34 protein-coding genes (1 of these 34 running past the window's edge) are annotated in these 52,947 nt (G+C 74.5%); 17 read left to right on the forward strand and 17 right to left on the reverse strand.

What is annotated here, in order from left to right; translation table 11 throughout:
- Positions 1–317: the beginning of a sugar ABC transporter permease gene (locus ACIRS1_RS24570; protein WP_360208454.1), read on the reverse strand. It extends 556 nt beyond the left edge of the window; the window shows 317 of its 873 coding nt (coding positions 1–317); it begins with the start codon at positions 315–317; its stop codon lies off the left edge, out of view.
- A gap of 99 nt (positions 318–416) precedes the next feature.
- Positions 417–1,706, reverse strand: a complete 1,290-nt coding sequence (locus ACIRS1_RS24575; RefSeq protein WP_402843363.1) for an ABC transporter substrate-binding protein — start codon at positions 1,704–1,706, stop codon at positions 417–419.
- Between the two features lie 166 nt (positions 1,707–1,872).
- On the opposite strand from ACIRS1_RS24575, the gene ACIRS1_RS24580 reads away from it, so the two are divergent.
- The 4 genes from ACIRS1_RS24580 (at position 1,873) to ACIRS1_RS24595 (ending at position 10,844) form a co-directional block, all read left to right on the forward strand.
- Positions 1,873–3,015 carry a LacI family DNA-binding transcriptional regulator gene (locus ACIRS1_RS24580; protein WP_402843366.1) on the forward strand — a complete coding sequence of 381 codons (1,143 nt, stop codon included), beginning with the start codon at positions 1,873–1,875 and terminating at the stop codon, positions 3,013–3,015.
- Positions 3,016–3,354: 339 nt separating this feature from the next.
- The gene (locus ACIRS1_RS24585; RefSeq protein ID WP_402843369.1) at positions 3,355–5,805 is read left to right on the forward strand and encodes a discoidin domain-containing protein; all 2,451 of its coding nucleotides are present in this window, start codon (positions 3,355–3,357) and stop codon (positions 5,803–5,805) included.
- Positions 5,806–5,853: 48 nt separating this feature from the next.
- Positions 5,854–10,131: an NEW3 domain-containing protein gene (locus ACIRS1_RS24590; protein ID WP_402843372.1), complete on the forward strand. Its 4,278-nt coding sequence runs from the start codon at positions 5,854–5,856 to the stop codon at positions 10,129–10,131.
- Complete coding sequence (locus ACIRS1_RS24595; protein ID WP_402843374.1) at positions 10,128–10,844, forward strand: hypothetical protein; 717 nt, start codon at positions 10,128–10,130, stop codon at positions 10,842–10,844. The genes ACIRS1_RS24590 and ACIRS1_RS24595 overlap by 4 nt, the downstream gene beginning before the upstream one ends.
- A 59-nt stretch (positions 10,845–10,903) precedes the next feature.
- On the opposite strand, the gene ACIRS1_RS24600 is transcribed toward ACIRS1_RS24595, so the two are convergent.
- Positions 10,904–11,674 carry a hypothetical protein gene (locus ACIRS1_RS24600; RefSeq protein WP_402843377.1) on the reverse strand — a complete coding sequence of 257 codons (771 nt, stop codon included), beginning with the start codon at positions 11,672–11,674 and terminating at the stop codon, positions 10,904–10,906.
- 120 nt (positions 11,675–11,794) lie between these two features.
- Here ACIRS1_RS24600 and ACIRS1_RS24605 point away from each other — a divergent pair, with 120 nt between their 5' ends.
- Complete coding sequence (locus ACIRS1_RS24605; RefSeq protein ID WP_402843380.1) at positions 11,795–13,057, forward strand: FAD-dependent monooxygenase; 1,263 nt, start codon at positions 11,795–11,797, stop codon at positions 13,055–13,057.
- Between the two features lie 91 nt (positions 13,058–13,148).
- Here ACIRS1_RS24605 and ACIRS1_RS24610 read toward each other — a convergent pair whose 3' ends face one another.
- From ACIRS1_RS24610 to ACIRS1_RS24635, 6 genes are all read right to left on the reverse strand, one after another.
- Positions 13,149–13,658, reverse strand: coding sequence for a hypothetical protein (locus ACIRS1_RS24610; RefSeq protein ID WP_360208480.1), 510 nt, complete (start codon positions 13,656–13,658; stop codon positions 13,149–13,151).
- A 167-nt stretch (positions 13,659–13,825) separates the two neighbouring features.
- Positions 13,826–14,332, reverse strand: a complete 507-nt coding sequence (locus ACIRS1_RS24615) for a carboxymuconolactone decarboxylase family protein (RefSeq protein WP_402843384.1) — start codon at positions 14,330–14,332, stop codon at positions 13,826–13,828.
- Between the two features lie 100 nt (positions 14,333–14,432).
- On the reverse strand, positions 14,433–14,792 hold the full coding sequence (locus ACIRS1_RS24620; protein ID WP_402843387.1) for a YybH family protein: 360 nt from the start codon (positions 14,790–14,792) through the stop codon (positions 14,433–14,435).
- Positions 14,789–15,091, reverse strand: a complete 303-nt coding sequence (locus ACIRS1_RS24625) for a muconolactone Delta-isomerase family protein (RefSeq protein WP_402843389.1) — start codon at positions 15,089–15,091, stop codon at positions 14,789–14,791. The genes ACIRS1_RS24620 and ACIRS1_RS24625 overlap by 4 nt, the downstream gene beginning before the upstream one ends.
- A gap of 117 nt (positions 15,092–15,208) precedes the next feature.
- On the reverse strand, positions 15,209–16,456 hold the full coding sequence (locus ACIRS1_RS24630) for a cytochrome P450 (protein WP_402843392.1): 1,248 nt from the start codon (positions 16,454–16,456) through the stop codon (positions 15,209–15,211).
- A 194-nt stretch (positions 16,457–16,650) separates the two neighbouring features.
- On the reverse strand, positions 16,651–19,857 hold the full coding sequence (locus ACIRS1_RS24635; protein ID WP_402843395.1) for a M28 family peptidase: 3,207 nt from the start codon (positions 19,855–19,857) through the stop codon (positions 16,651–16,653).
- A 303-nt stretch (positions 19,858–20,160) separates the two neighbouring features.
- On the opposite strand from ACIRS1_RS24635, the gene ACIRS1_RS24640 reads away from it, so the two are divergent.
- The 6 genes from ACIRS1_RS24640 to ACIRS1_RS24665 all read left to right on the forward strand — a co-directional run bounded on the left by ACIRS1_RS24640 (position 20,161) and on the right by ACIRS1_RS24665 (position 36,420).
- Positions 20,161–21,654 carry a helix-turn-helix domain-containing protein gene (locus ACIRS1_RS24640; protein ID WP_402843398.1) on the forward strand — a complete coding sequence of 498 codons (1,494 nt, stop codon included), beginning with the start codon at positions 20,161–20,163 and terminating at the stop codon, positions 21,652–21,654.
- A 201-nt stretch (positions 21,655–21,855) separates the two neighbouring features.
- On the forward strand, positions 21,856–22,713 hold the full coding sequence (locus ACIRS1_RS24645) for a sterol desaturase family protein (RefSeq protein WP_360208493.1): 858 nt from the start codon (positions 21,856–21,858) through the stop codon (positions 22,711–22,713).
- A 67-nt stretch (positions 22,714–22,780) separates the two neighbouring features.
- Complete coding sequence (locus ACIRS1_RS24650) at positions 22,781–32,020, forward strand: amino acid adenylation domain-containing protein (RefSeq protein WP_402843401.1); 9,240 nt, start codon at positions 22,781–22,783, stop codon at positions 32,018–32,020.
- Positions 32,007–33,686, forward strand: a complete 1,680-nt coding sequence (locus ACIRS1_RS24655; protein WP_402843403.1) for a phytoene desaturase family protein — start codon at positions 32,007–32,009, stop codon at positions 33,684–33,686. The genes ACIRS1_RS24650 and ACIRS1_RS24655 overlap by 14 nt, the downstream gene beginning before the upstream one ends.
- 17 nt (positions 33,687–33,703) lie before the next feature.
- Entirely contained in the window at positions 33,704–35,368 is a 1,665-nt protein-coding gene (locus tag ACIRS1_RS24660) for an NAD(P)/FAD-dependent oxidoreductase (protein WP_360208559.1), read from the forward strand.
- Complete coding sequence (locus tag ACIRS1_RS24665; protein ID WP_402843406.1) at positions 35,365–36,420, forward strand: zinc-binding dehydrogenase; 1,056 nt, start codon at positions 35,365–35,367, stop codon at positions 36,418–36,420. The genes ACIRS1_RS24660 and ACIRS1_RS24665 overlap by 4 nt, the downstream gene beginning before the upstream one ends.
- A 90-nt stretch (positions 36,421–36,510) precedes the next feature.
- Here the strand turns inward: ACIRS1_RS24665 and ACIRS1_RS24670 are convergent, their stop codons facing one another.
- On the reverse strand, positions 36,511–37,653 hold the full coding sequence (locus ACIRS1_RS24670; RefSeq protein WP_360208503.1) for a hypothetical protein: 1,143 nt from the start codon (positions 37,651–37,653) through the stop codon (positions 36,511–36,513).
- Positions 37,654–37,968: 315 nt separating this feature from the next.
- Positions 37,969–39,213: a pyridoxal-phosphate dependent enzyme gene (locus tag ACIRS1_RS24675; RefSeq protein ID WP_360208505.1), complete on the reverse strand. Its 1,245-nt coding sequence runs from the start codon at positions 39,211–39,213 to the stop codon at positions 37,969–37,971.
- A gap of 161 nt (positions 39,214–39,374) precedes the next feature.
- Between ACIRS1_RS24675 and ACIRS1_RS24680 the strand changes: the two genes are divergently transcribed.
- Positions 39,375–39,734, forward strand: coding sequence for a hypothetical protein (locus ACIRS1_RS24680; protein ID WP_402843411.1), 360 nt, complete (start codon positions 39,375–39,377; stop codon positions 39,732–39,734).
- Positions 39,735–39,812: 78 nt separating this feature from the next.
- Here the strand turns inward: ACIRS1_RS24680 and ACIRS1_RS24685 are convergent, their stop codons facing one another.
- The 3 genes from ACIRS1_RS24685 to ACIRS1_RS24695 form a co-directional block, all read right to left on the reverse strand.
- Positions 39,813–42,611 carry a penicillin acylase family protein gene (locus tag ACIRS1_RS24685; RefSeq protein WP_402843413.1) on the reverse strand — a complete coding sequence of 933 codons (2,799 nt, stop codon included), beginning with the start codon at positions 42,609–42,611 and terminating at the stop codon, positions 39,813–39,815.
- Between the two features lie 143 nt (positions 42,612–42,754).
- Positions 42,755–43,759 (reverse strand): N-acetylglucosamine kinase, encoded by a 1,005-nt coding sequence (locus ACIRS1_RS24690; protein ID WP_402843416.1) that lies wholly within the window; start codon positions 43,757–43,759, stop codon positions 42,755–42,757.
- A gap of 199 nt (positions 43,760–43,958) precedes the next feature.
- Positions 43,959–45,584: an ADP-ribosyltransferase domain-containing protein gene (locus ACIRS1_RS24695; protein ID WP_402843419.1), complete on the reverse strand. Its 1,626-nt coding sequence runs from the start codon at positions 45,582–45,584 to the stop codon at positions 43,959–43,961.
- 181 nt (positions 45,585–45,765) lie between these two features.
- Between ACIRS1_RS24695 and ACIRS1_RS24700 the strand changes: the two genes are divergently transcribed.
- A complete protein-coding gene (locus ACIRS1_RS24700; protein ID WP_402843422.1) occupies positions 45,766–46,437 on the forward strand; it encodes a macro domain-containing protein in 672 nt (223 codons plus the stop codon).
- Positions 46,438–46,531: 94 nt separating this feature from the next.
- Here the strand turns inward: ACIRS1_RS24700 and ACIRS1_RS24705 are convergent, their stop codons facing one another.
- Positions 46,532–46,978 carry an Lrp/AsnC family transcriptional regulator gene (locus ACIRS1_RS24705; RefSeq protein ID WP_360208518.1) on the reverse strand — a complete coding sequence of 149 codons (447 nt, stop codon included), beginning with the start codon at positions 46,976–46,978 and terminating at the stop codon, positions 46,532–46,534.
- 93 nt (positions 46,979–47,071) lie between these two features.
- Here ACIRS1_RS24705 and ACIRS1_RS24710 point away from each other — a divergent pair, with 93 nt between their 5' ends.
- Together ACIRS1_RS24710 and ACIRS1_RS24715 are read left to right on the forward strand one after the other, a co-directional pair.
- Positions 47,072–47,968 carry a TIGR03619 family F420-dependent LLM class oxidoreductase gene (locus ACIRS1_RS24710; protein WP_402843425.1) on the forward strand — a complete coding sequence of 299 codons (897 nt, stop codon included), beginning with the start codon at positions 47,072–47,074 and terminating at the stop codon, positions 47,966–47,968.
- Positions 47,965–48,402, forward strand: a complete 438-nt coding sequence (locus ACIRS1_RS24715) for a nucleoside deaminase (protein ID WP_402843428.1) — start codon at positions 47,965–47,967, stop codon at positions 48,400–48,402. Before ACIRS1_RS24710 ends, ACIRS1_RS24715 begins: the two co-directional genes overlap by 4 nt.
- Before the next feature lie 98 nt (positions 48,403–48,500).
- Here the strand turns inward: ACIRS1_RS24715 and ACIRS1_RS24720 are convergent, their stop codons facing one another.
- The gene (locus ACIRS1_RS24720; protein WP_360208527.1) at positions 48,501–49,286 is read right to left on the reverse strand and encodes an SDR family oxidoreductase; all 786 of its coding nucleotides are present in this window, start codon (positions 49,284–49,286) and stop codon (positions 48,501–48,503) included.
- 106 nt (positions 49,287–49,392) lie between these two features.
- Here ACIRS1_RS24720 and ACIRS1_RS24725 point away from each other — a divergent pair, with 106 nt between their 5' ends.
- Positions 49,393–50,034 carry a TetR/AcrR family transcriptional regulator gene (locus ACIRS1_RS24725; RefSeq protein ID WP_402843430.1) on the forward strand — a complete coding sequence of 214 codons (642 nt, stop codon included), beginning with the start codon at positions 49,393–49,395 and terminating at the stop codon, positions 50,032–50,034.
- 137 nt (positions 50,035–50,171) lie between these two features.
- Here ACIRS1_RS24725 and ACIRS1_RS24730 read toward each other — a convergent pair whose 3' ends face one another.
- Complete coding sequence (locus ACIRS1_RS24730) at positions 50,172–50,921, reverse strand: FadR/GntR family transcriptional regulator (protein WP_402843433.1); 750 nt, start codon at positions 50,919–50,921, stop codon at positions 50,172–50,174.
- 450 nt (positions 50,922–51,371) lie between these two features.
- Between ACIRS1_RS24730 and ACIRS1_RS24735 the strand changes: the two genes are divergently transcribed.
- The gene (locus ACIRS1_RS24735; RefSeq protein WP_402843440.1) at positions 51,372–52,865 is read left to right on the forward strand and encodes an amino acid permease; all 1,494 of its coding nucleotides are present in this window, start codon (positions 51,372–51,374) and stop codon (positions 52,863–52,865) included.
- The last annotated feature ends 82 nt before the right edge of the window (positions 52,866–52,947 follow it).

A 52,947-nucleotide genomic window follows, 5' to 3' on the forward strand; every position in this document is an offset into this window, starting at 1 on the left:
TAGAAGGCGGTGCGGAAGAAGGTGATGCCGGGGATCCTCCGCTGGACGAGCAGGGCGAGCAGCAGCGGCAGGACGGTCAGCAGCGGCAGGCAGACCAGCATGAAGACGATGCTGTTGAGCAGGGCGTCGGCGAGCTGCGCGTCGTCCAGCAGGCGGCCGTAGTTCTCCAGGCCGGTGAAGCGGCCGCCGCCCAGGGGCTTGGCGTTGGTGAAGGACAGGATCACCGTGTTGACGGCCGGCCAGAGGTTGAAGACGGCCAGCCAGACGATCGCGGGCCCGGCGAGCAGCCAGGGGGTGAACCAACGCCGGTGGGTCATGCGCCTGCCTTCCTGGGGCCTGGGGTGGTGCGGGTCGTGCCCGGGAGCGGCGGGTGGGGGCCCGCCGCGTCGCCGGTGGTCGGACGGAGCGTGCCGGGGTCAGCCCTTGAGCAGCTTGTCGCACTGCTCCACGGCGGTGTCCAGCGCCTGCTTGGAGCTCGCGTCGCCGCTGATGGCGAGGGCGATCTGCTGGTTGATGACGGTGCTCATCGCGTCGTCGACCTGGACGGGCTGGATCAGCTTGGCCTTGGCCAGCGAGGTGAAGGCGACCACCTTGGCGTCGCCGGCGTTGGTGCCGTCGCCCTTGCTGAAGAACGGGTCGTTCGCGGAGGCCTTGGTGGACGGGAAGATGCTGGTCAGGTGGGCGAAGGCGGCCTGGTTCCCGGCGTTGGTGACCCAGCGGGCGAGGGCGACCGCGGCGGCCGGGTTCCTGGTGTTCTTGGGGATGGACAGGCCCTGGACGTACAGCGGCGGGGTGGCGAACGCGGGTGAGGAGACGACCTTCGGGGCGAGGGTCGGGTTGTCGGTGGCGAGGCTGGTGATGTAGTTGGCGCCCGCGGTCGTCCAGGCCACGGTGCCCGCGTTGAACAGCTTGGTGTTCCCGGCGTAGGTGTTGGTCAGGACGTCCTTGGGCAGCAGGCCCTCCTTGAAGGCGTCCCGGTACTTGTCGAGCAGCGCGGCGGCCTCGGGGGTGTTGAAGGTGAAGGCCGTGCCGTCGTCGGACATGATCTTCACGCCGGCGTTGTAGAGGTCCCCGAGGCCCGGCTTGCGGCTCATCAGGTAGGTCTGGCCGCCGGACTTCTCCTTCATCACCCGGGCCTGGGCGATGAGCTCGTCCAGGCTGGTCGGGGGCTTCTTCGGGTCCAGTCCGTTCTTCGTGAGGAGTTCGGAACTCCAGTAGTTCACATCGGTGTTGAGGTACCAGGGGTAGCCGAAGACGCCCTGCCGGCCGGCGAAGCGGTAGGCGTCCACACCGCCGGCGACGTACTCGTCGGCGAGCTTCGGGTCGGCCTTGGCGACGTCCAGCAGGAGGTCCTTCCTGCTCAGCGGGAGGGCGAAGTCCGGCGGGAGGTTGACCACGTCGGGCAGGGTGCCGGCGGCGGCCTGGCTGAGCACCTTGTCGGAGTAGCCCTCCCCGGGCTGGTCGAGCCACTCGACCTCGACGCCGGGGTACTTCTTCTTGAAGCCGTCGATCACGCCCTGCACGTAGTCGGTGAACTTCGGCTTGAGCGCCCAGGTCTGCAGCGAGACCTTGCCCTTGACCTCGCCGGTGGCGGCCGCACTCGCCACGCTGTCGCCGTTCTTGGTGTCGCCGGAGCCGAGTCCGCAGCCGGTGAGCGCCGCCGCGGTGAGGGCCGTCGTCGTCAGTGCCGCCCAGATTCTTCGCATGAGGGTCTCCCGGTCCTGGGGGGTGGGTGGGGGATCGTGCCGAGCTCGGGGTCGTGCCGGATTCCGGCACCTGACTCACGTACTGTCCAACCAACTAAACCGGTCTAGCTATGGCAGGGACTATGCTCCCGCCTAAACTTGGATGTCAAGAGAGGAGTCGGGTCCCTTGGGCAGACCGACGATCGCCGACATCGCCCGCCAGGCCGGTGTCTCCAAGGGCGCGGTGTCCTTCGCGCTCAACGGCCGCCCGGGCGTCAGCGAGGCGACCAGGGCCCGGATCCTGCGGGTCGCGGAGGAGATGAACTGGCGCCCGCACAGCGCCGCCCGGGCCCTCGGCGGCGCCCGGTCCGACGCCGTCGGCCTGGTGATCGCCCGCCCGGCCCGCACCATCGGCGTCGAGCCGTTCTTCAGCCAGCTGCTCTCCGGACTCCAGGCGGTGCTCTCGGCCAGCTCGGTCGCGCTGCACCTGATGGTGGTCGAGGACACCGCCGCCGAGATCGGGGTCTACCGCCGCTGGGCCTCCGAGCACCGGGTCGACGGCTTCATCGTGGTCGACCTACAGGTCAGGGACCCGCGACTGCCCGTGCTGGACGAACTGGGGCTGCCCGCCGTCGTCCTCGGCGGCCCCGGCAAGGGCGGCAACCAGCTCCGGATCTGGGCCGACGACCGGGAGGCGATGCTCTCGATCGTCGACTACCTGGCCGCCGTCGGGCACCGCCGGATCGCCCACCTGGCCGGGCTGCCGCACTTCCAGCACACCCAGCGCCGGATCCGCGCGCTGCGCGACGCCTCCCGCCGGCTCGGCCTGGAGGAAGCCGTCTCGGTGCCCACCGACTTCAGCGACGCCGAGGGTGCGGCCGCCACCCGCACGCTGCTCTCCCGCGCCCGGCGGCCCACCGCGATCGTCTACGACAGCGACGTGATGGCCGTCGCCGGGCTCGGCGTGGCGGGGGAGATGGGCGTCGCGGTGCCCGGCGAGCTGTCCATCGTGTCCTTCGACGACTCGGTGCTCGCCCGGATCGTCCACCCGCCGCTGACCGCGCTCAGCCGGGACACCTTCGCGCTCGGCGAGCAGGTGGCCCGCAGCCTGCTGGAGGCCCTCGACGGGGCCGGGCCAGGCCGGGACCTGCAGATGCCCACGCCGCGGCTGACCGTCCGGGAGTCCACCTCGCCGCCGGGCGCCCCCGGCGCTCCGGCGACCCCCTCCATGGCCGGACCGGCCGCCGGGGCGGCGGCCCGTTCCGGGGCCGGTTCGCTCCCCGGGGTGGTTCCTGCGCGAGTCGTTGACAGCGGTTCTGAACCGGTTTAGCCTCGCAGCGCCGAGCGGGAGCCGCTCGGCGCGCTCCGCCGCACTCCGTCCGGCTCCCGCTGCGCCCGTACGCCCGGGGAACCACCGCAGCGGCGAGGACCCCCACCCGTGCCGCCACCCCGGTCCCTCCCGCACCACGCGCGCAACGGCGCCCCCTACTCCGGCACCACGCTCGTCGGCGCCACGCACTCCGGTGTCCCGTACTCCGGCGCCACGCGCCCCGGTGCCGCCCGGACCGGCACCGACCAGCTCCCAGCACCGGCACGCCCACATGCAGCCGGGCCCCGCACACCACGGCGGGCCCGCCCCCACCCCCCTCCGCCCGATCGGAGCCACCGCATGTCACGACGCCTCCCCCTGCTGCTCAGCGCCGTCCTCGCGACGGCCGCCCTGACCGCCACCCCCGCGGCCCGGGCCGATCCGGCCCCGGCGGTGGCCCCCGGACCGGCGGCCACCACCGCCGCGGGCAACCAGCCCTACGCCTCGTACTGGTACCCCGACACCATCCTCACCTGGGACCCGGCCACCGACCCGGACGCCCGTTTCAACCGCTCCCGCGTCCCGCTCCAGCCGCGCACCAGCGACCCGGCGCTCAGGGCCAACCCCAACGCCCGGGCCGGCGAGGGCAGGATCGCCTCGCTGGTCTCCTTCGGCCCCACCTCCAACAACCCCTCGCAGGGCTCCGCCGACCCCAACTACTACGCCTTCGGCTACTGGCAGTACGTCGACAAACTGGTGTTCTGGGGCGGCTCGGCCGGCGAGGGCCTGATCCTCGCCCCCAACCCGACCGTCATCGACGCCGCCCACCGCAACGGCGTCAAGGTCTACGGCACGGTGTTCTTCCCGCCCGCCGCCTACGGCGGCCAGACCCAGTGGGTGCGCGACTTCGTCCAGAAGTCCGGCAGCCGCTACCCCGTCGCCGACAAGCTCGCCCAGGCCGCCCAGTACTACGGCTTCGACGGCTGGTTCATCAACCAGGAGACCGGCGGCGGCGACTCCTCCCTCGCCACCGAAGTGCGCAACCTCATGCAGTACACCAAGGCCCGGAGCGGCACCGAGTTCATGTGGTACGACGCCATGACCACCTCCGGCGCGGTCAACTGGCAGAACGCCCTCACCTCCGCCAACTCGCCCTTCCTCCAAGACGGTTCGAAACGCACCTCGGACTCGATGTTCCTGAACTTCGACTGGAGCCGGTCCGGCCTGGACTCCTCGCGCGCGCTGGCCCGGCAACTCGGCCGCAGCGAGTACGACCTCTACTCCGGCATCGACACCGAGGCCAACGGCTACAACACCGGCGTCGACTGGAACACCCTCTTCCCCGCCGGGCAGCCGCACACCACCTCGCTCGGCCTCTACCGGCCCGAGTGGACCTGGAAGTCCGCCACCGACCGCGCCGACTTCTACGCCAAGGACGCCCGCTACTGGGTCGGCCCGAACGGCGACCCGTCCCGCGCCGACCCCGCCGCGGCCTGGCCCGGCCTGGCCGGCTACGTCGCCGAGTCCTCGCCCGTCACGAGCAAGCCCTTCGTCACCAACTTCAACACCGGGCAGGGCGACTTCTACAACGCGGCCGGCACCCGGGTCGCCACCGGCGGCTGGAACAACCTGTCCCTCCAGGACGTCCCGCCCACCTACCGCTGGACGGTCGACTCGGCCGGCAGCCGGCTCACCCCCTCCGTCGACTTCACCGACGCCTACCAGGGCGGCTCCTCGCTGCGCCTCACCGGCACCCTGGACGCCGCCAACACCGTACGGCTGTACGAGACCCGGCTGCCCGTCGCGGCGGACACCCGGCTGGACGTGGTGGTCAGGACCCCGGCCGCCGGGCCGACCAAGCTCAAGGCCGCGGTCTCCTTCACCGACGCGCCGAGCACCTTCACCACCCTCGACCTCGGCGCGAACTCCGGTACGGGATGGGAGAAGCACAGCCTCGACCTCTCCCCGTACGCCGGCCGCACGATCGCCCAGATCGGGCTCCGGGCCGAGGGTGCCGACCCGGCGTACGACGTGCGGATCGGCCAGCTCGCCGTGCACGACGGCGCCGCCGCCACCCCCGCCGCACCCACCGGCCTGACCGTCCTCGGCGCGAGCGACGTGACCGCCGGCAGCAGCCAGTCCCTGCGGCTCTCCTGGACGGCCGCCCCGGGCGGCGACGTCCACCACTACGAGGTGTACCGCCGCAACGCCGACGGCAGCCGGGCCTTCCTCGGCGCGACGCCCAACGACGCCTACTTCGTCGGCAGGCTCGACCGGGCCGGCACCGAGGACACCACCACGCTGGACGTCGAGGCCGTCTCCACCACCTACGGCCGCTCCACGGCCGCCTCCACCACGGTCGGCTGGAACGGCACCCCCTCCACCGGCAGCAACCTCGCGCTGAACCGCCCGGCCACCGCCTCCGGCCAGTGCAACGCCGCGGAGGGCCCGGCCAAGGCCGTCAACGGCACTGTCACCGGCGGCAACGGCGACAAGTGGTGCACACTGACCAGCGGAAAGTGGCTGGAGGTGGACCTCGGCTCGGCGAAGCAGCTGTCCCGGTTCGTGGTCAAGCACGCGTCGGCGGGCGGCGAGAGCGCGTCCTACAACACGCGCGACTTCTCGATCCAGGTCCGCTCGACCAGCACCGACCCCTGGACGACCGTCGCCACCGTCACCGGCAACACCGCCGCCACCACCACCCACCCCGTGGCCACCACCGCCCGCTACGTCCGGCTGGTCGTCACCAAACCCACCCAGACCACCGACCCGGCCGCCCGCATCTACGAGTTCGAGGCCTGGGGCGTCTAGGGAGTCCACCGGACAGCCCCCAGCCCCTCCGTCGGAAAGGACCACCCCGTGCCGGTCACCATCACCGCCGTCGAGAGTACGGACCTGTTCGTCGGGCCGGAGGACGCCCCGCGCCAAGTGCTGCGGGTCACGCTCGAAGGCCCGGAGCCCGCCCGGATCACCGTCGGCGGCCCGGGCGTGCGCGGCGCGGCGACCGGCACGGGGACGGTCGACGTCCCCCTGGAGATCACCGGTGCCCGCCCCGGCGAGCACCGCGCCGTCACCGTGACGGCCGGGCGCCCGGCCGCGGGGGGCGCCGGGGGCGCGTCCGGGCGGGGCGCCGCCGAGGAGGCGTCCGCGCAGGGCGTCGACGCCGCCGAGGAGGCGTCCGCGCAGGGCGTCGTCGAGGTCGCCGAGCCCGGCTGGACGATGTTCCTGGTCTCGCACTTCCACTACGACCCGGTCTGGTGGAACACCCAGGCCGCCTACACCTCCCCCTGGGAGCTGCTCTCCGCCGACGCCACCACCCGGCCGCTCTGGGAGCGCAACGGCTTCGCCCTCGTCGACGCCCACCTCGACCTCGCCCTGCGGGACCCGGTCTACAAGTTCGTCCTCGCCGAAGTCGACTACCTGAAACCGTACTTCGACCAGCACCCGGAGCGCCGCGAGACCCTGCGGCGGCTGCTGGAACGCGGCCAGGTGGAACTCGTCGGCGGCACCTACAACGAGCCCAACACCAACCTGACCGGCGCCGAGACCACCATCCGCAACATCGTCCACGGCATCGGCTACCAGCGCGACGTGCTCGGCGGCGACCCGCGAACCGCCTGGCAGCTCGACGTGTTCGGGCACGACCCGCAGTTCCCCGGCCACCTCGCCGCGGCCGGCCTCACCGGCAGCGCCTGGGCCCGCGGCCCCTTCCACCAGTGGGGACCGATCCAGAAGAACTTCCGCGAGGCCAAGGACGACGCCCGGGTGATGCAGTTCCCGAGCGAGTTCGAGTGGATCGCGCCCTCCGGGGAGGGCGTGCTCACCCACTACATGCCGCACCACTACTCGGCCGGCTGGTGGATGGACTCCGCACCCGACCTCGCCACCGCCGAGCAGGCCGTCTACGAGCTGTACCGCAAGCTCAAGCCCGTCGGGGCGACGAAGAACCTGCTGCTGCCCGTCGGCACCGACTACACCCCGCCCAACAAGTGGGTCACCGCGATCCACCGCTCCTGGGCCGCCAAGTACCTCTGGCCGCGCTTCGTCTGCGCCGTCCCGCGCGACTTCCTCGACGCCGTCCGGGCCGAACTCGCCGCCACCGGCCGCCGGCCCAGCCCGCAGACCCGCGACATGAACCCGGTCTACACCGGCAAGGACGTGTCGTACATCGACACCAAACAGGCCCAGCGGGCCGGTGAGGTCGCGGCGGTCGACGCCGAGAAGCTCGCCACCCTCGCCGCCGTCCACGGACTCGGCCGCTACCCGTCCGCCGCGCTCGACAAGGTCTGGCGCCACCTCGCCTACGGCGCCCACCACGACGCCATCACCGGCTCCGAGTCCGACCAGGTCTACCTCGACCTGCTCGGCGGCTGGCGCGAGGCGCACGACCTCGCCACCACCGTGCGCGACACGGCCCTGGACGCGCTCGCCGCGCGGATCCGCACCACCGGAGCCGGCCGGGCCGTCGTGGTGACCAACACCCTCTCCTTCGACCGCACCGACCTGGTGGCCGTCCCGCTGCCCCCGGACGGGCGGTCGGTCCGGGTGCTCGACGACCGCGGCGAACCCGTGCCCAGCGCCGTCGACCACGGCACCCTGCACTTCCTCGCCACCGACGTCCCCGCCCTCGGCTGGCGCACCTGGCGGCTGGTGGACGGCACGCCGCCCCCGGCCTGGACGGCCGCCCCCGGCGGCACCATCGCCAACGGCCGGTACCGGGTCACCGCCGAACCCGCCCGGGGCGGCGGGCTCAGCTCCGTCCACGACCTCGCCCACGACCGCGAACTGATCCGGGACGGCCGGATCGGCAACGAGCTGCGCGTGTACCAGGAGTACCCGCAGCACCCCGACTTCGGCGAGGGCCCCTGGCACCTGGTGCCCAGCGGCCCGGTGCTCGGCTCCGGCGACGCCGCGGCGACGGTCCGCCGGGAGACCGGCCCGCTCGGCGAACGGCTGCTGATCGCTGGGTCGGTCGACGGGATCCGCTACGAGCAGACCGTGACGCTCTGGCACGGCCTCGACCGGGTCGACTGCCGCACCCGGGTCGTCGACCACTCCGGAGCCGACCGCCTGCTGCGGCTGCGCTTCCCCGTCGACCTGCCCGGCGCGCTCCCGGTCAGCGAGGTCGCCGGTGCGGTCATCGGCCGCGGCTTCGCCCTGCCGGACGTCGACTCGGCGGAGGCGCCCTGGACCCTCGACAACCCGGCGAACACCTGGTTTGGGCTCGGCGCCACCGCACGGGCCGAACTGACCGACCCGGCGGGCACCCCGACCGGCACCCGGGCCCTCGGCGTGGCCGAGGTCGTCGTCCCCGCCCTGGACGACGCCGCCGACGCCCGGCCCCTGGTCGTCGCCCTCGCCCGGGCCGGCGTCACCGCCACCACCTCCGGCGCCGACTGGGCGCGCTACGGCTGGCTCGAGGTCGACTCCAACCTGCCCGACGTCCGGATCGTCCTCGGCGGTCCGGAGCGCAACGCCGCGGCCCGGGAGCTGATCGAACGCGCCGGCGAGGAGTACGCGACGGTGCTCAAGGCCCACGGTGCCGTCTGGATCCCCGCCCTCGCCCCGCTCGCCGACGTCTGGCGGCCCGACGCCGACCTGCGCGACCTGCGGGCGCTGCCCGCCCTCGTGGTCGCCGACCCGGACACCCTCGTCGCCGACCTCGCCGACGCCCGGATCACCGCCGTCTGCCCCGTCCCCGTCGCGGAACGCCTCGTCGACCACACCGTCGCCCTGCTGAGCTTCGGACTGCCCGGATTCGCCGTCGACCCCACCGGAGCCCTTCACCTCTCCCTGATGCGCTCCTGCACCGGCTGGCCCTCCGGCGTCTGGATCGACCCGCCCCGGCGCACCCTGCCCGACGGTGCATCCTTCCAACTCCAGCACTGGACGCACGAGTTCCACTACGCGCTGGTCGGCGGCCCGGGAGACTGGCGGGACCAGGCCCTGCCCGCCCAGGGCCAGGAGTTCAACCACCCCCTGCACGCCCGGCTCGCCCCCGCCCACGACGGCCCGCTCCCCGCCACGCTGTCCTGGCTGCGGGTCGAGCCGCAGCGGGAGGTCCTGCTCGGCACCCTCAAACCCGCCGGGAACCCGATCGCCCACGGCTCGGCCGCACCCACCGGGCCCGAACTCGCCCTCCGGCTGCTCGAATCGACCGGCCTCGGCCGGACCGCACGGCTCACCGGCGCGCTCGGCCTCGGCCCGCTGCACCACGCCGACCTGCTCGAACGGGCCACCGGCGAAGCCGGCGCAGCCACCGGGACCGTGCACCTCACGGGCTCCCGGATCGCCACCCTGCTGGCCACCCCCGGCGTCGCGGCGCCGCCGGACGGCCCGCTGCTCGGCCCGGCCGCCGAAGCCGCCCAGCCCGTGCACGCCCGCTACTGGCTGCACAACCGCGGCCCCGCACCCCTCGGCTACCTGCCCGTCTCCGTCGGCGCCTCGCCCGGCCTGCTGCGGACGGCCGGGGAGCCCGTCACCCTCTCCGTCGCCCTCGCCTCGCAGCTGCGCGACACCGCCGTCGAGGGCACGGCCGTGGTGCTGCCGCCCGAGGGCTGGACCACCGCCCCCGGCAGCCGCCCCTACCGGCTGGAGCCCGGCGGGCACCTGCGCTTCCCGGTCACCCTGACCCCGCCGGCCGACGCCCGGCCCGGACTGCACTTCGCGGCCGTCCGGATCGACCACGACGGGCAGCGGATCGAGGACGTGGTGACGATCGCCGTCGGCGAGCTCCCCACCCTGCTCCCCGCGGCCGGGGACGCCCCCGAGGACTGGACGGCCGCCCAGGGCACCAGGGCCCTCACCGGCCGGGACACCGGCCTGGACGTCGACGCCCCGAACCGGACGGTACGGGTCGCCCCCGGCGGCCGCGCCACCCTCGGCGTCACGCTCACCAACCGGACGTGCGGAGAGATCCGCGGCGAACTCCAGCTCGTCTCGCCGTGGGGCACGTGGGAGGCGATCGCCGAGCCGGTGCGCGGCTTCACCGTCCCGGCCGGCTCCTCCGTTACCGTGGACTACACGATCTCCGCCCCCGAATCGCTCGCCCCCGGCTCCTCCTGGGCCCTGGCCAAGGTGATGTGGTTCGGCCGCTGCCAGTACGCCCCGACCGTCGCCCTGGAGGTGCGGGCATGACCGGCCGAGCGGCCGACCGGGCCCTCGGCCTGCTCGACGGCCGCCCCCTGCCGCGCACCGCGCTCGACCGGCGGCTAGCCGCCCTGCGGGTCGGACCGCGCGCCACCGCCCTGCCGCAGCCGGGGAGCCCGGAGGACCGGCAGCTCACCCGGTGGGTCGCCCAGGTGCTGCTGACCGAGGCGCTCTGCGAGGCCGTCGCCGCCGAGCGCGGGCTGCCGGTCGACGCCTCCGGCCCCGCCCGGCTCGACCAGCGGGCCGCCGTCGAGCTCGGCTCCATCACGGCGGCCGCCTACGAGGGCAGCGCGGCCGTCCGCGCCGTCCACGACGCCGTGACCGCCGAGGTCGAGGCCGCGCCCGCGGACGTCGCCCGCTACCGCGAACTCACCGCCCGCCCACCCGCCCGGACCTGGCGCCTCGCCCTCCCCGACGGCGAGATCGAGGCCGACCCCGACACCCTCCCGCTGGCCCTCGCCGACGCCCTCCGCGCGGCCCCGGCGGGCCGGTGGGTCACCGCGGGCCCGTGGACCGCCGCCCTGCTCGCCACCTCCGCCCCTCCCCGGCCGCCCGACCCCGCCCCCGCCCTGCGGGACGCCGCCCGCCGCGCAGCCTTCGTCCGCTGGCTCGACCACCAGCGCGCCCGCCGCCTCACCCTCGTCGAGGGCCTCGAACACCCCGGCGACCCCGACCAGCCCGACAACCACCACCGCCACTGAGAACGCCCCCGCACCGGCCCGCCGCGTGGGGGCGGCAGACCGGTGCGGGGGCTCGCGGGTCAGGACGTCGGGTGGCTCGCCCGGGCGAGGGCCCGCCCGCGCAGGGTGCGCAGTTGGTCGAGCAGCGGCCGGTCCGTGCCGAGGACGGCCCGCTCGACGTCGGCCTGGGCCCGGGCGACGGCGTCCGCGAGGTCGGCCTGCTGCTGGCAGCGGGCACTCGCCCCGGCGAGGGCGAGTTCGCCGCCGATCAGTTCGCGGGTCTTCGCCGGGTCGGTGCCGTCCCGTTCGACCTGGCGGTCGATCGCGGCCACCGGGTCGCCCAGGTGGGCGGCCGGCCGGTGGGCGGCGCTCATGCAGTCGCGCCAGCGCGCCTCGGCGGCGGTGAACCGGCCGTCGGCCTGGACGCCGGCGACGACCTTGCCGCCGAGCACCTGGAAGGTGTTGAACAGGCGGAAGTAGTCGGGGCCGTAGAGGGAGTCGCGGGCCGAGGCGAGGCAGGAGTCGTCGTTGTAGAAGAACTGCTGCCGGTCGGGCAGGTCGACGGTGACCCGGTGCGCCTCCGTCCCCAGCAGTGCGGCCTGCCAGGGCTCCTCCCCGGCGTGCGCCTGGTTGGGGTCGGCGGCCGGCTTCAGGTCCAGCGCCGTGCTGATCACGCCGAAGCCGTCGGCGGCGGCCTGGGCGCCGGTGAGGAGGCCGTACGGGTTGGCGTCGACCCGGTGATCGCCGGTGGTGAGGCCCGCGGGGGCCGAAGGAGGGACGTCCCCGAGGCGGTGGGGCGCCGATCGAGGGGTCCGGCCGAGCGCTCGACGGTGCTGCGCCAGGCGTGACATGACGTGCCGTCAAGGGACTGTCGGCGGGCTGCCGGTGGTGTCAGCGGTTTGTTCGTGTGCTGTGAGCGGGCAGGGGGAGGGTGGTCGACGGATGCAGCACCGACCCACGGGAGGCCCAGCATGTCGAACACCACCCCGCCCGACGGAACCACCCCGTCCGACGGAACCACCCCGTCGCGCGGCGCCCGGACGACCTCGGTCCTGGTCTCCGGCGCCGGGATCGCCGGCACCGCGCTGGCCTACTGGCTGGAGCGCTACGGCTTCCGCGTCACCGTCGTCGAGCGCGCGCCGTCGTTGCGCGGCGGCGGCCAGGCCGTGGACATCCGCGGCAACGCGCTGGAGGTCGTCGAACGGATGGGCCTGCTGGAGGAGGTCCGGGCACGCCGGACCGGCCTGCGCGGGATGTCCCTGGTCGACGGCGAGGGCCGCGAGCTGGGCCGCACCACGGAGTGGACGGCCAGCGGCGGCCCGGTCGGCGGGCCCGACGTGGAGATCCTGCGCGACGAGCTCGCGGGCCTGATCGCGGGCGCCACCGGCCCGGGCGTCGAGTACCGGTTCGGGGACTCGATCGAGACCCTGGTGCAGCACCGGGACGGCGTGCAGGTCCGGTTCCGCGGCGGCGCCGAGGAGGCCTTCGACCTGGTGGTGGGAGCCGACGGCCTGCACTCGAACACCCGCCGTCTGGTCTTCGGCCCGGAGGGCGACTTCCTGCACCCCCTCGACACCTTCATCGCGGGCTGGAGCGTCCCCAACCACCTCGGTCTCGACCGTTGGGAGGTGCTCCACCAGAACGGCGGCGACACCGGGTGGAACTGCCTGGTGATGACGGCCCGGGAGAACACCGAGCTGCGGGTCTTCGTCGGCTTCCGCAGCGACGAGCCGCTCGACCGGATGCTGCCCCGCGACCGCGGCGACCAGCGGCGGCTGGTCGCCGAGCGCTGCGCCCACCTGGGCTGGGAGGTGCCGCGGTTCCTCCGGGAGATGTGGGAGACGGAGGCCTTCCACTACGACGTCGTCGCCCAGGTCCGGATGGAGCGCTGGTGGAAGGAGCGGGTGGCGCTGGTCGGTGACGCGGGCTTCTGCTGCTCGCCGTTGACCGGTCAGGGCACCAGCGTGGCGCTGACGGCCGCCTACGTCCTGGCCGGGGAGCTGTCCGCGGCCGACGGTGACCACCTGTCCGCGTTCCCGGCCTACGAGCGGCGGCTGCGCGACCACGTGGCGGCCAACCAGGCGATCCTGGAACTGACCGGCGACGTCTTCGGCGGGGATGCCGAGCCCGCGGAGGAGGGCGGGCCGGTGGGCCTCGCGGGGTTCGAGCGGCCCGGTCCGGAGATGGAGGAGGCGTTCCGGGCGGCCACCGTGTTCGACCTGGTGGACTACTGAGGGCCGGGGCCCGCCGAGCGTCGGCCGCGGTGCGGCGGGCTCCTTGTGGTCCGGGCCCGGGTGCGCCACCGGCACCCGGGCCCGGGCCGTACTACGGCAGCAGCCCCAGGGTGACCTGGAAGCCGAGCCCGCCCAGCAGGGTGTGGTCGCCGAAGAGGTCGCACCGGCCGGCGACGAGCACGCCGGCCGGTGAGGTGATGACCTGGGGGGCCTCGACGCAGTAGCCGCGGCGGCGGTCGGCGGCCGGCGCGGCGGGGGAGAGGACGCTGGTGGCGCCGGGGAAGAGGATGGCGGTGCCGCCGGTGCGGTCGCCGTGGGGAGGGGGCAGGGGGATTCCGGTGTCGTCCTGGGGGGTGAAGAACAGCACCCAGAACGATCCGGTGGGCTCCTCGCCGAGGGAGAGGTTGACGGTGGCGTCGCCGGTGACGACGTCGCCGAGCACCTTCACTCCGGAGAAGGACAGCGGGAGCGCCAGCGGGTGGTCGGAGGCGTCGATCCCGGCGAGCAGTCGGTGCAGGGCGGGGGCGGCTTCGGGTGTGGCGTACTCCCTCAGTGAGATGAATGCGGCGTCCTGGGCGGGCACGACCTGCTCGTCGTCCATGGTGTCTCCTCGCTGCCGCCCTCCGGGTGTTCGCAGGGCCGGGCGGGGTCACGGATGCCCGGGTGTGGCGGGCGGCGCACGGCGGGTGCCGAGCTGTCCCCCGAACGGCTGAGGACGGTGACCGGTACGGTCCACCGGGCCCCGCCCCACCCCGGCCCGCCCGGGCGTCAGGCCCAGGGATCGGTGAAGGAGCGGCCGGGGACGGGCTTGGCGATCAGGGCGATGGCGGTGAAGAAGTTGACCTGGCCGATGGCCGCGGTCAGCGTGGTGAGCGCCCGCTCGTCGTAGTGCGCGGCGACCTCGGCGTAGAGCGCGTCGGTGACGCGCTCGCCGTGGGGGTCGGGCTGCAGGACGGCCTCGACGAGGGCGAGGGCGGCGCGCTCGGGGGCGCTGAAGTACGGCGAGTCCTGCCAGGAGGAGACCGAGGTGATGCGTTCCTCGGACTCGCCGGCCTTGCGGAGGAAGCCGGTGTGCAGCACGGTCAGGTAGGTGCTTCCGGCGAGCTGGCCGGCCCGCAGCTGGACGAGGCTGATGGTGGTGCGGGGTACGGTGCGGTTGCCGGTGGCCTTGAACAGCGCGGCCGAGACCTCGGCGAGCTCGGGGACGAGCTCGACCGGGTCCTGGGTCATGCGGGGGCGGAGCGGGATCTCGGTGGTGATCGATCGGGTTTCCACGGTCGGTTCCTCTCGTGGCGGTCGGTGCTTCCGGAGGTCCGACGGATCACGGCGGGGGATTGTGACGGGGGCCGGTCGGGAGTTCTGTGACGGCGGGTGATCAGGGGAGCAGTGAGACCTGGTAGTGGGCGATGGACCAGCCGTCGGCGGTCCGCCGGAGCAGGACGCCGAGGTTGACGGTCAGGGTGGGGCGGTCGGTGAAGGAGAAGTCGACGGCGAGGTAGCCGAGGAGGAGGCCGTCGGCGAGGCGGCGGGCCTCCTGGACGCGGTAGGCGGCGGTCATGCCGAGCGGCTGGGAGGCGTAGTACCCGGCGACGCCCGCCCGTCCGACGGTGTAGGGGTGCAGGCCCTGGAAGATCGCGTCCTCGGTGAAGCAGGCGGCGGCCCGGTCGGGATCGTGGGCGTCGACGGCGCCCTTCCAGCGGTCGAGGACCTCGTGCAGGACGGCTTCGTCGTTCATCGGGCACCTGCGGATCCGGGGTCGTTGGGGTGCGGGGTGAGCGGGGTGACGGTGTCCCGCCGCCACACCCGCAGCGGCATCGAGGCGAGGAGCTGCTCCAGCCGTTCGGCGTCCGGGGCGGAGAACAGCCCCCAGGTGCGCCACTCGCCCGGGGACAGCGGGGGCCGCCAGAGCCTCAACAGGTTTCCCTGGGCGGCGAGTTCGCGGGCCCGATCGGCCTCGCGGGTGCGGATGTCGGCGACCGCCTCCGCGGAGGTGCCCTCGGGCACGGTGGTCACCATGTCGACCAGGAATTCCATCGGTGTCCTCTCGTACGGGTCACCCGGAGTATCGGGGGGCGGCCCGTGGCGAGGGGCGGTGCCACGCCGTCGGGGGCGCGTGTCGGGCGTCGGAGGCGGGGCGCGGGCCGCCGGGCGCTACCGCAGCACCGCGGGGGTCGGGCCGTCGGGGCGGACGGTGATGCTGTAGGAGGCGCCGGTGGGGACGGAGTGGAACGTGGGCAGGCCGAGCGGGAGCAGCAGCTCCAGCAGGGCGGTGGTCTCGCGGAGGGCGAACTGGGTGCCCAGGCAGGCGCGGGCGCCGAGGCCGAACGGGAGGTAGGCGCCGAGCGGGCCGGGGCGGGTGCCGGCCGCGGTGAAGCGGGCCGGGTCGAAGCGCTCCGGGTCGGGCCACAGGGCCGGGTCGCGGTGGGTGAGGAAGGGGCAGACCAGGACGTCGGTGCCGGCGGCGATGCGGTGCCCGGCGAGCACGTCGTCCTCGATCGCGTGGCGCGGCAGCAGCCAGGCGGAGGGGTAGAGCCGCAGGGTCTCGCCGACCAGGGCCTGCGGGTCGTCCAGGTGGGCCCGGTGGGCGGCGGGGTTGCGGTCGAGCAGGAGGTAGAGCCACGTCAGGGTGGTGGCGGTGGTCTCGTGGCCGGCGACGAGCAGGGTGACCAGCTCGTCGCGGATCAGCCGGTCGGTGTACTCGGGGTGCCGGTCGGCGGCGTCGAGCAGGACGCGCAGCACGCCGGGTTCCTCGGTGTCGACGGCCGCGCGGGCGGTGTCGATGGCGGCCTGGGCGACGGCGTCGATCCGGGCGAGCTCCCCGGCGACGGCGTCGCGGGCGTCGGCGGCGTTGTTCGGCAGGGTCGGCATCACGGCCACCACCCGCTCCACCGAGCGGAGTTCGCGGTCGGTGCGGTCGTCCAGCGGCAGCCCGGTGAGGGCCCGCCAGACGGTGTCCAGGGCGAAGCCGCGCATCTCCTCGGCGAGGTCGAAGGTCGCGCCGCTGCGGCGGTACCCCTCCCAGCGGTCGGCCGTGCGGCGGGCGGCGGCGGCGATCCGCCGCTCGTAGCGGCGCATCCCGGTGCCGGTGAACTGGGACTGCAGCAGCCGTCGTTGGCGCTTCCAGGCGTCCCCGGTGGCGGAGAGCACGCCGTCGCCGACCAGCATCCGGGCGCGGTGCGAGCGCTTGACGTAGCGCTCCGGGTGGCGGCCGAGGACGTGCTGCACGGCCGCCGGGTCGGTGACCAGGACCGTCGGTGTCGGTCCGAGTCGGAAGGCGGCGACGCCGCCGACGCGGTGCCGGGCGCGGGCGAGCAGGTCGACGAGTTCGGCCTCCTCGGCGCGCCACTCCTCGACGGCCTCGGGTGCCAGCTCCGGGACGGGGCGCGGGTCCGTGGTCACGGGTGTTCTCCTCCGACGTGCTGACGGGGCGTCCGTGCCGACTCTATGCCCAGGCCGCGGCCGGCCGGGCCGGCCCGCCGGGGGCGCCCGGGCGTGCGCTTCCGCCACCCGGGCATGCGGCTGCGCCGCGGTCCGTCCCCCTCGACGGACCGCGGCGCAGCGTCGGTGGTGGCGTCAGCTGCGGACCGCGCGGGTCACAGCTGCTGCCACAGGGCGGGGACGATCGGCGGCTCCCAGCCGACCTGGGCGGTGTGGCCCTGGATGCAGCGGTAGCTGATCCCGTTGTAGGTCACGACGTCGCCCGCCTGGTAGGTGGTGCCGGCCTTCCAGGTGCCGCCCGGGTTGCCCGGGTCGGTGCCGACGACCAGCGAGAAGGTGCTGGTGTGGGTGGCCGATCCGGTGCCGGTGACGGTGATGGTGTAGGTGCCGGCCGCGGTGGAGGAGGCGGTGGAGACGGTGAGCGTCGCGGAGCCGCCGGACTGCACGGAGGACGGGTTGAAGGAGACCGTGACGCCCGCCGGGGCGCCCGCGGCGGTCAGGTTGACCGTCTGCGCCGAGCCGGAGGTGGTGGCGGTGGAGACGGTCGCGGTGGCGCTGCCGCCGGGGGTGACGGTGGCGCCGGACGGGTTCACCGCGAGGGAGAAGTCGTTGGTCGGCGTGGTGCCGCCGACGGAGGTCTTCCAGATGGTGTAGGCGACGCCGTCGGCGCTGCGGTTGAGGACGGTCGCGTCGACGTTGCCCGTGGTGTCGCAGGACTGGTGGTAGCAGGAGTCGTAGGAACGGCCCGCGGTGCCGCCCCACTTGGCCGCCTGGGCCGAGCTCTTGGTGTCGCTCGCGCCGGCGGCGTACCCCGAGGTGGGGATGCCGGCCTGCTGGAAGGAGTAGTCGTCCGAGCGGCCCTGGCCCTCGACGTTCTCCTCCGGCTGGAGGTTGAGGGAGTCCCAGTAGGCCTTCATCGGGGCGGACGCGGCGGAGCCGATGTTGTTGATGAAGTAGCCGGCGTTGGGCGAGCCGATCATGTCGAAGTTGTAGTAGGCCTTGATCGCGGAGCGCTGGGCGGAGCTCAGCTGGCCGACGTAGGACTGCGAGCCCTGCAGGCCCTGCTCCTCACCCGTCCACCAGGCGAACCGGACGTGCCGGGTCAGGCCGGGGTTCTGCTGGGCGAGGACGAGGGCGTTCTCCAGCAGGGTGGCGGAGCCGGAGCCGTTGTCGTTGATGCCGGGGCCGGCCGAGACGCTGTCCAGGTGGGCGCCGAACATGGTGACCTGGTCGGTCGGGCCTCCGGGCCAGTCGGCGATCAGGTTGTTGGACTGGTAGGTGCAGGAGGTGCAGGTCTGCTCGGTGACGGTGTAACCGGCCGCCTGCAGCTTGCCCTTGATGTAGGCCAGGGACTGGCTGTGCCCGGCGGTGCCGGCCCGGCGGTTGCCGCCGTTCTGGTTGGCGACGGTGTTCAGCTGGGTCAGGTGGGCCTGCACCTTGGCGACGTCGATGTCGGGTGCGGGCCCGCCGGGGGTGCCGCCGCCGACCGTCAGGGTGTACTGGGCGGTGTGGGTGGCCGCGCCGGCGGTGCCGGTGACGGTGATCACGTACGTGCCCGGGGCCGCCGAGGAGGAGGCCGAGAGGGTCAGCGTGGCGGAGGAACCGGCCTGCACCGACGAGGGGTTGACCGTCGCGGTGACTCCGGCGGGGGCGCCCGAGGTGGTCAGGTTGACGGTCTGCGCGGTGCCGGAGGTGACGGCGGTGCTGATCGTCGAGGTGGCCGACGAGCCGGGCTGGACCGAGCCGGAGGCCGGCCCGAGCGCGAGCGAGAAGTCGTTGTTGCCGGACGGCGTGCAGGTCGGGTCACCGCTCTGGGCGGGAACGCTGACGGCGTCCCAGGCGGCCTTGGCCCGGTTGAAGGTCGTGCAGGACGGGTCCAGGTTCTTGGCCGCGGTCAGGGTGGCGGTGCGGTAGCGCTTGTAGGTCATGCCGCTGGTCTTGAGCAGCATGCCGCCGTAGAAGATCCGGCCGGCGTCCTTGATGCCGACGCCGGTGACGGAGGAGTTGTTGCAGGTGGGGCTGGTGGGCTTGCCGCCACCCGGGTTGGAGCCCTCGGCGAGCAGGTAGAACCAGTGGTTGAGCGGGCCGGCCGCCGCGTGCACCTCGGTGCTCGGGATGGAGGAGGAGTAGCAGTTGGGGTTGTTGCTCACCAGCGAGGGGTTGTACATGTTCCGGATCGGCCCGTTGCCGACGAGGTTGATCATCTCGCCGACGGTGTAGTCCGGGTTGTCGTACGGGGAGGGCTCGTTGGCGTACGCCTCGGTGAGCGCGCCGAAGATGTCGCCGGTGCCCTCGCCGAGGCCGTTCTCGTTGTTGGCGCCGCCCGGGGTGTACTGGTCGATGCCGTGGCCGAACTCGTGCCCGACCACGTCGATGGCGGCGATCCACTCGTTGGCCTGGCTGTGGCCGATCGATATGGAGCTGCCGTCCCAGTAGGCGTTGACGTCGTTCAGGCCGACCTTGACCGGCCAGCTGCCGCCGTTGCCGTCGTGCCCGTTGCGACCGAGCCAGTCGCGGAGCATGTCCCATTCCTTCTGGGCCGCGAACATCGCGTCGCCGCAGCCGGTCTCCTTGCTGGTGGGGTTGCCGGTGCCCCAGGAGTCGGAGGACTTGCTGAAGACCTGGCCGGTGCTGTAGTCGGAGCAGGTCAGGCCGGGCCGGTTCGGGTCGCGCAGCGAGTAGGAGCCGCCCGAGCCGGTGGTGCTGATGGTGACCGGGGAGGGGCCGTTCCACTTGCTGTTCACGGTGCCGGCGCGGACGTCGTCGTAGGAGTCGATCACCTCACCGCTCGCGGCGTCGACGAAGACGTGCAGCCGGCTCGGGGCGCTCTCGGTGCGGCCGGTCAGCACGGCCTCCCAGGCGAGCCGACCGCCGGAGCCGTCCTTGACCCGGACGACCAGGCGGCGGGAGTCGACCTTGTCCACAGCGGCCAGCCTGGTGCGGGCGGTCTTCTCCGCCTTCGCCGCGCTGACCTGCGGGGTGACCGAGCCGCCGACCGGGCCGGAGGCCGCAGACTGGAGGCCGCGGACCTTGCCCTGGCCGTCGGCGAGCACCACGGCGTCGCCGCCGACGACGGGCAGACCGCGGTAGCTGCGCTCGTACGCGACGGAGTACAGGCCGCCGAGCCAGGGGGTGACGGAGCGGCGCTCGTAGGTCTCGTCCGGGCCCTTGGCGAGGGCGTCGAGGCCGGCCGCGGCGGCCGCGTCGGCGGCGTTCACGGCGGCGGCCAGGGCGCTCGGGGGTGCGGGGGAGGGGGTGGGCGCGGCGGTGGCCGGCCCGGCCGTGGCGGCGATCATTCCGGCCAGCACGGTCAGGGTGGTCGCCGTGGTCAGCAACCGTCCTGTGGAAACTCTGCGTTGCATCGAGGCTCCTCGCATGTGGGGGTCCTCGACCGCGGACGGCAATGGCTGGTGGCGCACCGCAGGGCCGTTTCTGGGGGGACGGCCGTGCGGGCCGTCCGCGCTCGGGTGCCGGAACCCTCACATGGCGTCATGCTCGGGTCAATGGCTGGTGCAAGCGGTGAATAGGGTTGGCAAATTCCGTCAAGCTGCGGTTTTCCCGCAGTGGTTGAGACCACGTCATGTACGGAACGGGTGCCATCGAGTACCGTCCTCCTCGTCGGAAGGCGAGTGCAGGGCCGGGGGACGCGACCTGGGGAGGCAGCCGTGCATCGGAACCGCGTGGCCGCGGCTCGGGCGTCCGCACCCCCGTCCGCACCCCCGCCGCCGGCCCTCCCGAGCCCGTCGGCCGGCTCCCCGGCCACCGTCCAGGACCCGGGCGCCTGGCGCGAGTTCGGTGCCCGGATGCGCCACTGGCGGCGCCGGACCGGCCTCACTCAGGCCCAGCTCGGCGCCCACATCGGCTACGACCACACCGCCGTCAGCAAGATCGAGCACGGCTCCCGCCGGGTCACCCCCCGGATCGCCGACCGGATCGACGAACTCCTCGGCGCGGGCGGTGAGCTGCGCGCCGCCTGTCTGCGCGCCGAGACCGCCGAACTGGCCGTGCCCGCGCCGCTCGCCCCCGGACTGCTGCGCCCCCCGCTGCCCGCCACCGGCACCGGACCCGCCGGTCCGGCGCGCTGGCCGGCGCCGATCGGCCCGCCGCCGCGGCTGCCGGACTACGGTCTGCTCTGCCCGCTGCACGGGGCGGACGGCTGTGCCGTCCCCGAGCCCGTCGAACTCGCCGCCCTGCACGCGGAGTTCTGTGCCACTCCGTCCACCGTCGCGCCGCCGCTGGACGCCGACACCGCGCACGCCCTGACCGGGCTGCTCGCCGCCCACCTGCGCTCCGGGGAGGCCGGCGGTCTGCCGGGCCTGGCGGCCGCCGTCGAGCGCACCCTGCGCGCGGTGCTCGCCCGGCTCGCCGCGGCGCCCCCCGCGCAGCGTGGCCCACTGGCCCGGCTGGCCGCCGAACACGCCCACGCCGCAGGCGCGTTGCGGATGCAGGACGGCCGCAACGCGACCGCGATGGCCTGCTTCGACCGGGCGCTGGGCTGGGCCGAACTCGCCGGGGACCAGGCCACCCAGGTCGCCGCGCTCAGCGACATGAGCACCCTCGCCCGGCTCGACGGCGATCCGGCCAGCGCCCTCGGCTACGCCCGGGAGATCGGCCGGGCCGCCCCCGGCCGGCACTGGTCGGGGGCGATGGGCCAGATCGGCCAGGCCCGCGCGCACGCCCTCGCGGGCGAGGTCCGGGACACCGTCCGGGCCATCGGCCGTGCGCGGCTGCACCTGGACCACATCGGCGACCGGGACGAGGACGACGCGCCCTGGCTCTCCATCGCCTCGATGCGGCTGCGGGTGGAGGCCGCAGCCTCGGCCGCCCTGCGCGACCTCGCCGCGGTGGTGGACGATCCCCGGCTGGCCCGGCGCGCACTGGCCGCCGCCGAGACCGCGCTCGGCCTGCTCGGGCCGGACCAGCTGCCGTCCAGCCGCCTGCTGTTCACGGTCCGGATGGCGGACTGCCACGCCTGCGCGCACGACCCGCAGACGGCCGTGGCGCTGCTCGGTCCGGCGCTGGAGGCCGCCCCGATCGAGGCCCTCCCGGCCCTGGTCGGCCACGAGCTGCGGGGGCTGCGCGACCGGCTGGCGGCGCACCGCCCCGGCGCCTCCTGGCGGCTGGAGGCGTTCACTCCCCTCGCCTCCGGGCGCCCCTGACCCGCGCCGCGCTCCGGAATCTCCGTCACCTGCCGGGGAATGCGCCCCCTTCACGCCGGAGCGATGTCAACTCTGTGCACGGATCTTCCGCCGATCGGGTCATTCATGGCGTTAGCACGTCGAATGACTGACCCTGCTGGCGGCTCCCGCTAGAGTCTCTGACGATTCCAGTCGTTAGTCCGCGAAGAACCAAGGGGGCGCGTGCTGTCCGCCATCGCACGCCGGCTCGCTCATCCGCTTCTGCTCCTGGGGGTGCTGTGCACGGCCGTCGCCACGCTGCACTTCCACTGGGAACCCGACCGGGTGTCCCCGCTCGTGCTGGTCGGCGTCATCGGGTACCTGGCGGTGCTGGAACGGGTCATCCCGTACCGGGCCGACTGGCACCCGAGCCGGCGTGAACTCGGCTGGTACGCAGCCTACTTCGCGCTGAGCATGGTCGGCGGCGGGCTCGCCCAGGGGCTGGTCACCGCGCTGGTGGAGCTGCTCGGGCCGGCCCGCCCGGCGCTCCCGTTCGCGGCGGAGATCCCGCTGGCGCTGCTGGTCGGCTCGCTCGGCGACTACCTGGTCCACCGGTGGTCCCACCGCAACCGCTGGCTCTGGCGGCTGCACGGCGTGCACCACGTGCCGGACAAGGTGAACGTCGCGAACAACGGGGTGAACCATTTCCTCGACGTGTTCGTCGCGCAGTCCGTGGTCCAACTCTCGCTGGCGCTGATCGGATTCTCCGCGGAATCTGTGTTCGTGGTCGGAATATTCATCATCGCCCAGGGGTATTTCGTCCACGCCAACATCGACGTCCGCCTCGGCCCGCTCGGCCACCTGCTCGCGGGCCCCGAACTCCACCGCCTGCACCACAGCACCGAGCTCGGCGAGGCCGGGCACTTCGCCTCCGACCTCTCGCTGTGGGACCACGTGTTCGGCAGTTTCACCTGGCGCCCGGGCCGGGTGCCCACCGCCGTCGGTCTCGCCGACCCGGCCGCCTTCCCGGCCACCGGCGAGCTGGGCGCCACCCTGCTGCACCCCTGGCGCCGGGTGAACCCCACCGAACCGACCGTCTGACCCGGCCCGCGAGGCCGCCTCCTCCGCCCGTGTCCGCGCCGCCACGCCCTCACCCCCGGATTGGACCATGACCACCTCGCCCCTCGCCGTGCCCCGCGACCGGATCGCGATCACCGGCATCGGCTGCCGCCTGCCCGGACACGCCAACGACCACCGGGCCTACTGGCGCAACCTCGTCGAGGGCCGGGACTGCCTCACCGCGACACCCGCCGACCGCTACGACACCGCCACCCTGGGCAGCCGGGACAGGTCCAAACCCGGGCGGCTGACCGGCGGCCGCGGCGGCTACGTCGACGGCTTCGACACCTTCGACCCGGACTTCTTCGGGATCAGTCCGCGCGAGGCCGCCCACATGGACCCGCAGCAGCGCAAGCTCCTGGAGGTCAGCTGGGAGGCCCTGGAGGACGGCGGCCTGCGCCCCGGCGACCTGGCCGGCCGCGACGTCGGCGTCTACATGGGCGCCTTCACCCTGGACTACAAGATCCTCCAGTTCGCCGACCTGGACTTCGGCACCCTAGCCGCGCACACCGCCACCGGCACCATGATGACGATGGTGTCCAACCGGATCTCGCACTGCCTCGACTTCCGCGGGCCCAGCGTCTCGATCGACACCGCCTGCAGCTCCTCCCTGGTCGCCGTCCACCTCGCCTGCCAGGGCCTGCTCCGTGGCGAGACCGAACTCGCCCTGGCCGGAGGCGTGTTGCTGCACATGGCGCCGCAGTACACGATCGCCGAGACGAAGGGCGGCTTTCTCTCCCGGGACGGCCGCTCGCGCGCCTTCGACGCCTCCGCCGACGGCTACGTCCGCGCCGAGGGCGTCGGCGTGGTCGTCCTCAAACGACTCGCGGACGCGCGGCGCGACGGTGACCCGGTGCACGCCGTCGTCCTCGGCAGCGGCGTCAACCAGGACGGTCGCACCAACGGCATCACCGTCCCCAGCGCGGACGCCCAGGTCGCCCTGATCGAACGGGTCTGCGCGGAGGCGGGCGTGCTCCCCGGCAGCCTGCAGTACGTCGAGGCGCACGGCACCTCGACCCCGGTCGGCGACCCGATCGAGGCGGCCGCCCTGGGCCGGGTGCTCGGCGTCGGCCGCCGCCCCGGCGCCCGCTGCTACGTGGGCTCGGTGAAGACCAACATCGGGCACACCGAGGCCGCGGCCGGGGTCGCCGGACTGATCAAGACCGCCCTCGCCCTCGAACACCGGCGGATCCCGCCGCACCTCAACCTGGAACGCCCCAACCCGGGCATCGACCTGGCCGCGCTCCCCTTCGACGTCCCGACCACCGCCGTCGACTGGCCCGAGCACGACGGACCGGCCCGGGCCGGCGTCAACTCCTTCGGCTTCGGGGGGACCAACGCGCACGTCCTGCTGGAGGAGCCGCCCCGGCCCGCGCCCGCCGCGCCCGTGCCGCACCCCGCCCGCACGGTGCTGCCGCTCAGCGCCAGGGACGCCGCCGCGCTGCCCGAACTCGCCGCCGGCGTACGGCGGGAGCTCGCCGCCGGGGTGTCGCTCGCCGACCTCGGCCACACCCTCGCCCACCGCCGCCAGCACCTGCCCGAACGGCTCGCGGTCGGCTACGCCACCCGGCAGGACCTGGACGCGGCACTGGCCGCCTGCGAACGCGGCGAGGCCCACCCGCAGGTCGCCCGGGGCCGCGCCAGAGCGCGCGAACAGCGCCGGCTCGCCTGGGTGTTCACCGGCATGGGCCCCCAGTGGTGGGGCATGGGCCGCGGCCTGTACGCGAGCGAGCCGGCCTACCGGGAGGCCGTCCGGGCCTGCGACCGGGAGATCCGGGAACAGGCCGGCTGGTCGCTCCTGGCGGAACTGGAACGCGACGAGGCCGACTCCCGGATGGCCGAGACCTGGCTCGCCCAGCCCGCCAACCTCGCCGTCCAGCTGGGTCTCTCCGCGCTCTGGCGCAGCCGCGGGCTGCACCCCGACGCCGTCGTCGGGCACAGCACCGGCGAGGTCGCCGCCTTCCACGAGGCCGGCGTCTACGACCTCGCCGACGCCGTGCGGGTGGTGCTGGCCCGCAGCCGGCTGCAGCAGCGGCTGGCCGGCACCGGCACCATGCTCGCCGTCGGCCTGCCGGAGGACCAGGCGCAGCGACGGATCCGCCCGCACCGCACCCGGGTCTCGCTCGCGGCCGTCAACAGCCCCTCCGCCGTGACCCTCGCCGGCGACACCGACGCGCTGCGCGAACTCGCCGAAGAGCTGCGCGCGGAGGACGTCTTCGCCCGCCTCCTGGACGTCGAGGTCCCGTACCACAGCGTGCGGATGGAGCCGATCCGGGAGGAGCTGACCGCCGCGCTGGCCGCGCTCGCGCCCGGCGAGGCCCGGCTGCCGCTCTACCTCACCGCCCGCGACGGCCTCGCCCGCGGCCCGGAGCTGGACGCCGGGTACTGGTGGCACAACGTCCGCAACCCGGTGCGCTTCCGTGCCGCCGTCGAGCGGATGGCCGGGGACGGGATCGGCCTCTTCCTGGAGGTCGGCCCGCACCCGGTGCTCGGCCACGCGATCCGCGAGTGCGTCGACGGCGCGCACACCCTGGCCTCCCTCCGGCGCCGCGCGGACGAGGACGCGTGCGTCACCCGCACCCTCGCCGAACTGCACACCCTGGGCGTCGAACCGGCCTGGGACGCGCTGCACCCGGCCGGCCGCCCGGTGCCGCTGCCCGCCTACCCCTGGCGGCGCGACCGGTACTGGGTCGAGCCGGACGCCGTCCGGAAGGTCCGCCTCGGCGAGGTCGACCACCCGCTGCTCGGCCGCCGCACCGCGAACGCCCAGCCCACCTGGACCACCGCGCTCGACCCCGAGCACCTGCCCTACCTGGCCGACCACCGGATCGAGGGCCGGGTGGTCTTCCCCGCCGCGGGGTACCTGGAGATGGCGGCGCAGGCCGTCCGCGCCCTGACCGGCGGCACCGAGGTGGTGCTCGCCGAGGTCGAGCTGAACCGGGCCCTGTTCCTCTCCGAGGCCGAGCCCACCCCCGTCCAGTTCGGCTACGCCCCGGAGGACGCCCGCTTCACCGTCACCTCCACCCCCGCCGGCGGCGAGCCCGCGGTGCACGCGAGCGGCCGGGTCCGCACCGGCCAGCGCCTCGCCCACGGCCCGGTGCTGGACGCCGAAGCGGTCCTGGCCCGGACCAGCCGGCTCGACGGCCCGGACTGCTACCGGCTGCTGGCCGCCCGCGGCTACGACTACGGGCCCGCCTTCCGGGCCGTCCAGGAGGTCTGGGTCGGCCCGGGCGAGGCCCTGGCCCGGATCGGCCCGCCCGATGGGCTCGGGCCCGCGGCGGGTGAGCACCACGCGCACCCGGTGCTGCTCGACGCCTGCTTCCAGACCCTGCTCGCCGCCCGGACGGCCGCGCCCGACGGCGGCGGCGTACGCCTGCCCGTCGCCATCGAGGAGGTCCGCCTCGACGCGTTCGGCGACCGCCCGCTCTGGGCGCACGCCACCGTCACCCGCGACGACGGCCGGGACGTCGTCGGCGACCTCGCCCTCTACGCCGAGGACGGCACCCCGCTCGGCCGGATCACCGGCTTCCGGGCCGCCGACGTCGCCCGGGCCCCGGGATCGGTCGGCCTCGCCACCATCGACGGCTGGCTCACCGAACCCGTCTGGCTGGACGCCCCCGCCGCCGACCCCGAACACCCCGGCGACCTGCTGCTGTTCGCCGACGCCGGCGGCCTCGCCGAGCGGCTCGCCGCGCTCGCCGCCGAACGCGGCTCCCGCTGCCACCTCGTCCGGCCCGGCGCCGCCCACCAGCGCGGCGACACCGAGTCGACCGTCCGCCCGGACTCCACCGAGGACCTCACCCGGCTGCTCGAAGGGCTCGACCCCGGCTACCGCACCGTCGTCCACCTGTGGAACCTCGACCAGCCCGCGCTGGACGCCGCGGAGACCGGGCAGCTGGACGGCCTCGCCACCCTCGGCGCGTACTCGCTGATCGCCCTCGCCCGGGCGCTGCCCGCCGCCCGCCCCGACGCCCGGCTGCACGTCGTCACCCGGGGCGCCCAGGCCACCGCCCCCGGCGAACGGGCCGAACCGCTCGCCGCCCCCGCCTGGGGCGTCGGCCGGGTGCTCTGGCAGCAGGAGCTCACCGCCCAGCGCGGCACCCTGATCGACCTCGACCCCGGCGCGGACCAGGCCGACCAGGCCGAGGCGCTGCTCGACGAACTCGGCGCCCGGGACGAGCAGGAGATCGCCCTGCGGGCCGGCCGCCGCCGCACCTGCCGGCTGCGCCCGGCCGAGGGCCTCACCCGCCCGCTGCCCCCGGTGCTCCGGGCGGACGGCTGCCACCTCGTCACCGGCGCCTTCGGGGCGCTCGGCCGGCTGCTCTGCCGCACCCTGGTGCGCCGCGGCGCCCGCCGGCTGGTGCTGCTCGGCCGCACCGCGTTGCCCGACCGGCGGCAGTGGCGGCACACCGACCCGGACAGCCCGGCCGGCCGGCGGATCGCCTTCCTGCGCGAGCTGGAGGCGCTCGGCGCCGAACCCCTGCTCGCCCCCGTCGACGTCACCGACGGGACCGCCCTCGCCGACTGGCTGGCCGACCACCGAGAGCGCGGGCTGCCGCCCGTGCGCGGCGTCTTCCACCTCGCCGGTCAGGTCAGGGACGTGCTCGTCCCGCAGATGGACCGGCCGGCCTTCGACGCCGGCTACCGCCCGAAGGTGGTCGGCGGGCACCTGCTGCACCGGCTGCTGCGCGACGAACCGCTCGACCACTTCGTGCTGTTCTCCTCCGTCGCCGCGCTGCTCACCACCGCCGGGCAGACCAACTACGCCGCCGGCAACGCCTTCCTGGACGCCCTCGCCCACCACCGCCGGGCCGCCGGCCTGCCCGCGCTCAGCCTCGACTGGGGCCCGTGGGCCACCGGCATGATCGAGGAACTCGGCCTCGTCGCCCACTACCGGGACGCCCGCGGCATGAGCTCGCTCCCGCCGGAGGCCGGCGCCGCCGTGCTGGAGCGGGTCCTCGGCCAGGACCGCGCCCAGCTGCTGGTGGCCACCGTCGTCGACTGGCCGACCTTCCTCGCCTGGTACCCGGCGCCGCCGCCGCTGGTCGCCGAGCTCGCGGCGAGCGCCGCCGAGCGGGCCCCGGCCGGAACGGACGGCTTCCTGGACGCCTACCGCTCCGCCGACCCGCCCGCCCGCCGGCAGCTGCTGGCCGAGCGGTTCACGGCCGCCGCCGCCGGCGTGCTGCGGATCGGCGCCGAACGGATCGACCAGGACACCAGGCTCGGCGCGCACGGCCTGGACTCGCTGCTCGCGATGGAGCTGCGCGCCCGGGTGCACGGTGAACTCGGCGTCGCCCTGCCCGTGGTGGCGCTGCTCAGCAACGGCACCGTCGGCGACCTGGTCGAGCTGCTCGGCGAGGGACTGGCCGAGCAGCTCGCCGCCGGGGGCGGCCCGGAGCACGCCGAGGTCGAGCTGCACACCGACGAGTCCCGCTACCCGCTCACCCACAACCAGCAGGCGCTCTGGTTCCTGCGCCAGCTCCACCCGGACGGCTACGCCTACAACATCGGCGGGGCCGTCGAGGTGCACGCCGAGCTCGACCCGGAGCTGGTCTTCGCCGCCTTCCGCACCCTCGTCGACCGGCACCCCGGGCTCCGGGCCGCCGTCACCGCCGAGCAGGGCCGCCCCGTCCAGCGGATCCGCCCCGAGGCCGTCGCCGACACCGGGCTGTTCGACGTCGAGGGCCGACCCTGGGAGGAGGTCCACGCACTGATCGTCGCCGAGTACCGCCGGCCGTACGACCTCGCGGAGGACGCGCTGGTGCGGCTGCGGCTGTTCCGGCGCGGCCCGGAGCGCTGGGTGCTGATGAAGGCCGTCCACCACATCGTCTCCGACGCGATCTCCACCTTCACCTTCATCGAGGAGCTGTTCGAGGTCTACGAGGCGCTGCGCCGCGGACGCACCCCCGAACTGCCCCCGGTCGCCGCCCGCTACCTCGACTTCCTCAACCACCAGAACCGCTTCCTGGCCGGTCCCGAGGCGCAGCGGATGCTCGACTACTGGCGCGGCCACCTGCCGTCCCCGGTGCCGGTGCTCGCCCTGCCCACCGACCGGCCCCGGCCCGCGGTGCAGACCCACAACGGCGCCTCGGAGTTCTTCCGGCTCGACGCCGAGCTCACCGCCCGCGTCCACGACCTGGCCCGGGCCCACCACGCGACCCCGTTCATGGTGCTGCTCAGCGCCTACTACCTGCTGCTGCACCGCTGGTCGGGCCAGTCCGACGTCGTGGTCGGCAGCCCCGTCACCGGGCGCACCCAGGAGGAGTTCGGCTCCGTCTACGGCTACTTCGTCAACCCGCTGCCGCTGCACGTCAGCCTGGCCGGGGAGCCCGGGGTGGCCGAGCTGCTCGCCCGGGTGCGGCGGAGCGTGCTCGGCGGGCTGGACAACCAGGAGTACCCCTTCCCGCTGCTGGTCGAGCAGCTCGGGCTGCAGCACGACCCCAGCCGCTCCGCGGTGTTCCAGGCGATGTTCATCCTGCTCACCCACAAAGTCGCGGTGGAGCGCTTCGGGTACCGCCTGGAGTATATCGAACTCCCCGAGGAGGAAGGGCAGTTCGACCTGACCCTGTCCGCCTACGAGGACCGCGCGGACCACAGCTTCCACTGCGTGTTCAAGTACAACTCCGACCTCTTCGACGCCGCCACCGTCCAGCGGCTCGCCGCGCACTACCGCACCCTGCTGGACGCCATGACCCGGGCCGGCGACGACCGCCCCGTCGGCCGGCTGCGGATGCTCGAGGACACCGAACGCCGGCGCATCCTCGACGGGTTCAGCGGCGCCGGCCGGCGCCTGGAGCACGACACCCCGGTGCCCGAGCTGATCGCCAAGGCCGCCGCCGAGCACCCCGAGGCGCTCGCCGTCGCCGCCCCCGGGCCGTCCGGCACCCGGCGGCTGGGCTACGGCGAACTCGACCGCAGGGCGCACCGGGCGGCCCTGCGGCTACGCGAACTCGGGGTCGTCGAGGGCTCGGTGGTCGCCGTCTGCCTGGACAAGTCGCCCGAGCTGATCACCGTGCTGCTCGCGGTCTGGCGGGCCGGCGCCGCCTACCTGCCGCTCGACCCCGGACACCCGGCCGACCGGCTCGCCCACCAGGTGGCCGACACCGGAGCCGTCCTGGTCGTCGTCGACGAGCGGCGCCCGCCCGGCGCCGACCTGCCCGCCCGGCCGGTCACCCTGGAGGAACTCGACCGGCCCGCGGCGGAGGGCCCGCCGCTGCCCGCTGCCGACCCGGACCGGGCCGCCTACGTCATCCACACCTCCGGCTCCACCGGCCGCCCGAAGGCCGTCCGGGTCGACCACCGCAACCTCGCCGCGGTCACCGCGGGCTGGCGCGCCGAGTACCGGCTGGACACCGAGGCCCGGGTCCACCTCCAGATGGCCGGGACGGCCTTCGACGTGTTCTCCGGCGACCTCGCCCGGGCACTGAGCACCGGCGGCGCCCTCGTCCTGGTCGACCGCGACCTGCTCTTCGACACCGCCCGGCTGCACCGCACGATGCGCGAGGAGGCCGTCGACTGCGCCGAGTTCGTGCCCGCCGTCGCCCGCGCCCTGCTGGCCCACTGCGAGCGCGAGGGCCTGCGGCTGGACTTCCTGCGCCTGCTTGTCGTCGGCTCGGACTCCTGGAAGGCCGCGGAACACCGGCGGCTGCGCGCCCTGTGCGGGCCGGACACCCGGCTCGTCAACTCCTACGGCCTGACCGAGGCCACCATCGACACCAGCTACTACGAGGGCACGGCCGAGGGCCTCGAACCCGGCCGGATGGTGCCGATCGGCCGGCCGTTCCCCAACAGCGAGCTCTACATCCTCGACCGCTACGGCGAACCGGTGCCGCCCGGCGTGGCCGGCGAACTGTGGGTCGGCGGCGCCGGGGTGGCGGCCGGCTACCCCAACGACCCCGGGCAGACCGCCCGGCGGTTCACCGCCCTGGACCTCGACGGCACGTCCACCCGGCTCTACCGCACCGGCGACCTCGGCCACTGGGACGCGCACGGCACCGCGCACCTGCTCGGGCGGATCGACAACCAGGTCAAGGTGCGCGGCCACCGGATCGAGATCGGCGAGATCGAGGCCCACCTCACCGCCCGCCCCGAGCTCGCCCAGGCCTGTGTGACGGTCCGTCAGGACGGCGCGGGGGAAAGCGTGCTGTCCGCCTACCTCGTCCCGGCCGAAGGGGTCGAGCTGGACCGCCGGGAACTCCGCCGCCACCTCGCCGAACACCTCCCCACCGTGATGATCCCCGCCCACCTCACCGAACTGCCCGCCTTGCCGCTCACCCCCAACGGCAAGGTCGACCTCGCCGCCCTGCCCGAACCGGTGGTCGACACCGGCGCCGCCCGGGACGAACCGCCGGTCACCCTGTACGAGATCCGCACCGCCGAACACTGGAAGGCGCTGCTCGGGCTCGACGAAGTCGGCCTCCAGCACGACTTCTTCGAACTCGGCGGCAGCTCCATCCGGCTGATCGAACTGATCCACCACCTGCAGACCGAGTTCAACGTCGGCATCCCGGTCGGCCAGCTCTTCAAGGTCACCACGCTGCACGGCATGGCCCGCACCCTGGAACAGATCATCACCGGCGAACTCGAAGGCGGCCAGCCCCACCTGTGGTTCAACCCGCAGGCACCCGAGGACCGCACGGTCCTCTGCTTCCCGCCCGCAGGCGGCCACGGACTGGTCTACCGTCAGCTCGCCGGCCACCTGCCCGGCCACCGCCTCGCCGCCTTCAACTACCTCACCGGCGACGACAAGACCGCCCGCTACGCCGACCTGGCCGAGGCCCTGCACCCGGCCGGCCCGTACGTCCTGCTCGGCTACTCGCTCGGCGGCAACCTCGCCTTCGAGGTCGCCGCCGAGCTCGAACGCCGCGGCCGGACCGTCCGGTCCGTCCTGATGGTGGACTCCTACCGGATCCCCGAACCCTTCACCCTCGGCGAGGACCACGTGGCCGCCTTCGAACGCGAGCTGCACGAGCACCTGCACCGCCACACCGGCTCCCGGATCGTCGCCCGGGAGACCCTCGAACAGGCCCGCGACTACCTGGAGTTCTGCAGCCGGACCCCCAACCTGGACACCGTCGACGCGCACCTGCACGTGGTCTGCGAACGCGACCGGCTCGCCCTGCACACCGGCGGCGAACCCGGCTCGTGGCAGGGCTCCTCCACCTCCGGCACCACCGTGCACGCCGGGCACGGCAGCCACGCCGAGATGCTGGACGCCGAGTACGCCGCCCGCAACGCCGAACTGGCGGGCGCCATCCTGGCCGGAGGCGCCGCCGATGACCGCCCCTGACCGCGGACCGGACTGGTCCGACCGACGGCGCGCCGACGGCGGCCCGCCCCGGGTCATCGTGATCGGCGCCGGCATCGGCGGCCTCGCCACCGGCTGCTACGCCCAGATGAGCGGCCTGGAGACCCGGATCTTCGAGAAGCACGTGCTGCCCGGCGGCTGCTGCACCGCGTGGTCCCGGCACGGCTACCTGTTCGACTACTGCATCGACTGGCTCATCGGCACCGCCGAGGGCACCGGCGCCCACCAGGTCTGGCGGGAACTCGGAGCCCTCGACGGCAAGACCGTCACCCGCTTCGACGTCTTCAACCGCGTCGTCGACGAACACGGCCGGGCCGTCACCTTCTTCGCCGACCCCGACCGGCTCGAACACCACCTGCTGGCCCTGGCCCCCGGCGACGCCCGGCCGATCCGCTCCTTCTGCCGGGACCTGCGCCGCTTCGCCGCGCTCGACCTGCCCTGGGAGCTCACCCCGCCGCCGCTGCGCGGGCCGGCCGAACGGCTGCGGACCCTGCGCGCCGTGCTGCCGGCCTTCCGGCTGTTCTGGCGCACCGCCACCACCCCGATGCGCGGCTTCGCCGACCGCTTCCAGGACCCACTGCTGCGCCGGGCCCTGCCCAACGTGTTCCTCCAGGAACCGGCCGGCTTCCCGCTGCTGCCCTACCTGTACACCCTGGCCGCCGCGCACAACGGCAACGCCGGGTTCCCGCAGGGCGGTTCGCTCGGCCTGGCCCGCTCCGTCGAGGAGCGCTACACCTCGCTCGGCGGGGTGATCGGCTACCGCTGCCGGGTCGACCGGATCCTCGTCGAGGGCGGCCGAGCCGTCGGCGTCCGGCTCCGGGACGGCACCGAGCACTACGCCGACCACGTCGTCGCCGCCTGCGACGGCCCGACCGTCCTCGACCGGCTGCTGGACGGCCGCTGGTCCAGTCCCACCACCGACCGGCTGTACGGCGAACTGATCGACCGGCCCGGCAACCTCTACCCGGCGGTGGTCTCCGCCTTCGTCGGCGTCCGCGGCGGGCTGCCGGAGGGAGAACCGCACAGCACCACCTACCTGCTGGGCCCCGAGCAGGGCGCCCGGCTGCCCGGCTCGCTCCAGCACAGCCTGGTCGTCCAGCTGCGCTCCGCCTACGCGGAGGGCTTCGCGCCCGCCGGCCGGTCCGTGCTGCACTGCACCTACTTCAGCGACCACCGCAGCTGGAAGGAGCTGCGCGTGCGCGACCGCCGCGCCTACCGGGCCCGAAAGCAGGAAGTCGCCTCCTTCGTCCGGGAGTTCCTCGACCGGACGTACCCCGGGCTGGGCCGCCGGATCGAACTCGTCGACGTCGCCTCGCCCGTCACCACCGAACGCTTCACCGGCAACACCCGCGGCAGCATCCTCGCCTGGCAGGCCTTCTCCGAGGCCGAGGACGCCGCCAACCGGCTGGTCAACCGGGACCGCATGCGGCTGCCCGGACTGCGCGGCTTCTCCATGGCCGGGCAGTGGGCCGGCCTCGGCGGCCTGATCCGCGCCGCGACCAGCGGCCGGTACGCCGCCCAGTACCTCTGCCGCGAACTCGGCCGGCCCTTCCGGGCCTGGCCCAGCGACAACCAGGAACCCTGGCACGCCGGAAAGCTGGGCCGGCTGCCACAACTCGACCGGGTCACCACGGGAGTACCGGAATGAGCACGGGCAGGCGGACCATGGTGATCGTCGGCGGCGGCCTGGGCGGCCTGTCCACAGGCTGCTACGCCCAGATGAACGGCTACCGCAGCCGCATCCTGGAGATGCACGAACTCCCCGGCGGCTGCTGCACCGCCTGGGACCGCGGCGAGTTCACCTTCGACTGCTGCGTCAGCTGGCTGCTCGGCAGCGGCCCCGGTAACGAGATGCACCAGATCTGGCTCGAACTCGGCGCCCTCCAGGGCAAGGTGATGCGCAACTTCGACGTCTTCAACGTGGTGCGCACCCGCGACGGCGGCGCCGTCCGCTTCTACTCCGACCCCGACCGCCTCGAAGCCCACCTGCTCGACCTCGCGCCGGAGGACGCCCGGCAGATCCGGCGGTTCTGCGCCGGACTGCGGTCCTTCCGCCGCGCGCTGGTCCACTACCCCTTCCTCAAGCCGGTCGGGCTCATGGGGCGCCGGGAACGCTGGCGGATGCTCGCCTCCTTCCTGCCCCACCTCAACGTGATCCGGCGCTCGATCACCGAGCTGATGAGCGACTACTCGGCCCGCTTCCGCAGCCCGCTGCTGCGCGAGGCCTTCAACTTCGTGCTCTACGAGAAGCACCCCAACTTCCCCGTGCTGCCCACCTACTTCCAGCTCGCCGCGCACGCCGGGCAGTCGGCCGGGGTGCCGGAGGGCGGGTCGCTGGGCCTGGCCCGCTCCGTCGAGGAGCGCTACCGGCGGCTCGGCGGGGAGATCACCTACAACGCCAGGGCGACCGAGATCCTGGTCGAGCGCGACCGGGCCGTCGGGGTGCGGCTCAGCGACGGCCGGGAGGTCCGCGCCGACATCGTCGTCGCGGCCTGCGACGGCCGCACGACCATGCTCGACCTGCTCAAGGGCCGCTACCTGAACGACACCTACCGCCGGCTGTACACCCGGACCATCACCGAACCCGGCATGGTCTTCCCCGGCTACCTCACCGTCTTCCTGGGCCTGCGCCGGCCCTTCCCGGCCGGGGACCCGTGCACCACCCACCTGCTGGAGGAGGAGTTCGCGGCCCGGCTCACCGGCATCCGGCACCCCAGCATCAACGTCCAGTTCCGCAGCCGCCACTACCCCGAACTGTCCCCCGCCGGGACGACCGTCGTCTACGTCAGCTACTTCTGCGACATCGCCCCCTGGCGGGCCCTGAGCACCGGCCCCGAACAGGCGCCCCGGCTGCGGCGCGGAGAGGAGCTGCACACCCTGCCGGTCGGCCGCGGGCGCGAGTACCAGAGGGAGAAGCGCCGGGTGCGCGACGCCCTCGTCGACTTCCTCGACGGCCACCACCCGGGGCTGAAGGAGGCCGTCGCGGTCAAGGACGTCTCCACCCCCCTCACCCAGGTCCGCTACACCGCCAACTACGACGGCACCGTGCTCGGCTGGCAGCCCTTCGTGGAGAGCGGCGAGACCCTGGAGGAGGAGATCAAGCGCAACGGCCCCGGGCTGCCGGGCCTGCGCGACTTCTACCTCTCCGGCGTCTGGGCGACCACCGGCGGCCTCATCCGGGCCGCCGCCGCCGGGCGCCACGTCGTGCAGTTCATCTGCCGCGACGACCGCAAGCCGTTCACCGCCGCCGTCGACGACACCGCCCCGCCGCCCACCCTGCTGGTCGAGCCGGTCGGCCCCGCGGACCGCCAGTTTGGAGTCACCTCGTGAAGATCGAGAAGTGGGTCGTCCACGAGCACGCCGACGGCGTGCCGGACGTCGAGCGGATGTACCGGAAGGTGGTCGAGGAGGTCGACGTCCGGCTCGCCGAGGACGAGATGCTGCTGCGCACGCGGTACGTCTCCGTCGACCCGTACCTCCAGGGGATCGCCCTCGACACCCCGGTCGGGGACCACATGGGCGCCGACTCGATCATGGAGGTGCTGGAGGCCGGCCCCCGCGCCCGCTTCGCCGTCGGCGACCTCGTCCAGGGCTTCGGCGGCTGGCGCAGCCACGTGATCGGCAACGGCGCCCCGACCCCCTGGCAGACCGGTACCTTCCCGATGGTCTTCCCCGCCTACCGCCGCCTCGACCCCGACCACTACGACGATGCCCTGCCGATCTCCACCGCCCTGGGCGTCCTCGGCGGGCCCGGGATGACCGCCTGGGGCACCGTGGAGAAGTTCCTGGCCGTGCGCCCCGGCGACACCGTGCTGGTCAGCGGCGCCTCCGGGGCCGTCGGCTCCCTGGTCGGCCAGCTCGCGCGGCACCGCGGCGCCCGGGTCGTCGGCACCACGGCGACGGCGGAGAAGGCCGACCGGCTGAGGGACCTGGGCTTCGACGCCGTCCTGCACTACCGCGACGGCGACGACCCCGAGCGGCTCGCCGAGCGGCTCGCCAAGGCGGCCCCGGACGGCGTCGACCGCTACTTCGACAGCCTCGGCGGCACGCTGACCGACGTCGTCTTCACCATGCTCAACGTCGACAGCCGGGTCGCGGTCTGCTGGCAGTGGGGGAGCCAGGTCGGCGGCCGCTGGACGGGCCCCCGGCTGCTGCCGATGATCATGTTCCCGCGCACCACCGTCCGCGGCATCTTCTCGCTGGAGTGGTTCACCGAGGAGAACTGGACGGCCCTGCGGCGGGACCTCGGCGGCCTCGTCCGCAGCGGCGACCTGCAGTACCACCAGACCGTCCACCGCGGCTTCGACACCATCCCCGCCGCCTACCGCAGCCTCTACCAGGACCGGGCCGCCAGCCGCGGCAAGGTGCTCGTCCGGCTCTGAGGCCGGGTCGTCGCGGGGGCGTGGCCGGGGCGTGGCCGGGGCGTGGCGGGGGTGTGGTGGTGGCCGCCGCCACGCCCCCACCGGCGGCCGTCAGCCGGTGGCCGCCCACTGGTGGGCGGTGCCCTGGTGGACGGCGGCGTAGACGCGGTCCCGCAGCAGGTTGGCCTGACGGTCGGTGAGCGTCCGGTCCAGGTGCCGCAGGACCAGCTTGAGCAGGACGTTCTTCTGCCCGGGGCGCGCGCCGAGCCGCTCCAGGGCCCGTGGCGGCAGTTGCGAGCACGGCGTCTCGGCGAGGATCTCGACGGTCTCCACGCAGTCCGCGTCCGGGCCGAGCGCGTCGCGGACCCGGTCCCCGAGGTCCTCCGCCAGGTCGTCGCGGTCCACCGCCACCGAGAGGTCCCGGCGGACGGCGGGCATCGCGGACACCGGCCGGTAGGGCGCGAGGTCGGTCAGCTGGGCGGCCACCGACGGCTCGGTCGACCGCAGCACCCGGATGTCGTCCACGCCCTTGAGCAGCATCAGCATCCGGTCCAGCCCCATGCCGAGGGCCAGACCGCTCCACTCGGCGCCCAGCCCGGCCCGGGCCAGCACGCCGGGGTGGGCCAGGCCGCACTCCGCGACCTCGATCCACTCCGCGCCGCGGGCCACGTCCACCTGGCGGCCGGCCAGCGTGTACGGGTGGACGCGCTCCTCGTGGCGGTGCTCGGCGCCCGGGAGCAGACCGCCGACCAGGGCGGTGACCATCCCGTCCAGGTCGGCGGTGGTCAGCCGGGCCGGGCGGCGGGTGAGCCTCCACAGGTCCAGCTGGTGCGGGGTGCCGGTGTGCAGCCGGTCGATGCTGTCGCGGCGGTAGACCAGGCCGGGGCAGACCAGCAGGACGTCCTCGGCCGGATCCGCGGCCAGGGCCCGCAGCGCCGCCGGCACCAGGGCGCTGGAGTGGCTGCGGAGCATCCGCCGGTCGTCGACGTAGCGGGTGTACCGGGTGTCGCGGGTGATGTCGTCGGCGCGGTAGCCGAGGTGGTCGTAGTTGTCCTCGACCGTGACGACGCGCTCACCGCGCCACCAGCGGACCTCGCAGCCCCAGAGCGCGGCCAGCGCCTCGACGGCACGGGCGAGGACGAGCTGTACGGCGTGCGGACCGGCGGCGGGATCGGTGAGGTCCCGGACGGCGAGGTCGCGGGCGAGCTGCTCGGGGGAGAGACGGGCGGGAACGGCGGTGCCGGGTACGGACATGGCGGCCTCCTGGCCGGGAGCGGTGACAGGGTGACGGCACACCCCCCGGCCCCTGGGCACGACCGCCGCCCCGGGCCGGCGGCTCAGCCCTGGAGGCGTGGCGACGTCCGACCCCTGCGGCGCCCAACGGGGGCCGGGGGGCCGGTAAATCGGCGAGAGTTCGCTACGACGGCCACACCGCGACCGTACCGGCACCCGGCACCGGGGACCAAGGGGTTTCCGCGGTGCCGGGTGCCGGGTGCCTGGTCCCGCTGCCGGACGCCTGGTCCTGGTCCTGGTTCCGGGGCCGGATGTCCGCCGCCCGTGCGGGGGCGGTCAGCCGCGGATCCCGGCGGCCTGCAGCCGGCGGTGGACGGCCTCCCACTCGGGGGCGACCGGCTCGGTCCTCCGGGAGCCGACCCCGAGGTCCTTGAAGCCGCTGGACGTCGACACGCAGACCACCGGTCCCTCGATGCCCTCGGCTCCCTCGATTCCCCGGGAGCCGCCCGCCGCCCCGCCCAGGCTGCGCAGCCCGGCGAGCCCGGCCGCCGCGGACAGCTCCGTCCAGAGCCCGGCCCGGGCCAGCTCGCCCTGGGCGGCCGTCAGCTGGGCGTCGTCCAGCACCAGTGCGCGGCCGCCGCTCCCGCGCACCGCGAGCACGCCCCGGTAGCCGCCGACCGGCGCGGCGATCGAGTACGCCCGGCCCGGCGCCACGGCCGTGCGCGCGGCCGGCAGGCCCTGCCGGAGGGCACTCGCCAGCGGCGCCCCCGAGGCCGACTCGCAGGAGTAGATCCTGGGCACCCGCTCGGCCAGCCCGAGCCGGTGCAGTTCGGCGAACCCCTTCCAGACCCCGAACAGCAGCTCGCCGTAGCCGGTGGGCACGAAGACCGCGCCCGGCACCCCGAGGTCCCGGAAGATCTCGTAGGCGACGGTCTTGTAGCCCTCGGGGCCGTACGCGTGCCCGGTGTGCGTGGTGGTGAGGTTGCTGACCGGGTGCAGACCGAGGCGGTCGACCACCTGGCGCAGCAGCGGCCAGCGCGCCTCCCAGGGCACCGGCAGCACGACCGCGCCGTAGGCGTTCAGGAACGCGTCGACGTTCGGCGGCAGGTCCGGGCCGGTGAGGACCACGCAGCGCAGCCCGGCCCGGGCCGCGTAGGCGGCGGCGGAGGCGCCGTGGTTGCCCGAGGAGGCCACCGCGATCCCGGCCGCGCCGACACCGACGGCGGCGCTGGTGGTGCAGCGGTTCAGCCGGTCCTTGTGGCTCCAGGTCGGGTTGCGGGACTCGTCCTTGACGTACACCCCCGGTTCGAGCTCGACCAGCGGCGTGCCGCCCTCGCCCAGGCCCGGCGCGAGCAGCGGCGGCAGCAGCGGGGCCCACCGCTCCAGGCCGGCGACCTCCGACGGCGCGAACAGGGCCGCCGGGTCCGCCTTCCCGTACGCGTAGTCGACCTCGACCGGGTAGGCGACGTCCGCGGTGCCGGTGCCCGGACAGCCGGCGGTGAGCGGGGGCCACAGGGGGTAGTCGAGGGAAGGGTCGCCGAGGGAACGCTGACCGGTTGCAAGTGATCCGTCTGTCGCCATGTCAGGAGCCTATGTCCTCCCTCCGGGCCGGGTCCGCCGGATTCCCGGCCCGGGCCGGTGCGCGGACCCCCGCCGCCCGCCCGGGCCGGGGGGAGTGCCGCCGCCCCGCCCGGGGAAGGATCACCGCGACTCGGCAGGCGCAGCACGGACAGGGGGCCGGCGTGGACGGCGACATCGAGGCGATGAGCACCACCGTTCGGGAGGCCCGGGCGAAGATCCGCGAGGACGCCCTGCCCCGGGCCCGGGCACGCCGCGAGGCCGTCGTGCCCGCCGACCAGGCCGCGCTGCTGGCCGAGCTGATCGAGCTGGTGGACACGGCGGCGGAGCTGGCCGACGCCGTCCACATGCGGATGACCACTCCCGACGGCCGCACGGCGTACCTGCAGGCCGGCCGGCGGCTCCGGGATCCGCTGGAGCACCTGCGCGGCCACCGGCGGCGGTTGACCGCGCAGGCGGGGTCCGGGGCGGGTTCCGGGTCGGGATCGGGTTCCGGGGCCGCGGAGGCGTCGAAGCCGTCCTGACGGCCGTCGCCGGTGCCCCACCCGGGTCGGGCGGGGCACCGGCGACGTCCTGGCTCGGCGGCTCGGCGGTGTGGTGGCTCAGCGGTGGGCGGTGAACTGCACCACCTGCTGGTAGGTCGGCCGGTTCTGCCAGGTCGTCCTGACGTCCGTCACCCCGCCCAGCGGACGCTGGATGACGGTGTCGGCGCACCACTGGTCACCGGCCGAGCAGTCGGCGTCGCCCGGGTAGACCTGGGCCGGGGTCTGGGCGGCGGCCCGCTTCAGGGTGTCGAGCAGGACGCCCCGACAGGCCGCGAGGTCGCCCCCGCCGCAGTACGGGCGCGCCAGCGGGCCGGCCACCCGGTCGCCGAGGACGGACCGCAGGTCCTTGTCCAGGTAGCTCCACCAGCCGTACTGGAAGGCCGAACCCTTGTGCGGGATCGACTCGTTGGCGCTCGTCGAGCCGCCGCCGGGGCCGCTCTGCCCGCCGGAAGGCGACTCGTTGATCTGCAGGGCGCCGGTCAGCGCGGTGAACAGCTGGTCGCCGAGGCCGGGGCGCATCGTCCCCTCGGCGAGCAGCGGCCACCAGGCGTCCATGACGCGGATCGCGGTGGCGTCGGCGTAGCTGTGGCTGCCGGCCGAGGTCTCCTTGCGCCGGCCGCCGTCGGCCAGCCACGTCTCCAGCTGCTGCAGCGCGGTGGCGGCCGTCTGGTCGGTGACCGGGGCGCTGCGCAGCACCCGGATCAGGTCGGGCAGCACGTCCTCGGCGCGCAGGTCGGTCAGGGCGGCGCCCTCCATGGCCTGGGTGAGGGAGACCCTGCTCGCCTTGCCGCCGCCCTGCAGCAGCGCCCTGACCCGGTCGTCGAGCAGGTTGCCGCGGTGCACCGAGCCGTTGCCGAAGCCGGCCGTGGTGAAGCCGTCGGCCTGCTTGTTGTTCCAGGAGATGTAGTAGTCCTGGTCGACGGACTGCGGGTGCTCGGCGGGCGGGGTGTACCGCGCGGTGTTGGTGACGGGGTCGAAGTCGGCCCACTCGTAGGCCGGTTCGGCGCGCATCGGCAGGCCAGGGTCGACGCCAGGGGCGCGGACGGGGTTGGTTCCGGAGTTGTAGTAGGCGATGTCGCGGGAGTCGGCGTAGAACCAGTTGAAGGTGTAGTTGATGTCCTGCGCGGCCCGCTGGAAGCCCGCCGCGTCGTGCACGGCGCCGGGGTCGTTGAGCTCCTGGAAGCCGATGATCGAGTCGGCCTCGTGCCGGTAGGTGGAGCGCAGCGAGGTGAAGGCGACGGGCGCGCCGCCGACCGTGCCGCGGGCGGTGACCAGGCCGTACCTGGAGCGGTACATCACCAGGGTGTACGAGCCGGCCGCGGTGGAGTCCGCGGTGGTCGGGCTCCAGGCGTTCTTGCGTTCCAGCCGGTCGAGGGGCACGCACTGGCCGTGCCAGAGGTAGGACTCGGCGGCGGTGGTGACGGGCGAGCCGTCGGTGGTGCAGAGCGGCACGGCGTAGGTGTCGGTGATGTCCTGCCCGGCGGAGGTGGCGCTCCAGGCGTAGTCCTGGCCGCGGCCGAGCTGGACGTAGAAGCTCAGGCCGGCGAAGGCGGCGCCGCGCGCGCTGATGCCGGGGCCCTGGATCTCCTCCAGCATGAGCAGTTGCGGGGCGAAGTAGCCGGTCTGCGGTCCGAACACGGCGACGGGGTGGCCGTCGTCGGTGTGGGCGCCGGAGACCAGCAGGGCGTTGGACATGCCGTGCCGGGCGCTGAGCAGGTTGCCGGGCAGCAGACCCGGTGCCGCGGTGGCGGCGGTGCCGGCCGAGCCGGTGGCGTCGTAGACCATCCGCTCGGGCACCACCGAGCCCGGGTCGGGCGGCGCCTCGCCCTGCGGGCTGTCGGGCACCGTGGCGTAGGGGAAGCGCTGGCCGTCGTGCAGGGTCTCGACGGCCTCGGGGTCGTCGGCCTCGCGCAGCGACTTCCAGACGGCGTCCCCGGCGTCCTTGCCGTAACGGGCCTCGGCGGCCGACTTGACCTGCGCGGAGGCGAGTTCGCCACCGCCGCCGGAGCCGAACAGCGCGCCCACCACGGAGGCGAGGGCCACCAGGTCGGTCAGCTTGAACGGTTCGATGGACCCGGCGTTGGTGATCGGGTCGATGTGCCCGGTCAGGTCGTACTCGCCGGGGAAGGTGCGGCCGTTGTAGGCCTCCCGGACGTACTGGTTGATCCCGTCGAGGTAGGCGGTGGCGTCGGCGAGGGCCTGGGCGGCCCGGCCGCCGCGGGACGCGAGCGCGTCGATCTGCTGCTGGAGCTCCGCCTCGGTGTACGGGGCGGCCTGCCAGAAGCTCTGCTCCAGCTGGCGGTTGGCGGCGGCGCCGCCCGCGAAGCCGGACAGCTGGCCGCGGCCGACGTGCCGGAACAGGTCCATCACCCAGAGCCGGTCCTGGGCCGCCGCGTAGCCGGCCCCGAACTCGGTGCCGTAGCGGGTGGTGCCGCTGATGTGCGGGACGCCGGTGGCCTTGTCGCGCACGATGGTGACGTCGCCGCGGGGGCTGGCGGTGCTCGCCACCTGGTCGGCGGGGACACCGAAGGAGGCGTCGTTGAAGAAGTCGCGCAGCTTGGCGTCGGTGAGCCCGGGGTAGCCGGCGGCGAGACCCGCGTACGGGCCGAGCTGGTCGTCGGTGTGGGCGGGGCGGCTGCCGAACACCCGGTTGAGCAGGATCTCGGCGAGGGTGGCGTTGCCGTTCTCGCCGGGCGGCAGGATGTCGGTGCAGCGGCCGCCGCAGTAGTCGGCCGCGGCGGCCGGCGCGGGGGCAGGGGCGGCCGCGGTGGGGGTGGTGGTCAGGGCGGCGGTGACGAGCAGGGCCGACGCGAGGGCGGCGGCCGGGAACCGGAGGGGGTGGGGGCGTGGGCGCAAGGCGTGCTCCTCCGTCGAAGCCACGGGGAGTCGACGGTAGGGGTGCTACTGACCGGTTGGCTAGTGGCGTGCATGCCATTTCCGCTGGGGTGCAGTGGAGTTGCCGGCTCGGGGGTGGTGGCCTGGGGGCGGGTGAGGCGCTGTCAGCGGTCGCCGGGCGGGGGGTCGCCGGGCGAGCGGCTGTCGGGCGAGCGGCTGTCGGGCGAGGTGCCGTCGGGCGCCGCGTCGTGGTCGAGCGGGTCGTCGTGCGGGTCGTCGTCGTGCGCGGCCGGGCGGTGGGCGGCGTGGCGGGCGGACAGTCGGGCGGCGGCGGTGGCCGGGTCGGTGCGGGGGAGCCGGGGGTGCAGGTCGGCGAGCAGGACGAGGAGCCGCTCGCGGACCGGGCCGGCGGAGGTGGCGACCGCGCCGGCGAGGACCAGGGGCTCCTCCGGCACGGCGGTGGCACGGGCCAGGGCGGCCAGCTGGCCGGCGGCGGTGTGCGCGATCGCGAGGGCGGGGCCGTCGCCCTCTTCCGCCAGCCGGGAGACCAGCGGGGCGAGGGCGGCGAGCCGCCGGGGCGGGCCCTGGTAGGCCCAGCGCAACAGGTCGTCGGGGGAGTCGGCGGCGCAGTGGGCGCGCACGGCGGCACCCAGCGGGCCGGCCGGGTCCGCGTGGGCGTGCCGGAGCGCCTCGCGGCCGAGCCAGAAGCCGCCGCCCTCGTCGCCGAGCAGCCAGCCCAGCCCGCCGGCGCGGGCGATCGTGCGGGTGCCCGCCAGCCGGGCGCAGACCGTGCCGGTGCCGGCGATCAGCACGGTGCCGTGCCCGTCGGTGACGCCGCCGCAGGCGAGGGCCGGCACGGTGTCCGGGACGAGTCGCACCTGGCAGTCGAGGCGCAGGGCGGCCCGGCAGCGCTCCGCGAACCGCTCGGGATCCGGCAGGGCCCGGTACCCGGCGAGCCCGACCAGGCAGGAGCCGACCAGCCGGGGATCCCGCCCGTCCAGGGCGCCGGCGGCGGCCGCGCCGAGGTGGGCGAGCACGTCGCCCGGGCGCTGCCCGGCCGGGTTCGCGCCGGGGCCCTCGCCGCGCCCCCGCAGGGCGCCGTCGGCGTCGAGGAGGACGGCGCCGGTCCTGCTGCCGCCCGCGTCCAGTCCGAGGTGGAAGGTGCTCACGGGGCGCCTCCGGGAGGGCGGTCCGCCGCCCGGGGCGGCTCGTGCGCGGCAGGGGTGCGGGCCGGGGTCCACGGGTCGGGAGTCGCGGTTCGCGGTCGCGCGCGGTCCAGGGGAAGCGTACCCGCCGACGCCCCGCCCGCCCCGGACGCGCGCCGCCCCCGCCGTCCCGCCGCCCGCCCGACCGCCCCGGGCCCGCCGGTCAGGACACCAGGGTCTGCTCCGCCAGCTCGGTGAGCGTGACGGTGCACAGACCGCCGCGCTCCGTCCGGACGTCCGTCACCTCCAACTGGGTGCCCGGGAGCAGGATGAACTCCTCCTCGCCGGTGAAGGCGGAGAAGTCCTGGATGCCGGTGGCCCGGGCGGGGCGCACCTCGAACAGCGTCCGCTTGCCGCGGCTGCCGAGGAAGGCCTGCGCCACGCCCAGCTTGGAGGTGCAGGAGGAGACGCCCCACCACGTCACCGTCCGGCCCAGCGGGTACTGCGTCCGGAGGTCCAGCGGGACGCCGCGCCAGAGCGGCTCGGTGCGGACGGGCAGCTGGGACACCGCCGCGAACAGCAGCCGCAGGTACGGCAGGTAGGGCACCAGGCGGGAGCGGTCGGGGGAGCGCAGGACGGCGTTGATCTCCCGGTAGAACGCCGACTCGCAGGTGTAGAGGTAGAGCGCGGCGATCGCGTCGGCGGACAGCCCGCCGGCGGCGGCCGGTGCGCCGTCGGCCCGGCGCTTGCCGAACTCGTGCGAGAGCGTGACGTGCCGGTCCAGCCCGCGCAGCAACCGGGCGACCGGCTCGACGGCTTCCCGGAAGTCCATCAGCGGGGTGTCGAACACGCCGGTGATCGCGGGCAGGACGAGGCCCTCGTCCTTGACGCTCGCGAGCCGCTCCAGGTACAGCTGGTGCAGCTCCATGGTGGAGGCGATGAACGCGCCCATCCGCTCGGCGACGTCGCCGTCGGCCGGGCCCTGCCCGTCGGCGTGCTGGTTCCACCCGGTGCTCGGGAGCCAGTCGACCTCCTCGGCGCCCAGCGAGGCGAGGGCCTCGTTGACCGTCGCGAAGTGCGCGCCGTCGCAGAAGACGTCGCCCTGCGCCGCGGGGTTGGGGTGGTCGATGTGCCGGACCTCGACGCCCGGGTACTTCTTCTGGAGCCGGAGCACCACGTTCTTCAGGCTGCGGGCGTGCGCCCCCCACCACGCGAAGACGACGCCGCGGTCCTCCTCGTCGGCGTCCTGCTTGGCGCGCAGGATCTCCTCGACGATCCGTTCGGCGACGGGCCGCCAGAACGCGGTGTGCCGCTCCGGCCCCAGGGCGCCGTCGCTGCTGGCGGTCAGCGCGGCGTTCAGCAGCAGCACGCCCTGGGTGAGCATCGCCTGGAACCACTCCGGCGGCTGGACCGTCTCCTTCTCCTTCAGCAGCGCCCGGACGTCGGCGATCGGTGTCTTCTTGGGTATGCCGTACTTCCACATCGCCGCCGCCTTGATGATGCAGCGGATGCTGACGACCCGGCCGAACTGGCTGTCCTTCCAGTCGTGGAAGGTGTTGTCGAACATGGCGATGCCGGTGGCGCTCTCCGGCCGCGGGTAGGGGTTCTGCCCGAAGACGACGACCTTCCACTTGTGCGGCGCGTGGGGCTTCAGCGCCTGGAAGGTCAGCTCGCGGACGGGGACGACGTCCGGGCCGCGCCCCGGGCCGATGAACGCGGCGGCGTCGGGCCGGGCCTCGATGACCGGCTTCAGCAGCGGCAGCCAGGGCTCGCCGCCGCCCGCGAAGAGTTCGGCGAGGGCCAGCGGGTCGGTCGGGTCGGACGGGGTGGTGGCGTTGGCTTCGCTCATGGGGCGGCACTCCGGGACGTCGGCTCGTTCGTGAGGGCCCGTCAGGCACCGGGCGGGCCCCTGGCGGACACCCCCATTCCTACCTGCGGGGTGTGACAGCCCGTGGTCCGCGGATTGTCAGAGGTGGGCGCTAGCGTCGTGATCGGTCGAGGCCGTACGCCGATGGGAGTGGAGCATGAGCATGGACGACACGCGGTCCCCGCTGAGGGTGGTGCTGGCCGACGTCAACGCGTCGGTGGTGGAGGCCTGGAGGGCGGCGTTCGCCGACGTCCCCGGGGTCGAGGTCCGGGTGGGTTCGATCCTCGACGAGCACGTCGACGCCTGGGTCAGCCCCACCAACGCGCGCGGCCGGATGGACGGCGGGGTCGACGCGGTGATCAGGCGTCACCTCGGCGCCGGCATCCAGTTGCGCGTGCAGCGGGCGATCCGGGACGAGGCCGCGGGGGCGCTCCCGGTGGGCAGCGCGGTCTGCGTCCCCTCCGGCGCGACCAACCCGCGCTTCCTGATCTCGGCGCCGACGATGGCCGGGTCCTCGCAGAACGTGAGCGAGACGCTGAACGTGGCCCTCGCCTGCGCCGCCGCCTTCCAGGCCGTCCACCGGCAGAACGCGGCGGCGCCGGGCAGCATCCGGTCCGTGGCCCTGGTCGGCATGGGCGCGCGGACGGGCCGGGTGCCGGCCCGGGTGTGCGCCAACCTGATGTGGACGGGCTACACCCTGTTCAACGACCACCGCTTCGAGGACTACGACGACCTGCGGGCCACCGTCCTCGCCCAGCTCGACGACCTCGAGAGCGCGCCCGTGACGCAGCGCGTCCGGATATCCCCGCCGGCCCGCCGCACCGGCCGGCGCTGACCCCGGGCGGGTGCCGGGCCGGGTGGGCCCGCCGGCGGGTCGGGGTGCCCGGCCGCTCCGTCGGGCCGGGCCGGACAGGAGCGCCGGTGGACCGTCACGGCCGGCCGGGGCCGCGGCCGGGCAGCGTCTGGCTGTACACGACGCTGGTGGTCGTGCTGCCGAAGCCGGCCAGCTCGTCCACGAGCACCTCGAGGTGCTCCATGGAGGTCGCGGCCACCTTCAGCGTGTAGCAGTCGTCCCCGGTGGTGCGCAGGCACTCCAGGATCTCCCGCCGCTCGGCGAGCAGCCGGCGCAGCGGCTGGTGGCGGTTGCCCGGGTACTTCAGCCGGACGACGGCGAGCACGGGGTAGCCGACCTTGGCCAGGTCCACCACGGCTCGGTAGCCGCTGATGACGCCCAGCGACTCCAGGGTGCGCACCCGTTCCGTGGTGGCGGAGGGGCTGAGCCTCACCCGCCGCCCCAGCTCGCTCAGGGAGATCCTGGCCTCCTGCTGCAGCTGCTCGATGATCGCCCAGTCGACGTCGTCAAGATTCACGGCCATCCGGCCACCCTACCGGGAGATCCACGGCAGCGGGCCGCCACGACCGGGAAGTCTCCGTTCCCTGCCTCATGATCGCCGGGATAGCCTCGGGGCATGCAACTTGGCGTCAACGTACCGAACTTCGGGCCCGGGACGGATCCGGGCGTGCTGCGGGAGTGGGCGCGGACGGCGGAGGGGCTGGGCCTCGACCTGCTCATGGTGTCGGACCACGTGGCCGTCACCGGGGATGTCGCCGCACGCTACCCGGAGCCGTTCTACGAGCCGTTCACCACGCTGTCCTGGCTGGCCGGCCTCACCACCCGGCTGCGGCTGGGCACGACGGTGCTGGTGCTGCCCTACCGGCACCCGCTGCTGGTGGCCCGGATGGCCACCGGCCTCGACCGGCTGAGCGGCGGTCGCTTCGTCCTCGGGGTGGGCGTCGGCTGGGCGCGCCAGGAGTTCGAGGCGCTGGGCGTCCCGTTCGCCGAGCGCGGCAGGCTGACCGACGAGTACCTGGGCGTCCTGCGGGAGGCCTGGCACCCGGCCCCGGCGGCCGGTGCCCCGGCACTCCCGGGCGCGGTCGACCGGCCCACCGACGGACGGCCCGCGGACGGCCCGCCCACCGACGGCCGGCCGACCGGATCCGCGGTGCCCGTCTGGGTGGGCGGCCACAGTGCGGCGGCGCTCCGGCGCGCCGCCCGGTTCGGCGACGCCTGGCACCCGCTGCGCCTCCCGATGGCCCGGATGCGGGAGGTCCTGGCGCAGCACGAGCTGCCGGGCTTCGCGCCCCGGATCGCGCTGCGGCTGACCGCCGCGCCGGTGGGCGACCCCGACCGCCCGGCCGGCGTCGGCACCCTCGACCAGGTCCTGGAGGACCTCGACGGGCTCCGCAGCCTCGGCGCGGGCACCGTGGTGCTCGACCCGTACCACGGCGATCCGGAGGAGACCCGCCACCCGCAGACCGCCTGGCGGGACCTCGCCGCCGTGGCCACCCACTGGAGGACACCGTGATCACCCCCGCCGACGAACCCCTGCTGCGCCGCGCCGTCGCGATCGCGGCCGAGGCCGTGACCCTCGGCGACGCCCCCTACGGCTCCCTGCTGGCCGGTCCGGACGGCACGGTCCTCGTCCAGGCGCACAACACCGTTCGCCGCGACGACGACATCACGGCCCACCCCGAGCTGAAGCTGGCCCGCTGGGCGGCCCGTGAGCTCGCCCCCGACGAGGCCGCCCGCACCACCATGTACACCAGCTGCCAGCCCTGCTCCATGTGCGCCGGTGCCATCGTCCGCTCCGGCCTCGGCCGGGTGGTCTTCGCCCTCTCCACCGACCAGCTCGTCGACCTCAACCCGGGGTCGGGCGCCTGGCCGACCGTCCCGCAGGACGGCCCGGCGCTGTTCGACGAGGCCCGCGCCCCGATCGCCGCCTACTACGGCTCGGCCTGACGCGGCCGCCCGGGCCGGCGGGGCCGCGTCCCCGCCCGCTCGGGCGGCTGCTCCCGGCAGTTCTCGGCAGCCCCGGCCGCTCAGGCAGTCCCGGCCGCTCAGGCCGCAGCGCTCGGCCGGGTGACGCGTTCGGCGACGGCGACGGTGGCGCGGCGCGGCAGCAGGCGCGGCGCCAGCGTGCCGAGCCGGTTGACCAGCCCGTCGACGACCGTGGGCCGGCCCCTGCGCAGCGCGGCCAGGGTGGTCGTGACGACCTGCTCGGGCCGGCGGCGGACGCCGACCGCGGCCTCCTCGCCCGCCACGTCGAAGAACGGCGTGTCGGTGGCTCCCGGGCAGACGGCGAGCGCCCGCACACCGCTGCCGCGCAGTTCGTTCGCCAGCGCCTCGGTGAAGGAGAGCACGTACGCCTTGGTGGCGCCGTAGACGGCCATCCGGGGGATCGGCTGGAAGGCGGCCGTGCTGGCGATGTTGACGACGGCGCCGTGTCCGCGGTCGACCATGCCGGGCAGCAGCCGGGCGGTCAGGTCGGTGAGCGTGAGGCAGTTGAGCTGGACCTGCTCGGCCATCCGGGACGGGTCGGTCTCGGCGACGGCGCCGAAGGTGGCGAAGCCGGCGTTGTTGACGAGGATGTCGACGGTCGCGCCGAGTGCCTCGACCCGCTGCTGGAGTTCGGCGGCGGCGCCGGGCCGGGCGAGGTCGAGCGGGACGACGTGCACGGTGGTGCCGTGCGCCGCGGTCAGCTCCTGCTGCAGGCCGCGCAGCTTGTCCTCGCTGCGGGCGACCACGACGAGGTCGGAGCCACGGGCGGCCAGTTCGCGGGCGAACGCGGCCCCGATACCGGTGGACGCTCCGGTGATCAGGGTGGTCTTGCGGGCGAAGTCCATGACGCTCCTCGTCTCGGCAGGCGCGGGGTCGGGTGCCCCGGTCGGCGCCGCACCTCAATGTAGTCAGTGCCAACAAAGTAGTCAACGACTACATTCCCGTATGCTGATGCCCATGCGAACGGGCCGCTACCACCACGGAGACCTCCGCGCCGCACTGCTGGAGCGCGCCGAGCAGACGCTGCGCGAGCAGGGCGTCGACGCGCTCTCACTGCGCGAGCTCGCCCGCGCCCTCGACGTCAGCCACGCCGCGCCCAGCCGCCACTTCAAGGACAAGCGCGCCCTCCTCGACGCCCTCGCGCTCACCGGCATCCAGCGGATGACCGCCGCCGGCCGCAGCCGCCTGGCCAGGAGCGGCGAGGGTTTCCGCGACCGGATGTTCGCCTTCGCCCGGTCGTACGTCGACTTCGCCGCCGCGCACCCCGCCCTCCTGGAACTCACCTTCGCGCGCAAGCACGACGTCGCCGTCGCGGACGAACTCCGGCTCGCCTGGGGGCCGTTGGAGGAGGACATCCATGCGGTCATCGCCCAGGGGCAGCGCGAGGGCGAGCTGCGGGCGGGCAGTGCCGACCGGATCTTCAACGTGCTCTACACCGCGGTGCACGGCGTCGCCGCCCAGGCGGCCTCCGGACAGCTCTCCGGGGCGGCCCTCGACCAGGTCTTCGACGACCTCCTCACCCACCTGCTGCGCGGCCTGCGGCCCGCCGCCGGGGACGAACCCCTGGCCGGGCCCGCGGCGCCGACGTGCTGAAGCCCGGCCCCGCCGAAGCCGGGCGCTACTGAAGCCCGAACCACCGAAGCCGGGCACTGCTGAAGCCCGGCCCCGCCGAAGCCCGAACCGCCGAAGCCGCCCGTCGCGGGCCCGGCAGTGCTCCACGAGGGCGTGATCTAGCCCAGGAAGCCCCGAAGCAGGGCGGCCGTGGCGGCGAGGTGTTCCTCGGTGGCGCGCCGGGCCGCTTCGCCGTCGCCGTCGAGGATCGCCCGGACCATCGCCCGGTGCTGCTCGGCGGCGTGCTCGATGTTGCGCTCCAGCACCGGGATGGCGTTCAGCAGGTCGTTGAGGCGCATCCGGGCCTGCGCGATGCCCGCGGCCAGGGTGGGGGAGCCGGTGAGCTCGCCGACGGCGAGGTGGAAGCGCGAGTCGAGCTGGCGGTACCGCTCGGCGGGGGCGCCCTCCAGGTCGGCGAGCCGGCTCTCCAGGTAGGCGCGCTGCTCCGGGGCGAGGGTGCGGCGGGCGGCGGCCTCGGCGGCGCCGCTCTCCAGCACCAGGCGGTAGGTGAGCGCGTCCTCCAGGTCGTCGCCGAGGTCGCGGACGGCGCGGCGCAGTTCGGCGACGTCCGGCTCGGGCATCCGGTAGGTGACGAAGGTGCCGCCGTAGCGGCCGCGGCGGGACTCGGTGCAGCCCGCGAGCTGCAGGGTGCGCAGCGCCTCGCGCAGGGTCTCGCGGCTGACGCCGAGCCGGGCGGCGAGGTCCCGTTCGGCGGGGAGCCGGTCGCCGTGGCCGAAGACGCCCAGCTTGATGGCCTGCAGCAGCCGTTCGACGGTCTCCTCGAAGGCGTTGCCGGTCCGCACCGGGCGGAAGATCGCCCCGGCCTGCCAGTCCTGGCGGGCCCGCTCGCGTGCCTCGTCGACGTCCACGCCGGAATCGTACCTACGGTCGGGTTCCGGGACTCATCCCCTTTCCGCTCTTGACGCGGCCCGGGCCGAGCCGGAACGATGCTGATCACCCACCCCAATGGTCTGGTTCCGGACCATTGGAAGAGCCGTCCGACCGTCTCACCCGCCGGGGGAGTCGCGCCACGACGTCGTGGCCCGCGCCCGCCGGCACACCCTCAACCCCCAGGGGTGCCCATGACCGACGCACGCTCACCCGACCACCCTGCCCCGCTCGGGTTTCCGTCGAACACCGGAAGTGTTACCGGCACCGACGCCGGCGCCGCAACGTCCCCCGCCGCTTCCGGCGCCGATTCCCCCACCGCTTCCGGCACCGATTCCGCCACCGCCCCCGCCGCTCCCGCCGCCGGCACCCTCTCCGCCGACGAGCAGCGGCTGCGCGAACTGGGCTACACCCAGGAGTTGGCCCGCTCGATGACGGGCTTCTCCAACTTTGCCGTCTCCTTCTCCATCGTCTCGATCCTCTCCGGCTGCCTGACCCTGTACGGCACGGGGATGAACACCGGCGGCCCCGCCATGATCATCTGGGCCTGGCCGGTGGTGGGCCTGCTGACGCTCTGCGTCGGGCTGGCGATGGCCGAGATCTGCTCCAGCTACCCCACGGCGGGCGGACTCTACTACTGGTCCGCCAAGCTGGCCCGCAGCGGCGGCCCGGCCTGGAGCTGGTTCACCGGCTGGTTCAACTTCCTCGGCCAGGTCGCGGTGACCGCCGGCGTCGACTACGGCGCGGCCTTCTTCACCAACGCGTTCCTGACCCTCCAGTTCGGCGTCGAGGCCAGCCCCGCGCACACCATGGAGATCTTCGCCGTCATCCTGGTGATCCACGGCCTGCTCAACACCCGCGGCGTGCGCCTGGTCGCCGTCCTCAACAACGTCTCCGTCTGGTGGCACCTGGTCGGCGTGGCCGCCATCGTCGGCGCGCTCGTCCTGCTGCCGGACCAGCACGCCTCCGCCTCCTTCGTGTTCACCCAGTTCGTCGACAACACCGGCTTCCACAACCAGTTCTACGTGGCGATGATCGGCCTGCTGATGGCCCAGTACACCCTCACCGGGTACGACGCCTCCGCGCACATGACCGAGGAGACCCACGACGCCGCCCGCTCCGGACCGCGCGGCATCGTCAACGCCATCACCGTCTCCCTGGTGGCCGGCTGGGTCCTGCTGCTCGGCATCACCTTCGCGATCCGGGACTACGACGGCGCGCTCGCCAGCGACACCGGCGTCCCGCCCGCGCAGATCTTCATCGACGCCATCGGCGCCGACGGCGCCAAGGTCCTGCTGCTGATCGTCATCGGCGCCCAGTTCTTCTGCGGCATGGCCTCGGTCACCGCCAACTCCCGTATGATCTACGCCTTCTCGCGTGACGGCGCGCTGCCGGGCTCCGCCCTCTGGCACCGCATCGACCCGCGCACCCAGACGCCGACCAACGCGGTCTGGCTGGCCACCGGCGGCGCCCTGCTGCTCGGCCTGCCCGCGCTGTGGAACACCACCGCCTACACCGCCGTCACCTCGATCTCCGTCATCGGCCTCTACATCTCCTACGTGCTGCCGGTGTACCTGCGGCTGCGCCAGGGCGAGGACTTCCCGCGCGGCCCCTGGCACCTGGGCCGCTGGAGCCGGCCGATCGGGATCGTCGCGGTGGTCTGGACGGCGGTGATCACCGTGCTGTTCATGCTCCCGACGGCCAGTCCGATCACCGCCGAGAGCTTCAACTACACCCCGGTGGCGGTGGCCGTGGTGGTCGGCTTCGCCGGCGTGTGGTGGCTGGCCTCCGCCCGGAACTGGTTCACCGGGCCGGTCGTCCACGACACCTCCGCCGCTGCCGCCGGTCCCGCCGACGCGCTCGACCCCGCCGTGGGCACCCGCCCCGTTCCCCCCTCCGACCCCGCCGAACTGGAGACCCGATGAGCAGCCGTCCCCGGCTCACCCTCGACGAGCTGCGCGCCATGGTCGCGGCGGGGGAGATCGACACCGTCGTGCTGGCCATGAC

It is taken from the genome of Kitasatospora sp. NPDC101176 (assembly GCF_044768035.1).
Classification (GTDB): domain Bacteria; phylum Actinomycetota; class Actinomycetes; order Streptomycetales; family Streptomycetaceae; genus Kitasatospora.

Coding starts and splice junctions, on each gene's coding strand:
- ACIRS1_RS24575 (WP_402843363.1), bottom strand. CDS start 1,706: ATGCGAAGAATCTGGGCGGCACTGACGACGACGGCCCTCACCGCGGCG.
- ACIRS1_RS24585 (WP_402843369.1), top strand. CDS start 3,355: ATGTCACGACGCCTCCCCCTGCTGCTCAGCGCCGTCCTCGCGACGGCC.
- ACIRS1_RS24595 (WP_402843374.1), top strand. CDS start 10,128: ATGACCGGCCGAGCGGCCGACCGGGCCCTCGGCCTGCTCGACGGCCGC.
- ACIRS1_RS24600 (WP_402843377.1), bottom strand. CDS start 11,674: ATGTCACGCCTGGCGCAGCACCGTCGAGCGCTCGGCCGGACCCCTCGA.
- ACIRS1_RS24605 (WP_402843380.1), top strand. CDS start 11,795: ATGTCGAACACCACCCCGCCCGACGGAACCACCCCGTCCGACGGAACC.
- ACIRS1_RS24610 (WP_360208480.1), bottom strand. CDS start 13,658: ATGGACGACGAGCAGGTCGTGCCCGCCCAGGACGCCGCATTCATCTCA.
- ACIRS1_RS24620 (WP_402843387.1), bottom strand. CDS start 14,792: ATGAACGACGAAGCCGTCCTGCACGAGGTCCTCGACCGCTGGAAGGGC.
- ACIRS1_RS24625 (WP_402843389.1), bottom strand. CDS start 15,091: ATGGAATTCCTGGTCGACATGGTGACCACCGTGCCCGAGGGCACCTCC.
- ACIRS1_RS24635 (WP_402843395.1), bottom strand. CDS start 19,857: ATGCAACGCAGAGTTTCCACAGGACGGTTGCTGACCACGGCGACCACC.
- ACIRS1_RS24650 (WP_402843401.1), top strand. CDS start 22,781: ATGACCACCTCGCCCCTCGCCGTGCCCCGCGACCGGATCGCGATCACC.
- ACIRS1_RS24655 (WP_402843403.1), top strand. CDS start 32,007: ATGACCGCCCCTGACCGCGGACCGGACTGGTCCGACCGACGGCGCGCC.
- ACIRS1_RS24660 (WP_360208559.1), top strand. CDS start 33,704: ATGGTGATCGTCGGCGGCGGCCTGGGCGGCCTGTCCACAGGCTGCTAC.
- ACIRS1_RS24670 (WP_360208503.1), bottom strand. CDS start 37,653: ATGTCCGTACCCGGCACCGCCGTTCCCGCCCGTCTCTCCCCCGAGCAG.
- ACIRS1_RS24675 (WP_360208505.1), bottom strand. CDS start 39,213: ATGGCGACAGACGGATCACTTGCAACCGGTCAGCGTTCCCTCGGCGAC.
- ACIRS1_RS24695 (WP_402843419.1), bottom strand. CDS start 45,584: ATGAGCGAAGCCAACGCCACCACCCCGTCCGACCCGACCGACCCGCTG.
- ACIRS1_RS24700 (WP_402843422.1), top strand. CDS start 45,766: ATGGACGACACGCGGTCCCCGCTGAGGGTGGTGCTGGCCGACGTCAAC.
- ACIRS1_RS24705 (WP_360208518.1), bottom strand. CDS start 46,978: ATGGCCGTGAATCTTGACGACGTCGACTGGGCGATCATCGAGCAGCTG.
- ACIRS1_RS24710 (WP_402843425.1), top strand. CDS start 47,072: ATGCAACTTGGCGTCAACGTACCGAACTTCGGGCCCGGGACGGATCCG.
- ACIRS1_RS24720 (WP_360208527.1), bottom strand. CDS start 49,286: ATGGACTTCGCCCGCAAGACCACCCTGATCACCGGAGCGTCCACCGGT.
- ACIRS1_RS24725 (WP_402843430.1), top strand. CDS start 49,393: ATGCCCATGCGAACGGGCCGCTACCACCACGGAGACCTCCGCGCCGCA.
- ACIRS1_RS24735 (WP_402843440.1), top strand. CDS start 51,372: ATGACGGGCTTCTCCAACTTTGCCGTCTCCTTCTCCATCGTCTCGATC.